Source organism: Thalassospira sp., assembly GCF_040218635.1.
In the GTDB taxonomy this organism is placed as follows: domain Bacteria; phylum Pseudomonadota; class Alphaproteobacteria; order Rhodospirillales; family Thalassospiraceae; genus Thalassospira.
Genome location: NZ_JAVJRB010000013.1, coordinates 115,344 through 172,440, shown reverse-complemented (window position 1 = coordinate 172,440; position 57,097 = coordinate 115,344). Strand labels below are relative to the sequence as shown.

General features: G+C 53.2%; 58 protein-coding genes (2 of these 58 only partly in view). 23 read left to right on the top strand and 35 right to left on the bottom strand.

The window, feature by feature from the left end:
• Positions 1–10, bottom strand: partial view of an ABC-F family ATP-binding cassette domain-containing protein gene (locus RIC05_RS19995; RefSeq protein WP_350047158.1) — the beginning only. The gene continues 1,910 nt to the left of window position 1, outside the view; the window shows 10 of its 1,920 coding nt (coding positions 1–10); the start codon lies at positions 8–10; its stop codon lies off the left edge, out of view.
• Positions 11–387: 377 nt separating this feature from the next.
• On the opposite strand from RIC05_RS19995, the gene ndk reads away from it, so the two are divergent.
• Positions 388–810 (top strand): nucleoside-diphosphate kinase, encoded by a 423-nt coding sequence (ndk, locus tag RIC05_RS19990; RefSeq protein WP_022734236.1) that lies wholly within the window; start codon positions 388–390, stop codon positions 808–810.
• Between the two features lie 93 nt (positions 811–903).
• Here the strand turns inward: ndk and RIC05_RS19985 are convergent, their stop codons facing one another.
• Complete coding sequence (locus RIC05_RS19985; protein WP_350044180.1) at positions 904–1,041, bottom strand: hypothetical protein; 138 nt, start codon at positions 1,039–1,041, stop codon at positions 904–906.
• 330 nt (positions 1,042–1,371) lie between these two features.
• Between RIC05_RS19985 and RIC05_RS19980 the strand changes: the two genes are divergently transcribed.
• Complete coding sequence (locus RIC05_RS19980) at positions 1,372–1,917, top strand: P-loop nucleotide/nucleoside kinase family protein (RefSeq protein ID WP_350047157.1); 546 nt, start codon at positions 1,372–1,374, stop codon at positions 1,915–1,917.
• Between the two features lie 73 nt (positions 1,918–1,990).
• Here RIC05_RS19980 and RIC05_RS19975 read toward each other — a convergent pair whose 3' ends face one another.
• The 7 genes from RIC05_RS19975 to purM form a co-directional block, all read right to left on the bottom strand.
• Entirely contained in the window at positions 1,991–2,149 is a 159-nt protein-coding gene (locus RIC05_RS19975; RefSeq protein WP_350047156.1) for an aa3-type cytochrome c oxidase subunit IV, read from the bottom strand.
• 79 nt (positions 2,150–2,228) lie between these two features.
• Positions 2,229–2,621: a hypothetical protein gene (locus tag RIC05_RS19970; RefSeq protein ID WP_350047155.1), complete on the bottom strand. Its 393-nt coding sequence runs from the start codon at positions 2,619–2,621 to the stop codon at positions 2,229–2,231.
• A gap of 185 nt (positions 2,622–2,806) precedes the next feature.
• Positions 2,807–3,790 carry a formylglycine-generating enzyme family protein gene (locus RIC05_RS19965; RefSeq protein ID WP_350047154.1) on the bottom strand — a complete coding sequence of 328 codons (984 nt, stop codon included), beginning with the start codon at positions 3,788–3,790 and terminating at the stop codon, positions 2,807–2,809.
• 74 nt (positions 3,791–3,864) lie between these two features.
• Entirely contained in the window at positions 3,865–4,863 is a 999-nt protein-coding gene (locus RIC05_RS19960; protein WP_350047153.1) for an HAD family hydrolase, read from the bottom strand.
• 81 nt (positions 4,864–4,944) lie between these two features.
• Positions 4,945–6,591 carry an arylsulfatase gene (locus tag RIC05_RS19955; RefSeq protein WP_350047152.1) on the bottom strand — a complete coding sequence of 549 codons (1,647 nt, stop codon included), beginning with the start codon at positions 6,589–6,591 and terminating at the stop codon, positions 4,945–4,947.
• A gap of 478 nt (positions 6,592–7,069) precedes the next feature.
• A complete protein-coding gene (purN, locus tag RIC05_RS19950; RefSeq protein ID WP_350047151.1) occupies positions 7,070–7,744 on the bottom strand; it encodes a phosphoribosylglycinamide formyltransferase in 675 nt (224 codons plus the stop codon).
• Positions 7,732–8,805 carry a phosphoribosylformylglycinamidine cyclo-ligase gene (gene purM / locus RIC05_RS19945; RefSeq protein WP_350047150.1) on the bottom strand — a complete coding sequence of 358 codons (1,074 nt, stop codon included), beginning with the start codon at positions 8,803–8,805 and terminating at the stop codon, positions 7,732–7,734. Before purM ends, purN begins: the two co-directional genes overlap by 13 nt.
• A gap of 351 nt (positions 8,806–9,156) precedes the next feature.
• On the opposite strand from purM, the gene RIC05_RS19940 reads away from it, so the two are divergent.
• From RIC05_RS19940 to rnd, 7 genes are all read left to right on the top strand, one after another.
• A complete protein-coding gene (locus tag RIC05_RS19940; RefSeq protein ID WP_350047149.1) occupies positions 9,157–10,281 on the top strand; it encodes a DUF2066 domain-containing protein in 1,125 nt (374 codons plus the stop codon).
• Between the two features lie 94 nt (positions 10,282–10,375).
• The gene (locus tag RIC05_RS19935; protein WP_350047148.1) at positions 10,376–11,473 is read left to right on the top strand and encodes an AI-2E family transporter; all 1,098 of its coding nucleotides are present in this window, start codon (positions 10,376–10,378) and stop codon (positions 11,471–11,473) included.
• Positions 11,436–12,245, top strand: coding sequence for an HdaA/DnaA family protein (locus RIC05_RS19930; protein ID WP_350047147.1), 810 nt, complete (start codon positions 11,436–11,438; stop codon positions 12,243–12,245). The genes RIC05_RS19935 and RIC05_RS19930 overlap by 38 nt, the downstream gene beginning before the upstream one ends.
• A gap of 107 nt (positions 12,246–12,352) precedes the next feature.
• Positions 12,353–12,853, top strand: coding sequence for an ATP-dependent zinc protease family protein (locus RIC05_RS19925; RefSeq protein WP_350044190.1), 501 nt, complete (start codon positions 12,353–12,355; stop codon positions 12,851–12,853).
• Positions 12,854–12,990: 137 nt separating this feature from the next.
• On the top strand, positions 12,991–13,896 hold the full coding sequence (rimK, locus tag RIC05_RS19920) for a 30S ribosomal protein S6--L-glutamate ligase (RefSeq protein ID WP_350047146.1): 906 nt from the start codon (positions 12,991–12,993) through the stop codon (positions 13,894–13,896).
• Positions 13,847–14,980: a succinylglutamate desuccinylase/aspartoacylase family protein gene (locus RIC05_RS19915; RefSeq protein ID WP_350047145.1), complete on the top strand. Its 1,134-nt coding sequence runs from the start codon at positions 13,847–13,849 to the stop codon at positions 14,978–14,980. The genes rimK and RIC05_RS19915 overlap by 50 nt, the downstream gene beginning before the upstream one ends.
• Before the next feature lie 384 nt (positions 14,981–15,364).
• A complete protein-coding gene (gene rnd / locus RIC05_RS19910; RefSeq protein ID WP_350047144.1) occupies positions 15,365–16,534 on the top strand; it encodes a ribonuclease D in 1,170 nt (389 codons plus the stop codon).
• An 84-nt stretch (positions 16,535–16,618) separates the two neighbouring features.
• On the opposite strand, the gene RIC05_RS19905 is transcribed toward rnd, so the two are convergent.
• Entirely contained in the window at positions 16,619–17,206 is a 588-nt protein-coding gene (locus RIC05_RS19905; protein ID WP_350047143.1) for a TetR/AcrR family transcriptional regulator, read from the bottom strand.
• A gap of 176 nt (positions 17,207–17,382) precedes the next feature.
• Here RIC05_RS19905 and RIC05_RS19900 point away from each other — a divergent pair, with 176 nt between their 5' ends.
• Together RIC05_RS19900 and RIC05_RS19895 are read left to right on the top strand one after the other, a co-directional pair.
• Positions 17,383–17,931 (top strand): carboxymuconolactone decarboxylase family protein, encoded by a 549-nt coding sequence (locus RIC05_RS19900; RefSeq protein ID WP_350047142.1) that lies wholly within the window; start codon positions 17,383–17,385, stop codon positions 17,929–17,931.
• Positions 17,932–18,034: 103 nt separating this feature from the next.
• Positions 18,035–18,499: a nuclear transport factor 2 family protein gene (locus RIC05_RS19895; RefSeq protein ID WP_350047141.1), complete on the top strand. Its 465-nt coding sequence runs from the start codon at positions 18,035–18,037 to the stop codon at positions 18,497–18,499.
• Positions 18,500–18,828: 329 nt separating this feature from the next.
• On the opposite strand, the gene RIC05_RS19890 is transcribed toward RIC05_RS19895, so the two are convergent.
• A complete protein-coding gene (locus RIC05_RS19890) occupies positions 18,829–19,284 on the bottom strand; it encodes a nuclear transport factor 2 family protein (RefSeq protein WP_350047140.1) in 456 nt (151 codons plus the stop codon).
• The gene (locus tag RIC05_RS19885) at positions 19,281–20,144 is read right to left on the bottom strand and encodes an SDR family oxidoreductase (RefSeq protein ID WP_350047139.1); all 864 of its coding nucleotides are present in this window, start codon (positions 20,142–20,144) and stop codon (positions 19,281–19,283) included. The genes RIC05_RS19890 and RIC05_RS19885 overlap by 4 nt, the downstream gene beginning before the upstream one ends.
• A 103-nt stretch (positions 20,145–20,247) precedes the next feature.
• Here RIC05_RS19885 and RIC05_RS19880 point away from each other — a divergent pair, with 103 nt between their 5' ends.
• Positions 20,248–21,159 (top strand): LysR family transcriptional regulator, encoded by a 912-nt coding sequence (locus RIC05_RS19880; RefSeq protein WP_350047138.1) that lies wholly within the window; start codon positions 20,248–20,250, stop codon positions 21,157–21,159.
• 23 nt (positions 21,160–21,182) lie between these two features.
• On the opposite strand, the gene RIC05_RS19875 is transcribed toward RIC05_RS19880, so the two are convergent.
• The 10 genes from RIC05_RS19875 to RIC05_RS19830 form a co-directional block, all read right to left on the bottom strand.
• The gene (locus tag RIC05_RS19875; RefSeq protein WP_350047137.1) at positions 21,183–21,764 is read right to left on the bottom strand and encodes a CatB-related O-acetyltransferase; all 582 of its coding nucleotides are present in this window, start codon (positions 21,762–21,764) and stop codon (positions 21,183–21,185) included.
• Positions 21,754–22,653 (bottom strand): NAD-dependent epimerase/dehydratase family protein, encoded by a 900-nt coding sequence (locus tag RIC05_RS19870; RefSeq protein WP_350047136.1) that lies wholly within the window; start codon positions 22,651–22,653, stop codon positions 21,754–21,756. The genes RIC05_RS19875 and RIC05_RS19870 overlap by 11 nt, the downstream gene beginning before the upstream one ends.
• The gene (gene rfbC, locus RIC05_RS19865; protein WP_350047135.1) at positions 22,650–23,186 is read right to left on the bottom strand and encodes a dTDP-4-dehydrorhamnose 3,5-epimerase; all 537 of its coding nucleotides are present in this window, start codon (positions 23,184–23,186) and stop codon (positions 22,650–22,652) included. The genes RIC05_RS19870 and rfbC overlap by 4 nt, the downstream gene beginning before the upstream one ends.
• A complete protein-coding gene (locus RIC05_RS19860) occupies positions 23,183–24,415 on the bottom strand; it encodes a methyltransferase domain-containing protein (RefSeq protein WP_350047134.1) in 1,233 nt (410 codons plus the stop codon). The genes rfbC and RIC05_RS19860 overlap by 4 nt, the downstream gene beginning before the upstream one ends.
• The gene (gene rfbG, locus RIC05_RS19855; protein ID WP_350047133.1) at positions 24,412–25,497 is read right to left on the bottom strand and encodes a CDP-glucose 4,6-dehydratase; all 1,086 of its coding nucleotides are present in this window, start codon (positions 25,495–25,497) and stop codon (positions 24,412–24,414) included. The genes RIC05_RS19860 and rfbG overlap by 4 nt, the downstream gene beginning before the upstream one ends.
• 5 nt (positions 25,498–25,502) lie before the next feature.
• Positions 25,503–26,273, bottom strand: a complete 771-nt coding sequence (gene rfbF / locus RIC05_RS19850; protein WP_350047132.1) for a glucose-1-phosphate cytidylyltransferase — start codon at positions 26,271–26,273, stop codon at positions 25,503–25,505.
• A 43-nt stretch (positions 26,274–26,316) separates the two neighbouring features.
• On the bottom strand, positions 26,317–27,210 hold the full coding sequence (locus RIC05_RS19845) for a glycosyltransferase family 2 protein (protein WP_350047131.1): 894 nt from the start codon (positions 27,208–27,210) through the stop codon (positions 26,317–26,319).
• A gap of 129 nt (positions 27,211–27,339) precedes the next feature.
• The gene (locus tag RIC05_RS19840; RefSeq protein WP_350047130.1) at positions 27,340–28,659 is read right to left on the bottom strand and encodes a DUF1835 domain-containing protein; all 1,320 of its coding nucleotides are present in this window, start codon (positions 28,657–28,659) and stop codon (positions 27,340–27,342) included.
• Between the two features lie 171 nt (positions 28,660–28,830).
• Entirely contained in the window at positions 28,831–30,309 is a 1,479-nt protein-coding gene (locus RIC05_RS19835; RefSeq protein WP_350047129.1) for a Ppx/GppA phosphatase family protein, read from the bottom strand.
• Between the two features lie 45 nt (positions 30,310–30,354).
• On the bottom strand, positions 30,355–32,502 hold the full coding sequence (locus RIC05_RS19830) for an RNA degradosome polyphosphate kinase (RefSeq protein WP_350043918.1): 2,148 nt from the start codon (positions 32,500–32,502) through the stop codon (positions 30,355–30,357).
• 200 nt (positions 32,503–32,702) lie between these two features.
• Here RIC05_RS19830 and RIC05_RS19825 point away from each other — a divergent pair, with 200 nt between their 5' ends.
• The 4 genes from RIC05_RS19825 (at position 32,703) to RIC05_RS19810 (ending at position 37,197) form a co-directional block, all read left to right on the top strand.
• A complete protein-coding gene (locus RIC05_RS19825) occupies positions 32,703–33,239 on the top strand; it encodes a SixA phosphatase family protein (protein WP_350047128.1) in 537 nt (178 codons plus the stop codon).
• A gap of 227 nt (positions 33,240–33,466) precedes the next feature.
• Positions 33,467–35,254: an aspartate--tRNA ligase gene (gene aspS / locus RIC05_RS19820; RefSeq protein WP_350047216.1), complete on the top strand. Its 1,788-nt coding sequence runs from the start codon at positions 33,467–33,469 to the stop codon at positions 35,252–35,254.
• Positions 35,255–35,422: 168 nt separating this feature from the next.
• Complete coding sequence (locus tag RIC05_RS19815) at positions 35,423–36,346, top strand: SPOR domain-containing protein (RefSeq protein ID WP_350047127.1); 924 nt, start codon at positions 35,423–35,425, stop codon at positions 36,344–36,346.
• Positions 36,346–37,197 carry an EipB family protein gene (locus tag RIC05_RS19810; RefSeq protein ID WP_350047126.1) on the top strand — a complete coding sequence of 284 codons (852 nt, stop codon included), beginning with the start codon at positions 36,346–36,348 and terminating at the stop codon, positions 37,195–37,197. The genes RIC05_RS19815 and RIC05_RS19810 overlap by 1 nt, the downstream gene beginning before the upstream one ends.
• Positions 37,198–37,295: 98 nt before the next feature.
• Here the strand turns inward: RIC05_RS19810 and RIC05_RS19805 are convergent, their stop codons facing one another.
• The gene (locus RIC05_RS19805) at positions 37,296–37,613 is read right to left on the bottom strand and encodes an ArsR/SmtB family transcription factor (protein WP_350043914.1); all 318 of its coding nucleotides are present in this window, start codon (positions 37,611–37,613) and stop codon (positions 37,296–37,298) included.
• Between the two features lie 664 nt (positions 37,614–38,277).
• On the opposite strand from RIC05_RS19805, the gene RIC05_RS19800 reads away from it, so the two are divergent.
• From RIC05_RS19800 to dxs, 5 genes are all read left to right on the top strand, one after another.
• Positions 38,278–39,207, top strand: a complete 930-nt coding sequence (locus RIC05_RS19800; protein ID WP_350047125.1) for a histone deacetylase family protein — start codon at positions 38,278–38,280, stop codon at positions 39,205–39,207.
• Between the two features lie 160 nt (positions 39,208–39,367).
• On the top strand, positions 39,368–39,631 hold the full coding sequence (locus RIC05_RS19795) for an exodeoxyribonuclease VII small subunit (RefSeq protein WP_350043912.1): 264 nt from the start codon (positions 39,368–39,370) through the stop codon (positions 39,629–39,631).
• Positions 39,632–39,659: 28 nt separating this feature from the next.
• Positions 39,660–40,556, top strand: coding sequence for a polyprenyl synthetase family protein (locus tag RIC05_RS19790; RefSeq protein ID WP_350047124.1), 897 nt, complete (start codon positions 39,660–39,662; stop codon positions 40,554–40,556).
• A 32-nt stretch (positions 40,557–40,588) separates the two neighbouring features.
• Positions 40,589–41,560: an alpha/beta hydrolase family protein gene (locus RIC05_RS19785; protein WP_350047123.1), complete on the top strand. Its 972-nt coding sequence runs from the start codon at positions 40,589–40,591 to the stop codon at positions 41,558–41,560.
• Positions 41,561–41,661: 101 nt separating this feature from the next.
• Positions 41,662–43,581, top strand: coding sequence for a 1-deoxy-D-xylulose-5-phosphate synthase (gene dxs, locus RIC05_RS19780; RefSeq protein ID WP_350047122.1), 1,920 nt, complete (start codon positions 41,662–41,664; stop codon positions 43,579–43,581).
• Positions 43,582–43,697: 116 nt separating this feature from the next.
• On the opposite strand, the gene RIC05_RS19775 is transcribed toward dxs, so the two are convergent.
• The 6 genes from RIC05_RS19775 to dctP all read right to left on the bottom strand — a co-directional run bounded on the left by RIC05_RS19775 (position 43,698) and on the right by dctP (position 50,706).
• Positions 43,698–44,480 carry an SDR family oxidoreductase gene (locus tag RIC05_RS19775; protein ID WP_350047121.1) on the bottom strand — a complete coding sequence of 261 codons (783 nt, stop codon included), beginning with the start codon at positions 44,478–44,480 and terminating at the stop codon, positions 43,698–43,700.
• A gap of 254 nt (positions 44,481–44,734) precedes the next feature.
• On the bottom strand, positions 44,735–46,261 hold the full coding sequence (locus tag RIC05_RS19770) for a malonate--CoA ligase (protein WP_350047120.1): 1,527 nt from the start codon (positions 46,259–46,261) through the stop codon (positions 44,735–44,737).
• A 12-nt stretch (positions 46,262–46,273) separates the two neighbouring features.
• Complete coding sequence (locus RIC05_RS19765; protein ID WP_350043906.1) at positions 46,274–47,590, bottom strand: malonyl-CoA decarboxylase; 1,317 nt, start codon at positions 47,588–47,590, stop codon at positions 46,274–46,276.
• Positions 47,590–48,906 carry a TRAP transporter large permease gene (locus RIC05_RS19760; RefSeq protein ID WP_350047119.1) on the bottom strand — a complete coding sequence of 439 codons (1,317 nt, stop codon included), beginning with the start codon at positions 48,904–48,906 and terminating at the stop codon, positions 47,590–47,592. The genes RIC05_RS19765 and RIC05_RS19760 overlap by 1 nt, the downstream gene beginning before the upstream one ends.
• A 12-nt stretch (positions 48,907–48,918) precedes the next feature.
• Positions 48,919–49,617 (bottom strand): TRAP transporter small permease, encoded by a 699-nt coding sequence (locus RIC05_RS19755; RefSeq protein ID WP_350047118.1) that lies wholly within the window; start codon positions 49,615–49,617, stop codon positions 48,919–48,921.
• Positions 49,618–49,698: 81 nt separating this feature from the next.
• Positions 49,699–50,706: a TRAP transporter substrate-binding protein DctP gene (dctP, locus tag RIC05_RS19750; protein ID WP_350047117.1), complete on the bottom strand. Its 1,008-nt coding sequence runs from the start codon at positions 50,704–50,706 to the stop codon at positions 49,699–49,701.
• Between the two features lie 318 nt (positions 50,707–51,024).
• Between dctP and RIC05_RS19745 the strand changes: the two genes are divergently transcribed.
• Positions 51,025–51,702 carry a GntR family transcriptional regulator gene (locus tag RIC05_RS19745; RefSeq protein ID WP_350043902.1) on the top strand — a complete coding sequence of 226 codons (678 nt, stop codon included), beginning with the start codon at positions 51,025–51,027 and terminating at the stop codon, positions 51,700–51,702.
• Positions 51,703–51,767: 65 nt separating this feature from the next.
• Entirely contained in the window at positions 51,768–52,508 is a 741-nt protein-coding gene (locus RIC05_RS19740) for a TlyA family RNA methyltransferase (RefSeq protein ID WP_350047116.1), read from the top strand.
• 33 nt (positions 52,509–52,541) lie between these two features.
• Here RIC05_RS19740 and RIC05_RS19735 read toward each other — a convergent pair whose 3' ends face one another.
• The 6 genes from RIC05_RS19735 to aroC all read right to left on the bottom strand — a co-directional run.
• Positions 52,542–52,970, bottom strand: coding sequence for a GlcG/HbpS family heme-binding protein (locus tag RIC05_RS19735; protein WP_350047115.1), 429 nt, complete (start codon positions 52,968–52,970; stop codon positions 52,542–52,544).
• Between the two features lie 133 nt (positions 52,971–53,103).
• A complete protein-coding gene (locus RIC05_RS19730; protein ID WP_350047114.1) occupies positions 53,104–53,571 on the bottom strand; it encodes a DUF2269 family protein in 468 nt (155 codons plus the stop codon).
• A 75-nt stretch (positions 53,572–53,646) separates the two neighbouring features.
• Entirely contained in the window at positions 53,647–54,252 is a 606-nt protein-coding gene (locus RIC05_RS19725; RefSeq protein WP_350047113.1) for a TetR/AcrR family transcriptional regulator, read from the bottom strand.
• Between the two features lie 202 nt (positions 54,253–54,454).
• Positions 54,455–55,072, bottom strand: coding sequence for a dioxygenase family protein (locus tag RIC05_RS19720; RefSeq protein ID WP_350047112.1), 618 nt, complete (start codon positions 55,070–55,072; stop codon positions 54,455–54,457).
• 188 nt (positions 55,073–55,260) lie between these two features.
• The gene (locus tag RIC05_RS19715; RefSeq protein ID WP_350047111.1) at positions 55,261–56,340 is read right to left on the bottom strand and encodes a RodZ family helix-turn-helix domain-containing protein; all 1,080 of its coding nucleotides are present in this window, start codon (positions 56,338–56,340) and stop codon (positions 55,261–55,263) included.
• A gap of 67 nt (positions 56,341–56,407) precedes the next feature.
• Positions 56,408–57,097, bottom strand: the 3' portion of a protein-coding gene (gene aroC, locus RIC05_RS19710; RefSeq protein WP_350047110.1) for a chorismate synthase. Its footprint extends 414 nt past the window's final position; only the last 690 of its 1,104 coding nucleotides appear in the window; its start codon lies beyond the right edge, outside the window; its stop codon occupies positions 56,408–56,410.

The window sequence follows — 57,097 nt, the reverse complement described above, 5'->3', positions numbered from 1 at the left end:
TTTGGAGCATTTTTTCGGTCGTTCTCTTGGTCGGTTCCGGGGAATCGTCAGGAATTCTGTGCCTTCAATAGGGCAGAGTGCATATAGAATCAAGGTTTCTTGAAAGTGTAACGGCTGGTGATCGGGGAACATGCGGGTCGATGCAACTGTCGGGAAAATCGCAGTTTTGCGGGTTTCGGGGCGTTTTGATTGCGCAGTGTGGACGGATGCACCTACCGCAGGTCTGGATTGCGCGGGCAGAACTATCTGTTGCGTTGCGGTCAATCCCCGTTTATATAGCGCCAACCTTTGGGTCTGTAGATGATAAGGGAATGCTTATGTATGTTCCTTTATCTTCTGCAGACCCGTCTTGGGGTAAAATTTTTTATAAGTAGCTAGGTGAAACCAATGGCTGTCGAACGCACTCTTTCGATCATCAAGCCGGACGCAACGCGCCGCAATCTGACTGGCAAAATCAATGCCGTCATCGAAGAAGCCGGCCTGCGCATTGTTGCGCAGAAGCGTGTCGCTCTGACCCGCGCTCAGGCTGAAGGTTTCTACGCAGTTCACAAAGAACGTTCGTTCTTCGGCGAACTGGTAGACTTCATGATTTCCGGCCCGGTTGTTGTCCAGGCTCTGGAAGGCGAAAACGCTGTTGCGACGTATCGCGAAGTAATGGGCGCAACCAACCCGGCAAATGCCGAGGAAGGCACCATTCGCAAACAGTTTGCAGAATCCATCGAAGCGAACTCGGTCCACGGTTCGGACTCGCTTGAAAATGCTGCAATCGAAATTGCATACTTCTTCGCACAGACCGAAATCGTCGGCTAAGCGTTAGAATACCCATTCCGGTCCATCCGGAACGAAAAACGCCCCGCAAATTGCGGGGCGTTTTTTTATGGCGAATTGGATAATTATAATTCTTCAATCTATCAGGAATGCGGCCATCAAAAGCAGCAAGACCGCGATGGAGAGCACACTCCAAAGCATAAACTTGGTCCAGTGGTGCCAGCCTTCTTCGTGTACGGCGACAAGATCGGTATCGTAATCGCTTCCTTGCATTGTTTCCTCCCCGATTGTTTCGGAATATTTGGGGGCATGGCACCCCCGTTATCACGCAAAGATAACGGATAAATCTTAGCGTCATTTAACCTATGGGTGAATAGGTTTTATTTTGATGTCTTTTTGTGCGCTGCGAAGAGCTGGACAAGCTTAAATGCCTGTGCCATCATTTTCGGATGGAAAACGTCATGACCCTTCACACCGCACGAATTTTTACCGCCTTTCATAGATAGGCGGGGTAGGAGCGTTTTGACCAAGTGATACCACCCGCCGGAGAGGCGGGTTTTTTGTGGCTGTCTCCCGGCCAAGTCCGAAACAGGAGACACATCGATGCCGCAATCTGAATTAACCCATCCCCGAAATCCGCGCAGCGCACCTGACCGTGTAACGCCAATGCTGCATATGATGTGCGGCAAAATTGCTGCGGGAAAATCGACATTGGCGGCCGAACTGGCACGTAAACCCGGTACGGTTTTGATTGCCGAAGATGAATGGCTTTCGACCCTGTTTGGCGATCAGATGCAGTCGGTCGGGGACTATGTGCGCCTGTCGGCCAAGCTGCGTGCGGTGATGGGGCCGCATATCAGCATGTTGTTGCTTGGCGGGGTGTCTGTTGTGCTGGATTTCCAAGCAAATACAATACGTTCGCGCAACTGGATGCGCAGTGTGTTTGAAGATGTCGGGGCAGGGCACAAGCTGCATTTTCTTGATCTGGATGAAGATATTTGCATGCAGAGGTTACGTGCGCGCAACCTTGCCGGGACGCATCAATTTGCCGCCAGTGACGCGCAGTTTCATCAAATCTGTGCCGGGTTCGAACCGCCAAGCGATGACGAGGGATTTGATATGATCACATATGACAGCGATACGATCTGAGCATAAAAAAAGCTGCCGAAATTCGGCAGCTTTTAAATTCGGATATCATCCCGGATCAATGCCGGTTGGCAGATCACAGAAGGAAGATTGCCATCAGGATCAGAATGGCGATCACTGAAATGGTGCCCCATTTCATAAACGCGGTATAGCCGTTATAGATATCGACGTGGGTTTCGGTGAGTTCGTAATCGTTACCCTGCAAACTTGCCTCCTGCACTTTGGGATTTTTCAAATGTATATCCACGAAGTTGGTGCAGTGCAAGATGTCAATTAACCGTTGATATTATTCCTTTGACCAAGATCACACCGGCTTATCTGCCGGTTTCCTTGCAGGCAAAGGGCAGAAACGATCCGGTGGCACCTTCATTCATCAATTTGACCGCCATCAGGTTGGCATAATCAAGTTCGCCCGGACTGTTGGGACAAACGTAACTGCGTTGGGTACAACCAGATGCGATGAAGGCGGTTTCTTGATCATCAAACAGCGCACTTGTTGTGTTTTCGGGCATTGTTGCGCGGGTTTCATCGCGGTGCTGTTGATAAAGCGCGCATTTGGTTTCGCGCCAGCTTGCAGTTTGGGTCGCGCTTTGGGCCGCGGTTTGGGCTGCACTTTGAGCTGTGCTGTGGGTAAGCGACAGGCCGATCGGCAGGGTGAGGGACACAAGCATGAGGCCAAGGACGGCATTGCGAACGGATTTCTTCATCGGGGCGCCTTTGGGGATCGGTGGATAAGGTAAGTGGCACGCGTAATCTGGTGTGAAATTGGTTCGGCGCAAGTTCGGCCATGAAAAAGGGCGGAAAAATCCGCCCTTAAAACGTTGGTGAAAATGATGCGGCGGATCAAGGCATCCCCCGTTGACGGGTGATGGGTATTTGGGATGTCACGGGTTTACGGGGTGACGTCTTTGACGATCCGAAAGCCGATATGATTTGTGCTTAGGCTTGTTTCGGCCTGCTGACGGGCGGCAGGACGGTATCGCAGACAGTAAGAAGGAGCGCAAAGCCACGATCCGCCCTTTACAACATGCATCGGGCCGAATGCCGGATTGGCAAAGCGGGCTGCCATCGTCATATCTGGGCCTTGCGGGTTGGTTTTTGCGCCAGCAGTGTGGAAAGGAACCCACCAGTCCGAAACGTGTTCCCAGACATTTCCAGCCATGTCAAACAGGCCGTAATTGTTGGGGGAGAACGATCCGGCAGGGGCCGTTCCGTGATAACCGTCATCCTTGGTGTCGGTATTGGGAAAGGCACCCTGCCAAGTATTGGCTTTCCAGCCCTGAGACGGGTCGTAGTCTTTGCCCCATGTATAGTCAGCATCTTCCAGCCCGCCACGGGCGGCGAATTCCCATTCGGCTTCGGTCGGAAGGCGACCGCCAGCCCATTTGGCATAGGCTGCGGCGTCTTCGGGGGAAATCTGAACAACCGGGTGATTGTCCATTCCGTCAATTGTGCTGTCGGGGCCCAGCGGATGCTGCCAGTTTGCCCCGGCAACATAGCGCCACCATTTGCGGAAATCCTGACTGTCGACCGGGTCGGACGGTTGGGCAAAGACCATGGAACCGGCTTTTAGCAAATAAGGGTCAACACCGGGATAGTCTTTCGGGTCGAGGTCGTTTTCCGCCGTGGTAAGGTAATTTGTTTCGGCAACGAATTTTGCGAACTCGGCGTTGGTGACTTCGGTCTTTTGTATCTCGAACGGTTCGACCGTTACCTGATGGGCGGTGCGTTCTTCCTTATAATGACGGTCCGATCCCATCAGGAAGGTGCCGCCATCAAGACGGACGAATTGATCGTCTTTTTGGGAATACCAGAAGGCGGCTGCGCTTAAAGCACCGACAACAACGAGTGCAGAACCTGCGTACAATATTTTCAACGGGTATGCTCCCAGACCGGCCTCATTTGACCGGTCCCGATGATTGTGGGGCAGACAGGGGACCCTGTCATCGCTTATGGGGTCGGATAAATCTGTTTCCAGTCATTTTTCATGCTGACGATTGTCCAGCCCAGTGCAGGTCCTTCGTCCAGCCCCTTATCAAGTTTGCCAAAGACCGATTTGCGGTCATAGGCGACTTCGCGGTCGGCATCGTCGTGATGCACAATAAGGCCAAACCGTTTGCCATCACCAGCGGTTGCCCATTGCAGCATCTGGTAATCGCCATCCGAATTGCCAAAGGCGGCAATCGGGCGTTTGCCGATATGGTTCAGAATTCCAATCGGCTTGCCTTCCTTGTCATCAAGGAAGTTAAGGGCCGCCTGACGGGTGATGACCGGTTCGCCGTCAACCACCTTGAACTCGGTTTTGATCGACGATCCGACAACCCGTTCGGCGGGAATGCCATAAACCTTTTCGGTCCATGGGCGCATGAATTCAATGCCACCACCTGACACAATGAAGACCTTGAAGTCGTTGTCATGAAGATAGTCAATCAGCTCCAGCATCGGCTGATAGACCATTTCGGTATACAGCTTGCCGGTTTTGGGGTGCTTTGCGGTTGCGATCCAGTCAGATGCGATTTTGGTAAATTCATCGCTGGTCATGCCGGCATGGGTGACGGCGACCAGTTCGAGAACGCCTTTTTCACCGGTTGCGGCCAGCCCCTTGAGATCGCCGGCAAGGACCGATTTATAGGGTTCGGTTTCGGCCCATTCGGGGTGATCGGGGGCCATCTGCTTGACGCGGTCGAGTGCGAAGGCAAGCTGCACATACATGGGCTGTTCGCTCCAGAGTGTGCCGTCATTGTCAAATGTTGCGATCCGGTCGGCAGGGGCCACGTAATCGGCACTGCCGTCGGTGGTGACAGCGGTGACGAAGTCAACGATTGCCTGTTTTGTTGTACCCTCATTCCACGCGGAAAGCGGATCGGATTGGGCCAAAGTGCTTGTTGCCGACAGGCCGAGTGTCAGGATGGCAGTGCCCAGAATATGAAAAACTGACTTGAATCCCATGGGATAAGTCCTTTCAGAAACAAGTTTTCACGGCGAAGCCCACCCCGTTTTGCAACGGGGTGGGTGTTCGGCTTTGCAGAATTAGTTTCCGGTCGGAAGACCGATGTTGAAACCTTCGTTTTTCAATGCATCGCGTACATAGCTGAACCGCTGATACTGGCTGAGTGTGATCGGGCCGGTATAGACTTCGCTTTGTGCCTTGCGCGGTGGGTACTCGATGTAGGTTTTCATCAAGTTGGTCACTTCTTCGTTGATCACCGGCAAATACCAGGTGCGTTCCGTGAAGTTGTTCATGAACATATCGTAGCGTTCCTGAGGATCCTGAAGGATGTCAAAGATCTGAGGAACAGCCGCGACATAGCTTTCCGGGCCTTTCCAGCCAAGATTGGTGTCGACAGCAAGACCGCCGGTGGCAACACCATTATCGCCGCGCAGGTTAAAGACCGCCTTGTAATGACCAACACGGGCTGCACCCGGGGTCAGTTCGTTTTCGGTGAAATAGAACCATGCGTCGCGTTCCGATTCCCCTGTGCCTTTCCAGACCGGGGTCATGTCGTAGCTGTCGAATATGATCGGTTCGCCTTCGCGGTCGTTTTCGGGGAGTTCGATATTGGCAACCGAGGCAAAGGTTGCCATCAGATCAAGACCACCGACAATCGCTGCACTTTTGGTGTCGGGCTCAACATGGCCGGGCCAGCGGACGATGGCCGGGACACGGTTGCCGCCTTCACGGATCGTACCCTTGGTGCCGCGGAACGGAGTGTAACCCGCATCGGGGTATACGTCCTGCCATGCGCCATTATCTGTGGTCCAGAAGACGATGGTGTTGTCCTTAAGGCCCAATTCGTCGAGCTTGTTGACGATGTTGCCGATGCGCGCATCAAGTTCGACGATAGAATCCGCAAATTTCGATTTGGAAATCGATTTATGCTGGAAGTCGGGATGCGGCATGCTCGGCTGATGAACTTTCATGAAGTTCACATTGATGAAGAAGGGGGTGTCAGGTTTCTTGGCGGCTGTTTCAAGGAACTCGATAGAGGCCTTTTCAACATAGCCGTCAAAATAGGGAATGCCGACCACGCCCTCGTCGGGGGTATCGACATACTGGCCGTTGATTTTGAAATCTTCGACCGGTTTTTCACCGGCTTTGCCCGAGAGCGAACCCTTGGTTACATCGACAAACATTTTACGAAGATCGTCGGGCATGTCGGGGAACCATGTCGGATCAGCATAGGTGTAGGCGTTGAGATGATAGAGGCCGACATATTTCATAATGTCGTAGCCTTGGGCATTGGGAAGGGCGTAATCCTCTTCGCCGAGATGCCATTTGCCGGTGAAGTAGGTGTCATACCCACCGGTTTTCAAGACAGAGGCCAGTGTCCATTCGGCTGCCGGAAGGCCGCCGCCCTGACCCTGGAACGCAACAGTGGTCATGCCCGAACGGTTCGGGATGCGCCCGGTTTGCATGGCCGCGCGGCCCGGTGTGCAACTTGGCTGGGCATAGAAGGATGTAAACATCATGCCTTCGTCGGCCAGCTTGTCGATATTGGGGGTTGGCATGCCACGCGCTTCACCACCCAGATAAGGGCCTGTGTCGCCATATCCGGTGTCATCGGACACGATGAAGAGAATGTTGGGTTTTTGGGTGTCTTGTGCAATGGCCATGCCGGACAGGGCGGTGGAGGCAATACCCACGGCCATTAGTCCTGCTGTAAGTTTGGATCGCATTGGTAGCTCCCTTGATGTCCTTTTGGACCAGGAGACAGGGCGTGTCTCCCGGATGCTCGTGCCCCGGAAAGGGGCGCCTCGTCTTCCATGCGGGATTCTTGGGTGTCGCAGATCGTCTTTGGCGTTTTTTTGATTTGGTTGTCAACGATGCGGCGTAGTGCAGGTTGCAATAACCGTATTCGTATAACTACTTCTGATTATACGGACGGCAAAAAGAGTTGGATGCATTCAACCTGACAAAAAGCTCCATTTTCTGGAAGTTGAATAATTAGTATTTGCATAAATCACTGGTTTGGCAAGATAAAACCTGAGAATGTTTTATACATATTTGTTACACCCAATGAGGGTAAAGGCGTTTGTCAAACCTTGTGGCGGCGGATTTCACCGGCCAGCGGGGCCTCATCTGAACGTACAAAGAAAAAGGGTGGACTTAAGCCCACCCTTTATACCAACCGCTAAATCTGCGCCAAAGGTTCTTTCAGCCGGGTTCAAGCACCGGGTTGAGTTCAGCCATTTCGGCCGGTTTTGCATCGGCGACGGTTACAATGCCCTTGCCATCAACCGATACACGCCCCTCGGCGATCCAGCGGATGACCTGTGGGTAGATTTTATGTTCCTGACGCAAAATACGCTGGGCCAGTTTGCCTGCGTCATCGCCGGGAAGGACCGGAACGACGGCCTGTGCAATGATTGGTCCTGAATCAACTTCGGGGACGACGTAATGCACGGTGCAACCGGCAAATTTCACCCCGGCATCCAGGGCCGCCTGATGCACATGCAGGCCCTTGAAGCTTGGCAGAAGGGAGGGGTGAATATTGATCAGTTTGTCTTTCCAGCGCGTCACGAAGCTTTCACTGACCAAGCGCAGGTAACCGGCAAGAACCACAAGGTCCGCACCGCTTTCTTCGATCAGGGCACTGACTGCTGCGTCATAGGCTTCGCGTCCGCCGGGATAGCCTTTGTGCGAGATGGCTTCGGACCGGATACCGGCGTCGCGTCCGCGGGTCAGGCCACCTGCATCGGTCTGGTTTGAAAAGACCAGAACGACTTCGGCGGGATAATCCGCCGACTTGCAGGCATCCAGAATGGCCTGAAGGTTTGACCCGCCGCCTGAAATCAGAACGGCGAGTTTTAGCTTGGTTACTTTTCCCATGAACGGGCCATGTTTTTAATCACGACCTGTGGGCCATCACCGGCACGCGGACCGATCACGCCGATCTGGCTGACGGTTTCGCCGTGTTCGCGCAGCAGTGCTTCGGCTTCATCTGCTTTATCCGCCGGAACAACAACACACATGCCAATGCCGCAGTTAAAGGTACGCGCCATTTCGGTGGCCGGAATGCCACCCTGTTCGCCCAACCATTTAAAGATCGGCAGGTATTCCCACGTGCTGGCGTCAAACACAGCGGTCAGGTTTTCGGGCAGAACACGCGGCACGTTTTCGGTCAGGCCACCACCGGTAATGTGGGCAAGGGCCTTGACCAGACCGGCTTTGTGCGCGGCAAGGCAGCTTTTGACATAAATCTTGGTAGGTTCAAGCAATGCTTCGCCAACGGTTTTGCCCGGTGCGAACGGGGCATCATCGCCGTAGCCAAGGCCAGCCTTATCGACAACCTTGCGGACCAGCGAATAACCGTTGGAATGCACACCGCTTGAAGCGAGGCCAAGGATGACATCGCCTTCGGACACGTTGGAACCATCGAGCAGTTCACCACGTTCCGCCGCCCCGACAGCAAAACCGGCAAGATCATATTCGCCATCGGCATACATGCCCGGCATTTCGGCGGTTTCGCCACCGATCAATGCACAGCCCGCCTGTTTGCAGCCTTCGGCAATGCCGCCAACCACGCTTACGGCGTTATCGACCGACAGTTTGCCGGTTGCGAAGTAATCAAGGAACAGAAGCGGCTCGGCCCCCTGAACGACAAGGTCATTGACACTCATGGCGACAAGGTCGATGCCAACGGTGTCGTGTTTGTCGGCCAGAAAGGCGACTTTGAGTTTGGTGCCGACACCATCGGTACAAGAAACCAGAACCGGATCATTGTAACCGGCCGCTTTGAGATCGAACAAGGCACCGAAACCGCCAAGGCCACCGGAAACACCAGCGCGCGTGGTTGCTTTTGCAAGCGGTTTAATGCGTTCAACAAGGTCATTGCCAGCATCGATATCGACACCGGAGTCCTTATAGGTAAGGCCGTTAGAGGCGGTCATAATGGTGATCCTTGGCATCAAGCATGCGTGAAAAATGGGCGGCATAACCCGCGTTTTTCATCAGTACGTCCCGACTTCCAACTGTCACTTGCGGTCCGGGTCGTAGCAAATATGCTACTGTTCGACCAATCCGCCTTACTGACGTCTTTAATCAGATGTAAGAAACAAGCTGTGTCCTACTGATAAAAAACGCGGGCTTGATAATTTCCGCTGGGCCGAAAATACTCAAACGCGGACAATATGCAATGATCACCTGCGCATGACAGACTTTTCTTTGCAGAATGCCTGCAACATGCCACAAAGAGCATTACATAAAATTCAACAAGATACGATTAGGGCAAAGAGGCATACGTGCTTACTTCATTGAAAAATATCAAGTTGTTGGCTGGCGCCGTCACCATCTCGGCGATGATGGCATTTCCTGCCTTCGCGCAGGACATTTTTACCGTTAGCGGTGTTCATGTCGATGAAAGTGCAGAAACCGCCGCCGCCGCACGTGAAAAGGCGCTTGAAATTGGTCAGCGTCGCGCATTTGAAGAAGTGGTTGCGCGCTTGACCCTGCCGGAAGACCGCGCCGGGCTTGCGTTACCGGACACAATCGAGATCACCAATATGGTGCGCGATTTCGGTGTTTCGGACGAGAAAACATCGTCTGTACGCTATATCGCCGATATGACCGTTCGGTTCAAAGATGACGAATTGCGGCGCTATTTGCGGTTCCGCGATATTTCATTTGCGGAATTGCAGTCCAAACCGGTGATGATTGTGCCGGTCTATCGCACGTCCGGCTATGTCACTTTGTGGGATGATCCCAATCCGTGGCGTGAAGTCTGGTCGCGGAATATCGCGACATCCGGGCTGGTGCCGATCAAGGCGCCGATTGGTGATCTGACCGATATTGGCACGGTTTCGGCCGAGCAGGCGGAAAACGGGGCAATGGACCAGTTGTCGATGTTGGCAAAACGTTATGGCGCGGATGTTGCCGTGGTTGCCAGTGCCGAAATTTCAGGACCAACCGGTGGTGAAACCGTCAATGTTTCGGTCACGCGGTATGATCCCAACGGTGCGCCGCAGGTCTTTGGCGTGCAGGAAAGCACCTTGCCCGATGAGACGCTTGAAGAAGCGTTGGTGCGGGCGGCAAAGTCCGTACAGGATCAATTGGCAGATGGCTGGAAACGCGCCAACCTGATCAATTACAGCACGGGTGCCAGCTTGATGGTGTTTATTCCGATCACGGGTCTGCAAGACTGGGCCAAGATCGAGGACAAACTGGTCGGATTGCCGGTGGTGCGCAATTCGCGTGTTGTCGCCATGTCGCGCCGGGAAGTGCAATTGTCACTGGAATTCGTTGGCTCGACTGATCAGCTTCAGACAGCCCTTAATCAGCAGAACCTTAATCTGAGCCGGATGGGTGAATTGTGGTTCATTCAGCCAACAGGATCTGACCGGTTGCAGGGCTTATCGTTGGGCGGGTAACGAGATTACCCTTGCCCATCGGGCAGGGGACCGACATCCATCAGTATTTTTCGCCACACGTTTCGGGCGTCTGGACATCAAAGGGGAACCAGACATGAGGTTGGGTCAACAGGCACGATTCTGGCTTATTTTCATGATCGGGTTCTTTTTCCTGGTCTGGCTGTTTTCAAGCATTCTTTTGCCATTCGTCGCCGGGATGGCGATTGCCTATTTCCTTGATCCGCTGGCAGACAGGCTTGAAGAACGCGGCACAAGCCGAACGGTGGCGACCAGCATCATCACGGTGTTGTTCTTCCTTGTTTTTGTTCTGGTTCTTTTGCTTGTCGTGCCCATGATTGGCAGCCAGCTGGCCGGGTTCCTTGAACGGTTGCCGGGTTATGTTGATGCGTTGCGCACCAATGTCGCGCCTTATTTGCAGCACATCCTTGACCGCGTTGCGCCGGAAACCCTGCAAAGTGTTTCTGATGCGGTAAAGGGACAAAGTGCCAATGCGCTTAAATGGGTCGGCAATGTTTTGACCAATGTGCTTTCGGGCGGGTTGGCGTTGCTGAACTTTGTCAGTTTGCTGTTTATTACCCCGGTCGTGTCGTTCTATTTGCTGCGCGATTGGGACCGGATCGTTGCCAAGGTCGATAGTTATCTTCCGCGCCGATCCGCAACCGATATCCGCCAATGTGCCCGCGAGATTGACGAAACCCTTGCCGGTTTCGTGCGCGGGCAAGCGACAGTTTGCGTCTTGCTTGGTCTGTTTTACGGGCTTGGCCTGACCCTTGTGGGGCTGGAGTTTGGCTTTGTCATCGGGTTGATGACCGGGCTTGTATCCTTTGTGCCGTATTTTGGCATGTTTGCCGGGTTTGCGGTTGGCATGGGGGTTGCCATCGCGCAGTTTGGCTTCGGGGTTGATCTGGGGCTGGTCGCCCTTGTGTTCGGGATTGGCCAGATATTGGAAGGTAATTTCCTCACCCCCAAGCTGGTTGGCGACAAAGTCGGACTGCATGCGGTCTGGGTGATGTTTGCCTTGCTTGCCGGTGCTGCGGTATTTGGATTGCTTGGCGTGATGCTTGCCGTTCCGGTGGCGGCGGTGATCGGTGTGCTTGTGCGTTATAGCTTAAGGCAGTATCTCGACAGTCGGTTATATGACCATGGACCGGACCATGACGATGATGGTGCGGTCGCAAACGGCGAGAAATGAAACCACAGTGACCCGGGGCAAACAGATAGCGGCGGATAAAACCACCAAGTCAGGTGCGGATGCACAGGCTTTGCCCGATGCTGTGATGGCAGAGGCTGCCCCGCAGCAATTGCCGCTTGCGCTTGAAATGCGTCCAGCACTTGGTCGGGATGATTTCATGGTTGCCCAATGTAACCGCGAAGCCGTTGCATGGATTGACCAATGGCCGAAATGGCCGGTGCCGGCTTTGTGCCTGTATGGGCCAAAGGGGTGCGGGAAAAGTCATCTGGCCGAAGTGTGGCGGGCGCGATCTGCGGCCTTGAGCGTTGCGGCGTCTGATTTGCGTGATGCCAATCCCGACACGTTGTTGGGGGATGCGCAGGGTCTTGTGATTGAAGATGCCGATAGCGGCATTGATGAAAAGGTCTGCTTTCACCTTTACAATATGCTTAAAGAACGCCGTGGGCATTTATTGCTGACCGCAACCCAGCCACCGGCACGCTGGAAGGTCGATTTGCCCGATCTGAAATCACGTCTGGGCGCAGCGTTGGTCTGCGAAATCTCGCCGCCCGATGATGATCTGATTGTTGGGTTGTTGTTAAAGCTGTTTGCCGATCGGCAAATTCAGGCAGGCCCGCAAACCATCAGTTATATTCTGCCGCGTATCGAGCGATCCTTTGCCTCCTTAAGCGAACTGGTCGCGGCAATTGATCGCCGGGCCTTGGCCGAAAAGCGTGCGGTGACGCTGCCGCTGGTGCGCGGGGTTATCGAAGATATGCAAAATCCGTCGTAACGGCACGGTATCGCTTTGATCCTGAATAGGCCTTTTGCGTTAAATTCATAGGTCGATCAGCCGATTAGCGTTATATTCAAGGCACTTTCAACCAACGGACAGTGCATGTGAGCCCACAACGTCTTAATGTAAAACCATCCTTGAAAGCCCAGACCGATACCCTGATTGACGGCGGTCATGTTTTGGGGTGGCGCGAATGGATCGGACTTCCGGACCTTGACGTTCCCTTGATCAAGGCCAAGGTTGATACAGGGGCGCGGACATCGTCGTTACATGCGTTAAACCCGACACAGGTTGAACGCGATGGTCGTGACTTTGTTGCGTTCACCTTGCCGCATTACCGTGGCGACGGGCATGGTCGAATCCAGTGTCTTGCACCTTTGGTCGAGCGTCGCGAGATTCGTTCATCAAACGGAAAAGCCGAGAAACGGTTTGTTGTGTCGACGCATATTGTTGTCGGGCATCACAAATTGAAAGTTGAAGTATCCCTTGCGAACCGTTCAATCATGGGCTTTCCCATGCTTTTGGGGCGCACAGCAATGAAGGCAGGGAGATTTTTGGTGTTACCATCAAAATCTTATCTTGCAGGGAACCCAGAACAGAGTTAGATGCGCAGAAGAACGATCATGGACAGGAACAAATTTCGTCCAGGATCGTTTTTTCTTTCTGACAGTATTTTTAAGTCCGGCAGACGGTCATTGATCGTTTGTGTGACTGTTCATGCCGACCCACGGGAGTTCATTGTATGAAAATCGCGATGCTTGCGCGTAACCCTAATCTCTACTCCCATAAGCGGATTGTAGAGGCCGCTGAAGCCCGTGGTCACGAGATTGATATTATCAGCACGTTGCGTGTCTCGATGAACATCACATCAATGAAACCCGAAATTTATTACGGCGGCGACAAGCTGGTTGGCTATGAAGCGGTTATTCCGCGTATCGGCGTTTCGGTGACCTCTTTCGGTCTGGCGGTTTTGCGCCAGTTCGAAATGATGGGGGTCTATCCGCTTAATGAATCGGTGGCGATTGGCCGTTCGCGCGACAAATTGCGCTGTTTGCAGATCCTGTCGCGCCGTGGTGTTGGCCTGCCGGTGACGGCGTTTGCCCATGATCCAAAGAAAACCGACGAGGTTTTGTCGATTGTCGGTGGCGCGCCGGTGGTGATCAAGCTGCTTGAGGGCACCCAGGGTATTGGTGTGGTTCTTGGTGAAACCGAAAAGTCGGCCAAATCCGTGATCGAGGCTTTCCGGGGGGCGAGCGTTGATATCATGGTGCAGGAATTCATCAAGGAAGCCGGCAATACCGACATTCGTTGCTTTGTGATTGGTGGCAAGGTTGTTGCCAGCATGGAACGTACAGGCGCCGAAGGTGATTTCCGGTCGAACATGCATCGTGGTGGGTCGGCCCGTTCGATCCGTATCACGCCGCAGGAACGCTCGACCGCGGTTGAAGCGGCCAAGGCAATGGGGTTAAATGTCTGTGGTGTCGATATTCTTCGCTCCAACCATGGGCCTGTGGTGATGGAAGTTAACTCATCACCGGGGCTTGAAGGCATCGAAGGGGCGACCGGCAAGGATATTGCCGGAATGATTATCGAGTTCCTTGAAAAAGATTACCGTCCGGGCAAAGTTCGGACCAAAGGCAAAGGATGACGGCATGAGCGAAACCGGATCAACCAAAGGAAGCCGCAAATCTTCCAAAATCCCTGATTTTGAAATTGGTGGGAAAAAGGTTAGTCCAGGTACGCGTCAGATCGTCGATATTCCGATTTCGCTGCTGTCGAACCACACACCGGTTAATCTGACGGTCAATGTTGTGAATGGCAAACGGCCCGGTCCGGTGCTGTTTGTCAGTGGTGCTGTGCATGGTGACGAGATTGTCGGTGTTGAAGTTATCCGACGTGTTTTGAAATCACCGGCCTTGCGCGGCATGCGCGGGACCTTGTTGGCGGTGCCGGTGGTCAATGCGTTCGGTTTTTTGAACCACACCCGTTATTTACCAGACCGTCGTGACCTGAACCGGTGTTTTCCGGGGCATGCGCGCGGTTCCCTTGCCGCACAGCTTGCGCATTTGTTCCTGACCGAAATTGTCGAACGGTCTGATTTTGGCATTGATCTTCATTCGGCGGCGGTTAACCGTGTTAACTTGCCCCAGATCAGGGTCAATGAAGACGATCCCGAGATCATGGAATATGCCGAGGCCTTTGGCGCGCCGATCATTTTGACCAGTCCGCTGCGCGAAGGATCGTTGCGCCAGGCGGCACGCGAAATTGATGTGCCGATTTTGCTGTTTGAAGCCGGTGAGGGGCTTCGGTTTGATGAAATGTCAATTCGTGCCGGGGTTTCAGGCGTTTTGCGGGTGATGCGCAAACTGGGCATGACATCGCAACGTGCGGTGCGCGAACCACGTTTGCCATCCTTCAGATCATCAAACAGCCACTGGCTGCGCGCGCCGGTCGGCGGGCTTTTGCGGACATTCAAACTGGCCGGTGAATTTGTCTATGCCGGTGATGTGGTTGCTGCCGTGGCCGATCCGTTTGGCCAGACCGATGAAGAAGTTCTGGCACGCGATGACGGGTTGATTATCGGGCGGACCAATCACCCGATTGTCAATCAGGGGGATGCGTTGTTTCATATTGCATCGATCAAACGTCATTCAGAAGTTCAGGAACGCATGGATGCCATCGAGATCCATCTGCAATCCGATCCGTTGCTTGATGAAGACGAGATTATCTAGGGTCAGGACCTATTAATTTGATTGGAATGGCAGGCGTTATATTTGTGAAATACAAGAATAAAGCCTGCAGCGCGGGGTAATCCCCCCGGGAAAAGGGTTTAACGCAGGAGTTTGCAAATATAACACCTGTCCTGCGGATCACCCGGATTTGTACGGGCTACTTTGTCGCAAAACCTTGAAAGATGCATATCTTCCTGCGGTCTTGCTTCGCCTATCCGCACAAATCCGGGTGACCATTCAAACCAAATTAATAGGTCCTGACCCTAGGTACTAACCCCAATTCAGACCGTGGCTTATGGTGCCTTACGAGGTTGTGATTGATGAAGATCAGCCCTGCATCGAAGCCACTGGCGAATTGTTGCGTGCAATGTTATAGCAATCGACATGGAACCTATTACAACCACTGAAGAACTGCGCAGCTTATGTGAAAAGCTGCGGGAGTTCGAATTTGTCACGGTCGATACCGAATTCATGCGGGATTCGACCTATTGGCCGCAACTGTGCCTTGTGCAGCTTGCGAGTCCTGAATTTTCTGACAACGGTGCCGCGATCGACCCTCTTGCAGAAGGCATCGACCTGTCTCCGCTGTTTGATCTGATGCAAGACGAAAGCGTGATCAAAGTCTTTCACGCGGCCCGTCAGGATATCGAGATTTTTGTCCATCTGTCTGGCAAAGTCCCCCATCCGGTGTTTGATACACAGGTGGCGGCGATGGTGCTTGGCTATGGGGATCAGGTTGGCTATGAAACGCTGGTCAACAAGGTCACACGCAAAAGCATTGATAAATCAATGCGTTTTACCGATTGGTCGCGTCGTCCGCTGTCAACCAAGCAGATCAGTTACGCGCTGTCGGATGTGACCCATCTGCGGGTGATTTTCGAAGACTTCCATGAACGCCTTGAAGCCAATGGCCGTGCCGTCTGGTTGAATGAGGAAATGGAACGTCTGACCGATCCATCGATTTATTCGGTTGATCCGGCCGAAGCATGGAAGCGGCTTAAAACCCGATCGAATAGCCCGAAATTCCTGGTTGTTGCCCGTGCATTGGGCGAATGGCGTGAAACCGAAGCACAGCGCAAAGACCTGCCACGCAATCGGGTTTTGCGCGATGATACGTTGCTTGATATCGCCGCCCGCCAACCCATGACCGAGGCCGATCTGGACAAGACACGCGGTGTTGGTCGCAATTTCGGAAGTTCCAAACCCGGCCAGGCGATTATCGATGCCATCAAGGCAGCCCTTGATAGTCCGCAGGATCAGTGGCCAACGCCAAAACATCGTATCGAGCTTCCAGCTGGGATCGGACCAACGGTCGAGTTGCTGAAAGTTCTGCTGAAGCTTTGCGCCGAAGAAAAAGGCGTTGCACAGCGTCTTGTTGCTTCTGGTGATGATTTGCAGAACATTGCCGCAGACGACAATGCCGATGTTCCGGCCATGCGGGGCTGGCGTCGTGACCTTTATGGTCAATATGCCCTGCGCCTTAAGCATGGTCAGCTTGGCTTGAAGCTTGAAAATGGTGAAGTTACGTTGGTTGAGCTTGGCGATAATAGCTAAGCCCAAAAACCGACAGACGAACGGAACGCAAAAACGGGGCCCTTATGGCCCCGTTTTGTGTTTGCGCGGACAAATAACGAAAGTTCAGTTTGTCGGAACCGGTAACGCGTCATCCAGCAAGGCTTGTGCGATAGATTTGGCGATCTGAGCGGATTCGGTCAGGCCACGGACCTGTGCCGTCACAATCGCACCTTCTTTAAGAAGGGCGAGCTTTTCAGCCAATTCCATAGGGGCAGGGGCCCCGGCCGCGGCACAGCGTTTGGCAATATCGTCACGCACGCTTTGCTTATGCTCGATTGCGATGCGGTGGGCAGGATGATCGAGTTTGGAAAACTCGCTTGCTGCATTGATAAAGGCGCAACCGGCAAAGCCCATACTCTTGAAAGCCCGGCCTTTGAACCAGTCTTCCAGCGCGTCAAACATGGCAAGCAGTTGGTCGCGTGGGTTTTCTGATGCCTTATCCATTTCACCTGTTAACCAGTCGCGGAACTGTTCATCGCGGCGGTTCAGGACGGCAAGGATCAGTTCATCCTTTGATTTGAAATGCTTGTACATCGTCATTTTGGCGACGCCGGACTCGGCCAGAATTTTATCGATTCCGGTCGCATTAAAGCCCTGTGTGTAAAACAGGCGCAGGGCAGTATCGACAAGATCGTCGCGTTTTGACTTCAATTTCCTATCTCCAATAGTCAGACCGGTCTGTATTATTTTGCGGCGAGAACGCCAGAAAAGCAAGCGTTTACAATTTCAGAACGATTATTCCGAAAAATATATTTGACAAGTAGACAGACCAGTCTGTATATATTTTTCATCAACTGATCAATTCCATCCTGTTTAGGAGAGTTCTTATGACCCGTATTTCACTACCAACGACGATTTCCGCTGCTCCTGTTGCTGCTCAGCCGCTTCTGGAAGGTGTGAACAAACTGCTTGGATCCGTTCCGAACCTGTTTCGTCTGACCGCAAACAGCCCGGCTGCTTTGGAAGGGTATCTTGGTTTGAATGGTGCACTTGCAAAAGGTGCGCTTGATGCCCAGACCCGCGAACGTATTGCACTTGCCGTTGCCCAGATTAATGGCTGCAACTATTGCCTATCAGCACATACCTATCTTGGTAAAAACCTTGCCAAGCTTGATGATGCCGAAATCGTGGCCAACCGAAACGGTGGTTCGACGGACGCGAAAGCCGATGCTGCTGTTGGTTTTGCTGTGGCGCTTGTCCAGAAACGCGGACAGGTCAGCGATGCCGACGTTCAAGCGGTCAAAGAGGCCGGTTACAGCGAAGCCGAACTGGTCGAGATCGTTGCCCATGTGGCTTTGAATACCTTGACCAACTATCTCAACGAAGCCTTTGGCACGCCCATTGATTTCCCGGTTGTTAGTGCCGCTGCGGCCTAACATTCGGGAATGCCCCGGTCGACGGTTCCCCCCAACCGCTTCATTGCCCTTCAGTCGACCGGGGCCCCCTTTTTTCGCTGTCAGTATTTAAGGAACCTGAACCATGTCACGACCACCATTGCCTCCCTTTGATTTAGAAACGGCCAAGCAAAAGGTTCGCATGGCTGAGGATGGCTGGAACAATCGCCAGCCGGAACAGGTTTCGCTGGCCTATACGGTTGATAGTCATTGGCGTAACCGTGCCGAGATTTTCGAAGGTCGCGACAAGATCGTCTCCTTTCTGACCCGTAAGTGGCAGAAAGAGTTGAATTATCGTCTGATCAAGGAGCTCTGGGCATTTCACGAGAACCGCATCGCAGTTCGCTTTGCCTATGAATATTCAGATGATAGCGGCAACTGGTTCCGGGCCTATGGCAACGAGAACTGGGAGTTTGATGAACACGGTCTTATGCGGCGCCGCGTGGCCTCAATTAATGACAAGCCGATATCGAGCGAAGAACGCCTGTTTCATTGGCCGCTTGGGCGCCGTCCGGATGATCACCCGGGATTGTCCGAGTTGGGACTTTAATGCGCTGTAGCGACCCTTCTGCCTAGCCCCCAAGTCCCCAAACTTGAGGCGGAACGGAAGCCAGTAACCCTGATCAAGATTGGCGTTGAACCATGCTCCCCACATGGGACGCTTATCTCTGTCCGCAAAGGATTACGAACATGATTGTCAAATATACGCTGTTTTCAATTACGTCCACCGCCTTGCTTTTTGTGTCCACACTTATGATTTTTGTTCCCTGATATCTCTCAGGAATGCCTCCCTGAAAAACTTGAACGGGGCCATGACGGCCCCGTTTTTTTGTTTTCGGCTGGTTCAAAAATCCACTGGGATACTCCAGCGGGCAAACTCTAGAACATGGTGTTGTCATGGGCCTGTTCGGCGGGAGCCGGCTGGGAAACATCCCAATGTTCGACAATCTTGCCATCCTCATCGAGACGGAAAATATCCATCACCGCACTTTCGCCCCCTGCAGTGGTTGAGCGGACATGAACGGCAACCAGATTGCCCTGGGCAATGGTGCGGATGATCTCGGCGCGGATGGTGGCGTCCGAGTTTAACCAGCCCGTGATGCCGTCACGGAAACCGTCAATCCCGTCTGCGACAAACGGATTATGCTGAATATATTCATCGCCGATATATTTTGTGATCGCGCCTTCAACGTCATGCTGATTGAACACGGTGTCATAAAACGCAACGACATTGGTTGTGTTGCGGTCTTCGATCTCACCGGCATGAAGTGGCTGCATTGTGCTTAGGCTGAGGGCAACGCATGCCGATGCCAGAAGGAATTTTGATCGGATCATTTGAGTGCTCCGGTCATAAATTCCTGCACGCTTTGCGGGGCGCGGCCGACAACGGTTTGGAAATCATTGCTTACAGTCGCGTAATCGCCCTTTTTCGCACCGACATAAAGTCCGGCAAGGGCTTCGACGAGATGGTCCGGCAGGCCAAAGCTGCCTAGAATACCGACATGAACCTCGGCTGGAAGATCAGCGAACTTGACCGGTTTGCCTGTGGTGTCTGCGATATAGCGGGCAATTTCGCTGTGGGTGACGGCTTTGCCGCCGGTCAGATCATAGGTGGCGTTCACGTGTGTTTGCGGGTTGGCGAGAACCATTGCTGCGGCTTCGGCCAGATCATTGCGGGTGATATAGGTGATTTTTGCATCCCCCGCCGGGGCGCCAAAATCGCCGGTTTCAAGCGCGTGCGGCACACCCGCCAACAACAGATCCGCATAGAAGCTGTTGCGCAGCAGGGTGTATTTCAAACCACTTTCCTTGATGTAGTTTTCCGTATCCAGATGAATGGCGGAATAGGTGAAATCAGCATCCGCGCGCGGGTCAATGATGCTTGTATAGACCAGGTGTTTGACCCCGGCGGCTTTGGCGGCATCAACGGCCGTTCGGTGTTGGGCAATGCGGGTGGCATTGTCGGCTTCTGCTGAAATGATCAGCGCGGTTTCCACATCCTTAAAGGCAGCGGTCATCAGGCCAAGATCATCAAAATCACCATGGCGGACGTCAATCCCCTTGGCCGCAAGGTCGGTCGCCTTGCCCGGCGTGCGAACACTTACCGCAATGTCGCTTGCTGGAAGGTGGTTGAGAAGGTGCGTGACGACAAGGGTGCCGAGCTGTCCGGTTGCGCCGGTAATCAAGGTTTTCATTTTTCATTCTCCGATGTGGTGGTCAGGCGATTGCCTGTTCATGGGAGAAATTTGCGCGCAATAACGCATATGATCAATTCGATGAATATGATAATATATATGTATGAATGTCGATGAATTAGACCTTGATTATCGTTTGCTGCGGCTGTTCCTGACCATCTATGACGAGGGATCAGTGACGGCTGCGGCCAATCGCCTTGCTGTCGGGCAGCCGACGGTCAGCCACGGGCTGGATCGGTTGCGCCAGATTATTGGTGATCCGCTGTTTGTGCGTTCCGGCCGATCAATATCGCCAACGGCGCATGCCGATGAAATTGCCCCGCAGGTCCGGTTGTTGTTACAGAACATGCGTGATTTAACCCGTGTTGTGACGTTTGATCCCAACAATCCCGATCATTCTGCGCGGTTTGTTCTGGGCACCAATGATTATGAAGTGGCAGTTATTTTAGCGACACTGATGAAGCGACTTAATGCCTGTCAGGCCGATATCAGGCTCAAGGTCATCCCGATTACGGGGGAGGATCAAATGATCAACTGGTTGCGCGATGGCACCATTGATCATGCGATCAGTATCGGTTCATCAGGCAAGTATGGCGACATCACGCAGCAAGGACTGTTTCAGGAACAGACGCGCTGTTTTTATGATGCGTCCTGTCATGATGCACCGCCCGATACGTTGGACCGGTATTGTGCCGCCAAGCATGCGCGCGTGATGCTTGGCGCGAATGAAAACTCGGCCGTTGATGATCTGTTGCGCGGTTTGGGCCGGTCGCGCAAAACGGTGTTGCAGATTTCAACCTTTGCCAGTGTTGCCAATATGATCCGGGGAACCGACATCATCGCAACCCTGCCATCGCGCCTGTCTGACGGAATGATGGGGGGCTTCGCACATTGTGAGTTGCCGCTTGAATTTCCCGACTACAGCTTTGCGCAATATTGGCATGTCCGCAACGCAGCCGATGCTGCGCATAAGTGGCTGCGTGGGGAGTTGTTTAAGATTGCGCGAAGTTTATAGAGTTGGCGTTCACAAAGGGGGCACTATTTGTTGGGGAACGTGTTGGTAAATGCGTCCACGTCCCCGTATAGCAGGCTCGCTTTTTCTTTAAGCTCCGCGTCGCTTAGTTCCCACCACCGGGTGGCTAAAAGCTTTTCAATTTGTTGGTCATCGAAGCGTTTCCGGATCACTTTGGCAGGGTTTCCGCCAACGATGGCATATGGGGGGATGTCTTTCGTGACCACTGCGCCCGCGGCCACAACGGCACCAGTCCCAATGTTCACGCCGGAAAGGATGATGGCTCTTGCGCCAATCCATACATCGTGATCAAGGCGTATTGGCCCTTTGGTAATGGCATCGATGTTGCCCTGATCCGCATTCCAAAGCAACGTTTTGAAAGGATAGGTGCTTGGAAAGGCGAGGGGATGATCTACCTTGCACAAGAACAAAACGTCAGGACCGATCGAGCAGTACGAGCCGATTGTCAAGGTCGCATCTGGTGATGCACCGGCGACCATATTTTTACTTAGACCATAGGAATGTTTGCCGACGAACACGTTTGCCGGAAGTTTGAACTTTTTGTCTGGCAGGCCCAGAAGTTTACGCAAGCGATGTTTAAGCTTCATGGTCATTCCACCAGTCGATGCAGTTTTTCAGCGCAGATGTAAGGTCAAACTTCGGCTGGAAGCCAATGGTATTTTCAAGGATGTCCGTATTGGCGACCAGGTACGGCGGGTCATCTTGCCTGTCTGGTAGGCTGCCGGCAAGCACAGTGCCGCGCCCGATCAGGTCATGAAGACTGTTTGCAACCGACAGCAGGCTCTGGCCTTTGCCACTGGCAATATTCACAATGCCCTTAAATTGACTGTCTAGCACCTGAGCGAATGCTGATCCGGCGTCTGCGACATGCATAAAGTCCCGAACCTGTGTGCCGGAACTCATTTTTGCTGATTCGTTCGCCAGCAAGGCTTTTGTGACGGATGGGACGAAGCGTGCAGGATTTTCGTCTGGCCCACATAAGAGAAAAAGACGACCCCATGCGATCGATGCGCCTTGTTCATTCAGATCAAGGCAGTGGCGCGCAAGGGTCAGCTTTTCTTGTCCGTACAGTGTTGCCGGCGCGCAAAAGGCATCTTCGCCGAGCTTTGCACCGTCTTTCGAATCCAGCCAGTCATATTCAGCACAGCTTCCCGCCAGCGTCGCCCGCGCGCCACCTGAATCAAGAAAGCGATTTAGCAAATCAATGGAAGCTTCGCGCCAATCAGGGTTGTCTGGCGCATTCCAGAAATGTCCATGTTTGGTTTGCCATGCAAGATGTATCAAGCCATCGGGGCGTTCATCACGGATCAATTTTTCCCTAAATACCGGGTCTAAAAGATCGCCGGTAATGTGGTGCGAATCTGGCGTGGCAGGCACTGATCGCCCGCATGTCATGACATCATGTCCGGCAGCAATCAGTGCCGCACAGGCATAGGGCCCGATGAGGCCATTTGCACCAGTGACCAAGACTTTCATTTTAATCGCTCATAGTCCGGGTAATTTGCGTCGCGATCATTGATTTTTTCTGGGCTGCTTGGCCATTCAATTGCAAAGGCCGGATCGTTCCAGCGAACGCCTGCTGCAAGGTCGGGCACAAAGGGGGCGCCCATCAAATACATGACTTCGCTGTCAGGCTCCAGGGTCAGGAAGCCATGCGCACATCCTGACGGGATGATGAATGATTTACGATTCTGCGCGGATAATTCCGCAGACACCCACTGGCAATAGGTTGGGGAGCCTTCGCGAAGATCTATGACAACGTCAAATATCTTACCGGAGATGCAGCGCACGATTTTGGGATCGCCGACCGGGTTTTGCTGATAATGCATACCGCGCAAGGTGCCGGATTGGTCGTTAAACGACAGATTGGCTTGAATTATTTCGAAGGCGTGACCGTTTTGTTCAAGTTCATCTTTGCAAAATGATCTAGCAAAGAAGCCGCGGTCATCGGTGAACTTCTCAAGTTCGATCAGCTCAACACCTGCGATATCTGTCTTGGTGAAAATCATCCCAGAACGGCCACTTCGGGAACAGCTACAACGAACTTTCCGCCCCAGTCCTGAACGTAAGAGACATCTTTCATGATTTCGCTTTGAAGGTTCCACGGCAAGATCAGAACATAATCAGGCTTGGCGTCCTTGAGGCTGTCCGGCGCATGAACCGGGATGTGACTGCCGGGCAAAAGGGTATTTTGTTTGTGCGGATTGGCATCAACAACAAAGTCAATCAGCCCCGTATCAATGCCGCAATAGTTCAAAAGCGTGTTGCCCTTTGCGGCAGCACCATAACCGGCAACGGTTTTCCCGTCTGCCTTGGCCTTTTTAAGGAAGGCCAGAAGGTCATCGCGGATTTTACGGACCTTGGCGTCAAAACCTTCATATGCGGCAAGGGTCGCGATACCAGCCGTTTCTTCCTTAGCGCGGAGCACATTGAGGCGATCCGTTTCGACGCGCGTGCCGTTGGCTTTCTGCGCCCAGATGCGCAGGCTGCCGCCATGGGTGGGGAGCTCTTCAACGTCAAAGACCTTAAGACCGTTCAGTTCAAAACATTTTTCAACGGCATATAACGACAGATACGAAAAATGCTCGTGATAAATTGTGTCGAACTGCGTCTTTTCGAGCAGGTTCAGAAGGTGCGGGAACTCAAAGGTTGCAACACCATCATCCTTAAGAACTGTGGCAAAACCAGATACGAAATCATTGATGTCAGGAACATGCGCCAGCACATTGTTGGCGGCGGTCAAATCAGCTTGCCCGTATTGGGCGACGACATTTTGCGCCGTTTCTTTGCCAAAGAATGCAACAAGGCTGCGTACGCCTTTCTTTTCGGCCTCTTTGGCGACGTTTGCTGCGGGTTCGACCCCAAGAACAGGAATAGATTTCGCAACGAAATGCTGAAGGAGGTAGCCATCATTTGAGGCGACCTCAACCACAAAGGACTGATCATTCAAGTTCAGTTTATCGCAGGCTGTCACACAATATTTCTGTGCATGTTCGACCCAGCTGCTTGAATAGCTGGAGAAATATGCATAGTGGCTAAAGATGTCTGAAGGTGGAACGACGTCGTCGACCTGAACGAGAAAGCAGGTACTGCAGACTCTGGCATGAAGGGGATATTGAGGATCTTTTGCGTCTGCGCGATCAAGCGGAACATATGAGTTCGCAAGCGGGCTTAGCCCAAGGTCGACGACGGTGTGCGTAAGATCCGTTCCGCATGCGCGGCAGGTTGGCGTTGTCATTTGGTATCCATCATCGATTCAAACGAGGAAATCTGAGCCTCGGTAATTGCATGCATGTTCTGGCCGTCCAGATGCGCCTTGTGCCAATCGACAATCCATTGAACACAGGTTTCAAGATCAAGGCGTGGTTGCCAGGAAAGGGTCGTCGTCGCAAGACTGGAATCCAAGGCAAGAGTTCGTGCTTCTTTGCTCGCCTCAGCACTCGTCCGGTGTGCGGTTTCTGAGTTGCCGCCCCAAGCATCAAGAACCAGTCGGGTTACGTGCTGCACAGTATGAGATTCTTTGGGGCCGAAATTCAAGGCTGGAACGGTGGTGTTGCCTTCGACGGCCTCTTGCAAATACATCAAATATCCGGCCACAGGTTCAATCACGTGCTGCCAAGGGCGGGTTGTTCCGGGATTGCGCAATTCGACGGCTTTTCCGTTCGAAGCAGCACGGATGATATCGGTCATCAACCGGTCTTCGGACCAGTCCCCACCACCAACAACGTTGCCAGCGCGTGCGGTTACCAGGGGAATGTTGCGGGCACGGAAATAGCTTTGCTCAAAACTGCGTGCGACAATCTCTTGGCATCCTTTTGACGCACTATAGGGATCGCGCCCGCCAAGTGGATCACCTTCACGGAAGACAATGTCTCCGTGGGCCTGATCATAACTGTCATTGTCATAAGCCTTGTCGCTGGTCACGACGAGAATGCCCGATACTGTTTCGCAGTCGCGCAAAGCATCCAGAAGATGCGCCGTTCCCATTATGTTGGTGGCCATGGTTTCAACCGGTTCACGGTATCCGCGACGTACCAGCGGCTGGGCGGCAAAGTGCAATACCAGTTCCGGCTTAACCTTGTTGACCATGTCGGCGACGGACGCACGATCCCGCAAGTCTGCAATCGTTTCGGACTGATAGGAAAGATCAAGCAGGTCATGCAGGCTCGGTTCTGTTTCCGGTGCAAGTGCGAAGCCATGGACTTTCGCACCCATCTGCATCAGCCAGGCCGCAGCCCAACTGCCTTTGAAGCCGGTATGGCCGGTCAGTAAAACCCGCTTTCCCGACCAGAAACTATGAAGTTTTTTGCTTGGAAGCATGTTGATTACCAAGCCTTCCAAGGAGCATTACCCGTCGCCCAGAGGTTCTCAAGCAACTGCTTTTCACGCAGCGTGTCCATCGGTTGCCAGAAGCCGTCATGGCGCCAGGCAGAAAGTTGATCATTGTCTGCAAGATTGCGCAATGGTTCTGCTTCCCAGACAGTTTTGTCTTCTTTGATTTCGTTCAATACAGATTTCTCACAGACAAAAAATCCTGCATTGATCCGCGCGCCATCGCCAAGTGGCTTTTCCTGAAAAGCTGAAACCTTGTCGCCATCAAGGACGGTTGCACCAAAACGACCGGGGGGCGACACAACAGTCATTGTCGCCTTGCGGCCCTGCTTTTTATGGAATTCGATGCTGGCGGAAATATCAACATCACCCAGCCCATCGCCATATGTCAGGCAGAACGGTTTGTCATCGTCAAGATAGTCGGCAACGCGCTTAATCCGGCCGCCCGTCATGCTGTTCAGACCGGTATCGACCAGCGTGACTTTCCACGGTTCAGCATTTGCGTTGTGATATTCGAGCTGGTTTGACGCCATATCGATGGTGACATCCGCATGATGAAGGAAGTAGTTGGCAAAATACTCCTTAATCACATAGCCCTTGTAGCCAAGGCAGATGACGAATTCGTTCACACCATGAGCAGCATAGATTTTCATGAGATGCCATAAAATCGGCTTGCCGCCGATTTCGACCATTGGCTTTGGCTTGACGGATGTTTCTTCGCTCAATCGGCTGCCATAACCGCCAGCAAGAATTACTGCCTTCATTTAAAAATATATCCACTCATTCAGGTTTGTTTGCCAATTACGTTTAACGGGCGTTCGCGCGCGGTAATTTTGACGCTCTTACACCGATGACGGCTGCGAAAGAGCCAAATGACCGTGCCAGATCTCGCCACGCTTTGGCGCGTTGCATGGTGATTCCATATAGTAAAGCTTTTCCTGCAAATCGAAGCGCGTATCGAACACCAAGACAGCTTCCGGCGATTCGTCCTTTGTATTTGGTTTCAAAGTATATTCTGGACCAGGCAATGTTCCAAAACTTTTCCCAGTAATAGGCGCGGTTGGGTCTGACAGATCCGCCATTTAAGTGCGTAACAACAGATGAGGATGCCAATACAAGGCTGTATCCCGCCTGACGCAAGCGCATACACATGTCATCATCTTCGTAATAAAGATAGATTTCCGGATCATAAGAGCCAATTTGTGACATGACATTCATGCGCACAAGGTTGACCGCGCCAGACAGAAATTCGACAGAAATCGGGCCCTCGGGAACGCAGTCATACGCCGACTTTCCATATGACTTACGTTTCCATAATTCAACATTGTGGCTGGGTTCAATGTTTCCGTCGCCATCCTTGTGGATGGGGCCAAACATTGCGGCTTCAGGATACGCATCTGCTGCTTCGACCAGCGCACTGATGGCATCAGCGGTCATCAAGGCGTCCGGGTTTGCAAGCAAGGCGAATTCTGTTTTGACGGCGGCAAGGCCCTGACTCGCTGCAGCCCCATATCCAAGACCCGTTTCATTGCGGATGATTTGCGCATCAGGACGAATGGCAACGACAATATCAAGGGTGTCATCACGCGATGCATTATCAACGACGATCAAGGGCAGGTCGGCAGGCAGTGACTTTAACAATCCACCAATGACCAATCCCCCATTATGGGTAATTGTAATTACAGTCGTTCTTGCCACCATCAATACTTCCTGCGCAATGCGTCCTTAAACTTTGGGGCTGAACATATTCAATCTGCCAACAATGTCCAATGAGAGATTGTTCATCCAGGCAATAAAATGAACAGTTATGCGGATGAGGTGATGATGTTTTCACAGGTCCTGTTTTGACGTGTTCGTGACCTGTATCCCGCCAACCCAACGAATGCCGGTGAAGTTTTCAAGGAAGCTGGTTTTACCTTCCAATGTGGCCTCGCCGGTTTCGCTCAGGGTGAGGGTCTGTTCGGCCCAGTTTTGATCGGGGTTGTTGGATGTGATGGTGAAGAGGGGATCTTTGCAATCCATCATCCGTTGGACATCTGCCCAGAACATCAGATCGCCCAGATAGGGCAGGGGATCATAGGATCGCATCAGATGGCCAAATACTTTGCCGATGGTAACCGGGCCGTGGTCTTTGATGATTTGTAAGGTCAGTTGTTGGGTTAAGCCAAGACCGCTTTGTCGATCAGGCAGTTCCACGTAATGGCGTTTGAAGGCCTTTATCATATGGGGTAACGGCTGCTTGGTCGGGGCGGTTTTGATGAAAGATTCTAAAAGATCAGGCGTTTGCGATCGAATGGCCGACCATGCGTCACGGCCAAAGTGCAGCATTTCATCGGTGACGGGCATCCGATGGTTTTCCCAGCACCAGATCAGAAGTTCCGGTGAAAGCTGCCCAAGCCCGATGAAACGATCAATGCCGGGGACTTCGCCGACAGAAATGACTTCAAGCTGTGTCTTGGGTCGCGTGGTCGCGATGAAATCCATCAGAAACGCCAGAATAAGCTGGTCGTAGCTGTCATGTTCGAACCACAAGACGACCTGTTCGTAATCGCCCAATGTTGCAAGCGATGCGTATTCCCGATGGCTTCGTGCCAGCGCGTCCTTTGGTGTGATTTGATAGGCTTCGGCGATGAAGTTCGCACGGGTCTGGATGAATTGATCACGCGGTAGATCAGGAACCGGTCCCTGACAAAACGGATCGGCGAATTCAAGGAAATCACCAACAAAGCCGGCAATATCAAGCCCGTGACGGATATCTGATCCACAGCGCAGATGCAGCGTTGTTTTGGCATCAAGGGTCGGCAGTGTGCCCTGCGCGATCTGACGGTTGCGTTCAAAAATCTTGTCGATATGGGCCTTCATTTTCGGCCAGCTGGTAAACCCGTTCTCGCGCGCGATGATCAGTTGCGCATCGGCAAGTTTGAGGGTGGGGATTTCGGGTTGGGATAGGGGATGACCAGCATTTTTTAACCGGGCGAGGGCGCCGGGTTTGCCATTTTGCAGGTCGCGCAAAAGTTCCTTGGCGCGTTTGCGCTGCTGTTCAAGGTTAAGGCGACCGTCAAAGATCGGGCTTTTGCGGATTGGTGGCGTTGATGAGGCTGGCTGGGTGTTTTGGGCTTTATCGGATTTCGATGTGCGCGAAGCAGACATACGATTCCCCTGTTCATAACGCCTGTGTCCGCCAGACAGGCAAGGAAACCGTGTGTTTCAATGGTCGATACCGGGCGCAGCCCTTTCCGCGGACGGGGTGCTTGGAAAGCCGCCCCAAAATAACGGGTTTGCGCTGAAATGCAAAGAGTTCTGGTTGGGGTGCCTTTGAAATTACGCCAAACGGACTTCACTTTCGCGGTTCATCAATTTGGCGAGTTTGTTAAGGCGTTGTTCGACGACTTCGCCGTACAGGGCAGATGCCTTTTTCTCGAACTGCAGGACCAGTTTGTCGTTTTCAAGCAGCAACCGGGTTTGCGGTAAGATGCCTTCGACACCGCCCGAAAGCGTATGGCCCAAGCGAATGACATGGCCAAACAGGCGGCCGGTAAGACGATTGTCTTCGTCCAGAATGCGATCGCTTGACGAATCGCCCTTGAAATTACCGGTATAGCGCGACCCGATGGTATAGGCCAAAAGCACCCGATCATGATGGTTCAGATCAAGATAGGGATGGCGCAAAATACGGTTATAGCTTTGGATCGCGCGGTAATCGGGATGTTCGTTCCAGCCGATATCACCGATGATGCAGGCGGCAAGCCGCAGGCGTTCAATATTGGCCGGGAGTTCGGCAAAGATCGGCGCACACCATCGTGCGACTTCTTCGCCGTGCTGATGGAAACGTTCGCCGTCTTCGGCAAAGCTAAGGCATGCATCAAGCAACGGATCGCGTTGACGTAAATCTTCGGGCAGGACTTCATACATCCAGCCTTCGCGCAGCCCATGACCGGAAAAGACCACTTCTTTCGGGTGCATGCGGGCCATCAACATATTCATGACCAGGGCCGCATGGGGCAGGCTGTCGATACGGCGTTTTGAAACGCCGCCAACCTTTTCAAGCGAGATCCGGCTTTGCTGCGAAATGATATGGGTCAGTTCATCCATGTCGGATCGCGGCATGGCGAGATTATGCACCACCGAAATCGGATAATCTTCCTGTGCAATGAACAGTTTGGCGATGGATCGCCATGATCCGCCAACCGCAAAAAGTTGCTGTCCTGCTGCTTCTTGCAGCCAATCGACACTGTCAAGATATCGGGTGATTTCGGCCGTCAGGCGCGCCCGGTCTGATCCGAAAACCGCCTGCAGGCGCATCGCCCCCAAAGGCAGGCTGACGCGTTTTTTGATCGCGCCGTTTTCAAGCAAAACAAGTTCAAGCGACCCGCCACCGATATCACCCATGATGCCGGTGGCAAGTGGATCACCGGAAATAACGCCAAGGGCGGAAAGGCGGGCTTCTTCAAGCCCGTCAATCACCTTAACCGTCAATCCGGTTTCCGCAGTAACGCGATCACAGAATTCCTTGCCGTCGCTTGCGGCACGGACTGCCGCGGTTGCAAGAACATCGATGCGGGTGACTTTCATCGCGCGCAACAGTGTCGCAAACCGGTGCATGGCAACAACGGCAAGCTCGACACCTTCGGGGTTGAGCTTGCCGGTATCTTCGGGGTCGCGCCCCAATCCACACATGACTTTCTCGTTGAAAATCGGGACGGGGGCACGGGTCATGCCATCGAAAATTACAAGGCGTACCGAGTTGGAGCCAACATCAATGATCGCGATGCGGTTGGAAGCCCGTTGGTCAGTTAGCATACTGTTGATGGCACCTGTTGGTCGTCTGCCTGCATCTTGTTGATATTAGTCATCAAGTTGCAGAACCGGGACATTCGGGTCCTCTTCGTTCAGGGCGCTTCCGCGGCCTGACAAGGAAGGGTTGGTCATAAAGTATTTGTGCGATGAAAAGGCGTTTTCATCTGCTTCGCACCGCTCATACGAACCATCCGGCTGAAGAATCCAAGCCTGCGCTGTATCTTTCAGGTTTGCAATCATGATCTGTTCAACAATCTGGCGCTGACAGGTCGGATTTTCAACCGGAACAAGGGTTTCGACACGGCGGTTCAAATTGCGTGGCATCCAGTCGGCAGATGAAATAAACGCCTTGGCTTTGCGCGATGGCAGTTTCGCACCATTGGCAAAGGCAACAATCCGCGAATGTTCAAGGAACCGGCCGACAATCGATTTGACGCGAATGTTTTCCGATAGTCCCGGAACCCCCGGACGCAAACAACAGATACCGCGAATAACCAGTTCGATGTGAACACCGGCCTGACTTGCGCGATAGAGCGCATCAATCACCACCGGATCGACCAGACTGTTCATCTTGGCCCAAATGCCCGATGGTTTGCCTGCCTTGCAGTTTTCGATTTCCTGATCAATATGGGTCAGGATGGTCGGGCGCATGGTATGCGGGGCGATGGCGATTTTTTCCAGCGATCTTGGCGTGGCATAGCCGGTCATGAAGTTAAAGATGCTGCCTGCATCACGCCCTAAGGCCGGATCGCACGAGAAGAACGAAATATCGGTATAGAATTTCGCGGTGATCGGGTGATAGTTGCCGGTGCCGAAATGGACATAAGTCCGAAGCCCGTGGGTTTCGCGGCGAACTACCAGCGATACTTTGGCGTGGGTTTTCCAGTCAAGGAAGCCGTAAACCACCTGACAGCCGGCACGTTCAAGATCAGCCGCCCAGCGCAGGTTGGCTTCTTCGTCAAAGCGGGCTTTAAGTTCGACCATCGCGGTGACTGATTTCCCGGCTTCTGCCGCGGCAATCAGGGCTTTGACGATCGGGCTGTTTTCCGATGTTCGGTAAAGCGTTTGTTTGATGGTCACGACATCGGGGTCCCGTGCGGCCTGAAGCAGGAACTGCACCACCACGTCGAAATCTTCAAACGGATGGTGAACCACCAGATCCTTTTTACCGATCGCCGCAAAGCAATCGCCGCCAAAATCACGGACCCGTTCGGGATAGCGCGCGGCATAGGGGGCAAACAGCAAGTCGTGGTGCAAATCCGCGTCAATAAGCTGTTTGACGTCAACAACGCCCAAAAGACCATCAACCTTGACGACTTCTTCGCGTGCGACATTAAGTTCGTCAATCACGAAGTCCAGAAGGTCTTCGGGCATTGCGGCGTTGATTTTAAGCCGGATGATGTTGCCACGGCGACGGCGTTTCAGGGCGGTTTTGAAAACGCGCACCAGATCTTCGGCTTCTTCTTCGATCTCCACATCCGAGTCCCGGATGACGCGGAAGAAGCCATGTTCGATCATATCAAAGCCCGGGAACAGTTTGCCAAGATACAGCAAGATGGCCTGTTCGACCGGAAGATAGCGTTCATTGCGGCCCGGAAGGCGCAAGAAGCGCCCGATTTTTTGCGGAACCGGGATCAGACCGCGCATATTGTGACCATCAGCCGGATCAAACAGCTGCATCACAATGGCAAAGCCAAGGTTGGGAATGAACGGGAAGGGATGGGATGGATCAATCGCAAGCGGGGTCAAGGTCGGGAAGATTTCGCGTAAGAAATAACCATCAAGCCATTTGCGATCCGTCTGGGTCAGATCGGATTGATCAATGACCGAGATACCCTTTTGTTCCATTTCGCTGCTGAGTTGACGCCAGACACGTTGCTGATCCTGCATCAACTGGTTGGCATCGAAGGTAATGGCGCGGAGCTGCTCGGACGGGCTCATGCCATCCTGGCTGACCTTGGACATGCCGGCCCGCAGCTGTCCGATCAAACCGGCGACACGCACCATATAAAATTCATCAAGATTGCTGGCTGAAATCGACAGAAAACGCAGTCTTTCAAGCAGCGGGTGCCCCTTGTTCTGGGCTTCTTCAAGAACGCGATTGTTAAAAGCCAACCATGAAAGTTCGCGGTTGATAAAGCGGCTTTCGTGATCGATGGTGATCGCGCTTGATTGAACTGCGGCGGCGTGTGTCACGCTATGCCTCCTGCGGATTGAGGGAATGTCTTTGAATTTATGCGACAGTTCCCGGTTGCGAATGGAGTATAGGATAACTGGTTGTGTGGGTGCAATTTTCTTAAATTTATATGTCAGTTTTTCTGATGGCGTCCAAGCCCATGATATGGCATGGAAGAACACCGTTTGATCATCATTCGCGACTGTAAAGAAACGAAGACATGAAGACGCTGCTGTTACTCAGGCACGCCAAATCAAGCTGGTCCGACCCCGGACGAGCAGACCATGACCGCGAACTTAACCGCCGTGGTGAAAAAGCAGCCCCGTTTATGGGGCGGTTCTTGCGCCAACATGCATTGGTTCCAGACCTTGTCTGGTGCTCGACCGCCGCACGTGCGGTTCAGACACTTGGCCTGTTAGGGCGTGATTTTGCCAGCCATGCCGATGTGATCTATAGCCAGGACCTTTATATGGCTAGCGAGGCGGTCCATCTTGATAGTCTTCATCACACCCATGAAGATGCAAAATCCGTCATGATCATCGGGCATAATCCCGGGATCGAGAATTTTGCCCGGAAGTTATTTGGTAGCGGTGATCAAGAGGCCCTTGAAGTGATGGGGCGCAAATATCCGACCTGTGGTTTGGCACATTTTGAATTTGATGTGGAAAACTGGACGGATATCGCATTTCAGACCGGCCGCCTGATCAGGTTTACCAAGGTCAAGGATCTGCAGGCCGTTAAAATCGGCGCAGAATGATTTGATCTTTCGCGCGACGGGCACTTGACGAGAAGCCCCCATAAGCGTTTTATACCGCTGAAATTTTGGACGCCGCGTTATGCTGGCCAAAAACACATTACAACGGAACGCCGGGATTTAAGCTTGGCGCGGATGTTGTGGTGCGTTTTTTGTTTGACAGCGCGGGTCTGGCATGCACCTTTGCGGCCAAATTTACGGCCCAAAATATAAAGCAACCTGGAATGACAATGCATCCTTATCGCTCACACAATTGTAATGCGCTCCGCGCGACTGACGCTGATGCGGAAGTACGCCTGTCTGGCTGGATTCACCGTAAACGTGACCACGGCAACCTTCTGTTCGTTGACCTGCGCGACCATTACGGCATCACCCAGGTCGTCATCGACATCTCCAGCCCGCTGTTTGAAACGCTTGATAAAGCGCGCGCTGAAAGCGTGATCACGGTTGATGGCAAGATTGTCAAACGTACTGCGGAAACCATCAACCCGAATCTGCCGACCGGCGAGATCGAAGTTTACGCATCAAACATCGAAGTTCAGTCTTCGGCAGAGGTTCTGCCGATGCCGGTCTTTGGCGATGTTGAATATGGTGAAGAAGTTCGCCTGCGTCACCGTTACCTTGATCTGCGTCGCGAAAGTGTGCATTCAAACATCGTTCTGCGTTCGAACGTCATTTCGGCAATGCGCCAGAAAATGACCGCACAGGGCTTCCTTGAAATTCAGACACCGATCCTGACGGCAAGTTCGCCAGAAGGTGCGCGTGACTTCCTGGTGCCGTCGCGCACCCATCCGGGCAAGTTTTATGCGCTGCCACAGGCACCGCAGCAGTTCAAACAGCTGCTGATGGTTTCAGGGTTCGATAAATACTTCCAGATCGCACCGTGCTTCCGTGATGAAGATGCGCGTGCGGACCGTTCACCGGGCGAGTTTTATCAGCTTGATTTCGAGATGGCTTTTGCCACTCAGGAAGACGTCTTTGCCGCGATCGAACCGGTTCTGCATGACATCTTTGTCGAGTTTGGCGGTGGTCGTGATGTCACGCCATTCCCGTTCCCGCGTATTCCGTTTGATGAATCGATGGCGAAATACGGGTCGGACAAGCCTGATCTGCGCAACCCGCTGATCATTTCGGACGTTACCGAGCCGTTCCGTGGTTCAAGCTTTGGCATCTTTGCATCGAACATCGAAAAAGGTTCGGTCGTGCGCGCCATCCCGGCAACGGGGGCGGCCAATCGTCCGCGCAGCTTCTTTGACAAGCTTAATTCATGGGCGCGCGATGAAGGTGCGGCTGGTCTTGGTTATATCGTCTTTGCCGAAGGCGGCGAAGCAAAAGGCCCGATTGCCAAAAACCTTGATGCAGACCGTATCGCACAGATCAAGGAACTCACCGGTGTTGCCGATGGCGATGCCGTGTTCTTTGTCTGTGACAAGGAACTGGCAGCAGCCAAATTTGCCGGTAAAGTCCGTGACAAGGTCTGTGACGAACTTGAATTGCGCGAAGACGGCATGTTCAAATTCTGCTGGATCGTTGATTTCCCGATGTTCGAGGAAGACGACGACGGCAAGATCGAGTTCAGCCATAACCCGTTCTCGATGCCGCAAGGTGGCCTCGACGCACTGGAAAACATGAACCCGCTTGATATCAAAGCATGGCAGTATGACATCGTTTGTAACGGTATCGAACTGTCGTCAGGTGCCATTCGTAACCACCGTCCGGACATCATGTACCGTGCGTTTGAAATTGCCGGTTATGGCAAGGAAGTGGTCGAAGAACAGTTTGGTGGCATGCTCAACGCGTTCAAATTCGGCGCCCCGCCGCACGGTGGTTCGGCCCCGGGTGTTGACCGTATCGTCATGTTGCTGGCCGATGAGCCAAACATTCGCGAAGTCATTGCCTTCCCGCTGAACCAGCAGGCACAAGATTTGATGATGAATGCCCCGGCATTCGTCGAAGACAAGCAGCTTAAAGAATTGCACCTGCGGGTGCAGCTGCCGCCAAAAGCGAAAAAAGACTGATTTTGACTTTGGCCATCTGGTCACAGCCAATAAAGAGACAAACGGCCCGGTTTTTATCGGGCCGTTTTCTTTTGTTCGGGTTCAGGCCCTGATGCTTACCTAATATTAACCGCCGTTGCCGCACAGTGCCTTGGAGAACATAAAATTTATCCTTCGGGGGAAGGCCTTGTGAAAAAGATACTTGTTGTGCTGGCACCTTTGGCCCTTGGCGCGTGCGGTGGGCCGATTGAGCTTACGGTTGCAAAACTGGCAGGTGATTTGATCAGCTATGTCACGACAGGCAAAAGCACAACCGATCATGCTGTTTCCTTCGTCGCAGAACAGGACTGTGCCTTACACCGCCCGTTTATGGACGAAGATATCTGCAAGGATGACGATTTGATCCTTGCGGAAGAACCAGCCGCATTGGCCGACTTGGGCGCACCGGAAATCAAAAAAGAAATTCGTGCTGCCCGTCCTGAGATTTATGCGGTGAACGCACCGGCTGAAAACTGGTCGCGTCCGGAAAATGGTGCGTCAAAGGTTGTCGTGAAAACCGATTTACCGCCACGCGCACCGGTTGCCGAGGCTAAACCTGTTGAAGTTGCTGCTGCGACCGAACAATTTGGCGCAGAAGACCTTGGTGCTTATGGCGCCGAGGTCAGCAACGTTCCCGATCCACAGGGCGAAGCGGATGCTGCGATTGCGGGCTATGTCCCGGACGCCGAGATTGCCCCGAAAAAACAGCCCGAAACGGTTACTGCGGCATTGGTTGATGCGACAGTGATGACCGACGATGTTGATCGCATCGTCGCCCCGGTTGACGTTAAAGCCGATGGTGATGGATTGGCCGGGGATGTTTTGAGCACCCCGCTTCCGGGTGATTATGTCGTGCTGGCAAGTTTTTCTAATCAGGTGCGCGCACACAAGGCGCTAGCACTTTATGAGGAATACCAACCGCGCCTTTTGGATGCAAAGGTTGCCGGACAAGCGTATCTTCGGGTTGCGGTTGGTCCGCTTTCGGCCCAACATGCACATGATCTACGCCTTCTTGCTGCCAAAAAGGGGATCAAGGATCCCTGGATTGTCGGAGTTGCCGCCACCGGAGAGTGATGTTGTCGGTTTTGTTTCAGAAGATTGAAGTCGGTCGGCGTTCCTTTGGGGGAACGCTGATCTTGTGTTTGGGTCTGGGTGGTTGCGCCGCGCAGGCAGGCAATGTTTCAAGCATTGATGATGTGATGGTCCCGCATGTCGGGGAATATCATTTTAAAATGGTCAATGCCGAGCAGGGCAGCTCGATTGTTGATGCATCCGGGGTTCTTGGCTATCGCTTTGAGAAGATGTGCGATGGCTGGGTTACGGAAATGCAGCAGATCATGATCTTGCAAGGTGCCGAGGGAACTGCGATCAATTCGGCCTATTCCATGACCCAATGGGAAGACTTCGCCGGATCGCAATACCGTTTCCGCATGCGTGATTATCTTGATGGCACCAAAGTTGACGAGATTGTCGGATCGGCTGTTCGAAACGACGATGGTGTAACGGTGACCTATGAAATCCCGGTCGAAGTGGTCGAAGAACTTCCCGCCGATACAATGTTCCCGACCCAGCATTCCACCATGTTGCTAAAACGTGCGCAGGCGGGCGAGAAGTTTGCCAATGATCTGGTGTTTGATGGCAGTGGCGAAACGCCGACCAATCGCATTGCGGCGGTGATTTCGGGAGCAAAGGATGCGGCGACGTCTGCGGATGACCCTGACAAGATCGCATCGACGCAATTTCATCGCATGAGTTTGGCGTTTTATCCGATTGGCGAGGCGGAAAATGGTCCGTCCACCGAAATGGCGGTTGATTTCGGGGCCAATGGTGTCGCGCATAGCATGCGCTTTGACTATGGCGAGTTCGAAGTTCTGGGGACCCTTGATAAGGTTTCCTTGTTGCCGCAACCGGAATGCGGTTCATAGGATCATTATCCTGACGAACGGTCGGGGCCGCGATTTAACCACAAAAAAAGCCTGCCACGGATGGCAGGCTTTTTTTGTGGGGAAAATACCCTGATGATTTACGCAGCAGCGGCTTCGTTGGTGGACTGGCAATACAGCGCATAAAGTGTCTTGATGACACACAATGCCTGATCACCATGCAACGAATAATAGATGGTCTGTGCTTCGCGGCGCGTTTTGACAAGTTTGTCACGACGCAGGCGTGCAAGATGCTGCGAAAGGGCAGACTGGCTCAGCCCGACAATGCGTTCGAGTTGGCCAACGGACTTTTCGCCTTCGATAAGTTGGCAAAGAATTAGCAGTCTGCTCTGATTGCTCATGGCCTTTAACAGGGTGCTCGCCTGCGGGGCCTTTTGTTCTAAATGGTTAAGTTCCATTTGGCTTCCTTATTAAGCCTGACCGCGTACGGCCATTGTCCCAATGAAAATCCGACATGTGCTGTTTGATCCCATTTCAAGAAATAATGATCTCGCAGCGGGAATTCCATCCTTCATACAACCTGAAAGGTTGTGGCTCTTGAAACTCCCGAACTCTGATGGCCGGGTAGATATGCTATTCTCAAGTATATGCCGCTTCTGTCAAGTATAGTCTTTGCAAGCGACTGGTCCAAATGAGCCGTGATCTGGTTGAAATTCCACGTTGGTTGCCGGGTTTTCGTCCAAATACCGGAAGTTATCCGGTAGTTTCGAGTTTGTAAGTACCCCAACTAATTGCAGGGTTTAAAGGTAATTTTACGCCAAATTAAGGGCAAAATATGATCAAGCCTGCTTGCCATGCTGTTGCGCGGTAAGTTGACTGATTGCTAATACATAACACTGAAAAAACGGTAAAACTGTGCAACTCGTCACAGCAATTGGTAATTTACACCTTACAGAGATTTTCAAAATTCCCGCCAAAGCACTTGCAGCATCCCTGTTTGATGTGATGATTTAGAACAAAGCGGCATGCCTTATGGTGTGTTTAAAATGAAAAAGCATTCAAAGAAGTGCACGGCACATAAACCAGATTGCTTTGGTGATATCAGGAAGGCGGCCCAGATAAATGGCGACATTGTTCGTGACCCATCACGATTGCGTTGAACATGATACCGGTCCCGGCCACCCGGAATGTGCCGATCGGTTGCGCGTGATCCAGCGCGTTTTGGAGGCCGAAGAATTCATGTTTCTTCATCGCGAAGAAGCCCCCTTGGCCGATATTGATTTGATCAAAAAGGTCCATGATCCGGCCTATGTCGACAAAGTCATGGATGCCATTCCGGATCACGGGATTACTGCCCTTGATGGCGATACATATGTTTCGCCCAAATCGGGAAAGGCAGCATTACGTGCGGCGGGCGGGGCCTGTGTTGCGGTTGATGCAGTGATCGATGGCCATGAACGCAATGCCTTTGTCGCCACACGCCCACCGGGCCATCATGCGGAATATGACCGTGCGATGGGATTTTGCCTGTTTAACAATGCGGCCGTCGCCGCCCATCATGCCCGCGCCCGCCACGGGCTGAAACGGATCGCCGTGATGGATTTTGACGTTCATCACGGTAACGGGACGCAGGATCTTTTTTATAACGATCCCGACCTTTTTTATTGTTCGACGCATCAATGGCCGCTTTATCCCGGCACGGGCGCGGAAGCCGAACGGGGATGTGCCAATAACATCCTTAATATCGGGCTGGTCGCAGGGTCAGGGACGGCTGAGCTACAAGACGTCTTCACCCAGACTGTTCTGCCGGGAATCGCCGCGTTCAAGCCGGAACTTTTGATAATTTCGGCCGGATTTGATGCCCATCGATGCGATCCGTTGGCCGGATTATCGTTTGAAACAGAAGATTTCGTCTGGATGACACAGCAATTGATGGCCTTGGCCGATCAGCACTGTGAAGGCCGGGTGGTGTCGCTTCTTGAAGGGGGATATGACTTACCGTCTTTGGCCAACAGTGTGTTGCATCACGTGCGTACGCTTATGACGTGCTAGGTCCTGTCCCTAACGACCGGCAAATGAAAGCGGAGCAGTTTGTTTTCAGAAGGTTGGGGCAGAATAAAGATTGTTTCAGAGTAAGGAATTCCGCTCTGTCTGGTTGCCCTGATCGGGACTTGCGCGTAAACTCCGCGCCATTCAATGAAATGGAGCTTACATGTCCGAGGCTACTTCATCTTCTGCCATCCCCGACGATATTGCAAAACTCAGCTTTGAAGAGGCATTGGGGCAACTTGAAACCCTTGTCCGTCAGCTTGAACAGGGGCAGGTTGGGCTTGATGATGCGATTGCATCCTATGAACGTGGTGCCGCACTGAAACGTCATTGTGCAGACAAGCTGCGCGTGGCTGAAGAGCGCATTGAAAAAATTACCCTGAATGCGGATGGCCGCCCGGCAGCAACGCCGACTGAAATCGAATAGGGCTTTGGCCTGTTAACTTGCGGAGACCGTGGTGAGTTACGACCTGCTTGCCGGACTGAGTGCTGCGTCTGCTGATCTTGGCGAGACACTCGACGATATTTTACCACGTGCCAATGGCCAGATTGAGCAACGCCTGTATCAGGCGATGCGCTATTCCACGCTTGGCGATGGCAAACGACTGCGCCCGTTCTTGGTGTTAAGTTCGGCGGGACTTTTCAAAGTGTCGCGCCGATCCGCACTGCGCGTTGCAGCAGCCGTTGAAATGGTCCATAGCTATTCGCTGATCCATGATGATCTGCCCGCGATGGATGATGATGATCTGCGTCGCGGCAAGCCAAGCTGCCATAAGCAGTTTGACGAGGCGACGGCGATTCTGGCCGGTGATGCGCTTCTAACGCAAGCCTTCGAAGTGCTGGCTGATGAAGACACCCATCCTGATCCGCGCGTTTGTACTGATCTTGTGCGCGCCCTTGCCCGGGCGGCTGGCCCGCATGGCATGGTTGGCGGGCAGATGATCGATCTGGCGGGCGAAGGCCAGTCATTTGATCAGGCACAGGTGACCCATTTGCACCTGCTTAAAACCGGTCGGATGTTTGCCTTTGCCTGTGAAGCAGGTGCGATTTTGGGCAAAGCACCCAAAAGTATTCGCATGGCGCTGCGATCCTATGCCCATGACATGGGGTTGGCGTTCCAGATCAAGGATGATTTGCTCGATGTCGAAGCCAGTTCCGAAGAACTTGGCAAGACGGCAGGCAAGGATGTTGATCAGGATAAATCAACGTTTGTTAAACTGCTGGGACTGGATCAGGCCCGTGATCAGGCGGCAATGCTATGTGATCAGGCGATCAATCATCTTGGCTGTTTTGATAACGAGGCAGAGCCGCTTCGTGCCGTTGCACGTTTTGTTGTCGAACGCGGCCGATAAGCTCATCATCCTCACAGTCAAAGCGCCCGACAATGACTGAACAGCCAAAATACACAGCCGGTTTTCGCGACCGGCTGTTTGACAAGGACCCGTTTCCCTTAGCGATCTGGTATCCGGCAACGGAGCCTGAAAGCTCTGTACGGCATATGGGCGTGGCATCCAGTGCCGCACGCAATGCGCCGTTTGCCGGGGGGGAAGGTCCATTTCCAATCGTGATGTTTTCACACGGGTCCGAAGGCCATCGGTTCAATCAGTTCTGGCTGGCGGAATATCTGGCACGGCGGGGCTATATCGTTGCGGCCCCACAGCATGCCGGTGACAATTACCTTGATGCATCCGATGCACGGCAATTGACGATCATTGAACGTCGCCCGCGTGAAATGCGGCTTGCGCTTGATTTGCTGTTGGATCACGGCGAAATCGCCGATCAGATTGACCAAGATAAAATCTATGCGCTGGGGCATTCCGCAGGCGGGGCGACGGTTCTTAAAATGGCCGGATGGGATTTTGATGCCCAAGCCTGGCAAAGCTATTGCGCAGTCAACGCCGACACCGACAAGGTAATTTGCCAGTTTTCGCCATCAGATCATCACATTGATCAGTTACATCAGACTTATGGCGGGCCGGTGATTTCCGAACGCGATGACCGGATTGCCGCGATCATTGCCATTACACCGGCATTTGGCGTGGCGGCAACCGATGAGGGGCTGGGTACTATTGATGTGCCCATGCTGTTTGTCGAGGCAGACACAGACGAAATCCTGCATGACCATGTAAATGCCGCGCATTTTCGCAAACTGTTGCACGGGCGGGCAAAATTCGTTCGGATCAAGGGGGCAGGGCATTATTCATTTTTGCCAAAATGTACCCCATATATTGCAGAGAATTTCGGGTATTTATGCCGGGATTTCGGTCAGGAGCGGGAAGTGATTCACCGCACGGTCGAGCAGGTCATCCATCGTTTCCTTGATCGCGTAAAAACAGGTGAAATTCAGGGTCGCTAAATCGATTGAACCCCGCTATTTTACGCTGCTTGCAACATGGACTTGGAAACGTCACCCTGTTGTCATCAAAGTCCTATAAAAAATTGAAAATTGAGATCGATATGACTGCGACCTCCAATACCCCGTTACTCGATATGATTAACACCCCTGACGAGCTGCGCAAATTGCAGCCTGCCCAGATGAAGCAGGTGGCAGATGAACTGCGCGCCGAGGTGATTGATGCCGTATCTGTCACGGGTGGCCATTTGGGTGCGGGGCTTGGTGTTGTCGAACTGACAGTTGCGATCCATTACCTGTTTGATACCCCGTCTGATCGTTTGATCTGGGATGTCGGGCATCAATGCTATCCCCATAAAATCCTGACCGGGCGTCGCGATCGTATGCGCACCATCCGGCAGGGTGGCGGGCTTTCGGGTTTCACCAAACGCAGTGAGTCTGAATATGACCCGTTTGGTGCGGGACATAGTTCGACCTCGATCTCGGCCGGACTTGGCATGGCGGTTGCCAACCAGCTTGCGAATGGTAAACGCAAAAACGTCATTGCCGTGATCGGCGACGGGTCGATGAGTGCGGGCATGGCCTATGAGGCCATGAACAATGCCGCGGCCACCGATCAGCGTTTGATTGTGATCCTGAATGACAACGATATGTCGATTGCCCCGCCAGTGGGCTCCATGTCGGGGTATTTGTCGCGTTTGATTTCCGGTAAGGGCTATCAGGGTTTGCGCAATGCGGCCAAGGGGCTGACCAAACATCTGCCGCGCCAGATCGAAGAGGCTGCAAGGAAACTTGAAGAATATACCCGAGGCATGGTCACGGGCGGGACGCTGTTTGAAGAAATGGGCTTCTTCTATGTCGGGCCGATTGATGGTCACAACATGGATCATTTGTTGCCGGTTCTTAAAAACGTCCGTGATGCCGATGTTGATGGCCCGATCCTGATCCATGCGGTAACGCAAAAGGGCAAGGGGTATGGTCCGGCTGAAAATGCCGCGGATAAATATCACGGCGTTGCCAAATTTGATGTCGTCACCGGCAAACAGGCCAAGCCGACCCCGAATGCGCCAAGCTACACCAAGGTGTACGGCGAAACGTTGGTCAAGCTGGCGGAAAAAGACGAAAAAGTCACCGCGATCACGGCTGCGATGCCATCAGGGACCGGTGTAAACATCTTTGCCGATCATTTCCCCGACCGTGCCTTTGATGTCGGGATTGCCGAACAGCATGCGGTGACCTTTGCGGCCGGTATGGCGTGTGAAGGATACAAGCCGTTCTGCACGCTCTATTCGACCTTCCTGCAGCGCGGGTATGATCAGGTTGTCCATGACGTCGCCATTCAGAACCTACCGGTGCGTTTTGCCATGGACCGTGCAGGTCTGGTGGGTGCTGATGGTGCGACCCATGCCGGGGCCTATGACATTGCCTTCCTTGGCTGTCTTCCGAATTTTGTTTTGATGGCGGCCGCCGATGAAGCCGAACTGGTGCATATGACCACCACGGCGTGGGCGATTGATGATCGCCCCAGCGCGTTCCGTTATCCGCGCGGTGAAGGTGTTGGCGTCGAAATGCCGAGTGAGGGCAAAGTCCTTGAAATCGGTAAGGGTCGTATTCTGCGTGAAGGTGGCAAGATCGCCATTCTGTCCTATGGTACACGTCTGGCCGAGGCCCTTTTGGCGGCAGAAGACCTTGCGGCACGTGGGCTTCCGGCAACGGTTGCCGATGCGCGTTTTGCCAAGCCGCTTGATCATGAACTGATTGCCGATCTTGCGCGCAACCACGAAGTTCTGATCACCATCGAAGAAGGATCAATCAACGGTTTCGGCGCGATGGTTCTCCAACATATGGCCGGGCAGGGGCTTTTGGATAACGGGCTTAAAATCCGTACCATGGCTTTGCCGGATATGTTGATGGATCATGACAAGCCGGAAATTCAGTATGAAAAAGCCGGTCTTGATGCCAAGGCGATTGTCAAAATAGCGCTTGGGGCGTTGGGTATTTCAGAAAGCAAGGCGCGGGCGTAAGCCTGATTGCTTGTAGATTTGACGGCCTTGGAAGTTAAACAGCGCAGATGGTTCATCTGCGCTGTTTTTGTTTGTCCGGGTTAGGGCTGCGCAATATTGCCAACAGCAGTAGTGGCCTAATCAACGTAAATCATTTTATGTGTCATGCCGCCATCAATGCAGATGGTTTCGCCGGTCATGAAGCCCGACATTGCCGGATCAAGCAGGAAGCTTACGGCCTGTGCGATGTCGTTTGGTGTGCCGATGCGCCCGACCGGGTGCTGTGATTTATCGATGTCGCTGTGTTTGGGATCTGTTTGGTTTGCGGATTTTTGCCAGTCACCGACTTCGATCCAGCCCGGTGCGATGGCATTCACCCGTATTGCCCCGGAAAGACTGACTGCCAGTGCGTGGGTCAGGGCAACAATCCCGCCCTTGGACGCGGCATAGGATTCTGTATCGGGTTCTGATTGAAATGCGCGGGTCGAGGTGATGTTGACAATCGCACCCTTGGTCTGGCGCAAATGCTGGGTTGCGTGCTTGGTCGCAAGGAACACCCCGCCCAGATTGACATTGATCACGTGCTGCCACTGATCCCATTCAAGTTGTTCAATGCTGCCTGAATGCGGATCGGCAATACCGGCATTATTGACAAGACCATCAATCCGGCCAAAGCGATCAACGGTTTGCTGTATGGCAAGTTTGACGGAGGCCTCATTCGACACATCGCCAAACAAGAATAGCGCGCGGTCCTGCTGTGCATCGGAAAGCGACTTTATGGCTTCGCCCCCGGCGTCTTCATCAAGATCAAACAGGGCCACACGCCAGCCAAGATCAAGAAGATGCTTTGATATGCCAAGGCCCAGGCCCTGTGCCGCCCCGGTTACAAAAGCGACCCTTTGATCAGACGCGTTATCCATATCTGTCCCGTTCATTCACGTTATATGCATTTCGAAATAGCCATTTGGCCAACCTTGGCAAAAATGGTCTGGTTCCGGTGCGATTGCAATGGGCAAGGGGCAAAGAGCAACGGGAAGCAGCAAGGCGATGGAATGGTTTTGGAGGCCACGCATCAGGCAAAAAAAATCCGGTCAGATCGGCTCTGACCGGAAGGTTGGGTCCAAAGACCCCGTGGGTGCTGCCAGCAAGGCAGCGGGAGATCAACTACATCTCGTCATGCAGCAGGGGAGGTAAACGTATCGGCATAAAGCTTGCGCAGTTCGGCCTTCTGGATTTTACCCATGGTATTGCGCGGCAATTCCTTGATCACCCAGATGCGTTTGGGAACCTTGAATTTTGCCAGTTTGTCCTGGGTTCTTTTGATCAGTGCATCGGTATCGGTCTGATCACCGTTTGTCGCCACGATCACACCGGCAACGGCTTCGCCAAAGTCGGGATGTGGCAGGCCAAAGATCGCGACTTCCTGAACTTCGTCGTATTCGCCAATGACTTCTTCAACTTCTTTTGGATAGACGTTAAAGCCACCTGAAATGATCAGATCCTTGTCACGGCCAACAATGGTGACATACCCGTCTTGCCCGATGGTTGCGAGATCGCCTGTGATAAAGAACCCGTCATTGCGGAATTCCGATGCGGTTTTTTCCGGCATCTGCCAATAGCCTTTAAAGACGTTCGGGCCACGGACTTCAAGCACACCGATTTCGCCAGCCCCAAGAACGTTGCCGTCCTTGTCACACACGCGGGCTTCAATCCCCGGAAGGGTCGGGCCAACCGCACCCGGGCGGCGTTCACCATCATAGGGGTTGGATGTGTTCATGCAGGTTTCGGTCATGCCGTAACGTTCAAGGATCTTATGGCCGGTCCGTTCAAAGAACGCATCATGGGTTTCGGCCAGAAGCGGGGCGGAGCCCGAAACGAACAACCGCATGTTAGCGCTAACATCCCTGGTGAAACCGGGATGCGACAGCAGACGGGTATAGAAGGTCGGAACCCCCATCAGAACCGTTGCCTGTGGCAAACGTTCAATCACATCATCGGCATCAAATTTTGGCAGCAAGATCACCTTGCCAGCATTCATCAGCATGATGTTGATCGCAACAAACAGCCCATGCGTGTGAAACAGCGGTAATGCATGCAGCAATGTGTCACCGGGTTTGAAACCCCATGACGCATGCAATGTTTTGGCATTGGACGCCAGATTGTTGTGGGTCAGCATCGCGCCCTTGGAACGGCCGGTCGTGCCTGACGTATAAAGGATCGCTGCTACGTCGTCTTTGTCGGCGGCAACCACATCAACCATTGGCGCAATCGACGCAGCCTGATCGTTCAGGCTGCCATCCCCGTTGGTGCCAAGCGACAGGACGGCGCCGACATTGTTCTGACGACCCAGTTCCAAGGCTGCATCAATGTTGGCAGCACGGCAGACAAAAACGCGCGGTGCGGCATCCCCAAGGAAATAACCGATTTCATCACCGGTATAACCGGTATTGAGCGGCAAGTGCGCCGCGCCCACTTGCAGGCAGGCAAGATAAAGCGCAATCACATCGGATGATTTGTCGACCTGTGCGGCAACCCGGTCGCCTTTAATCACGCCGTGCGATGCAAGAACCGCGGCATAGCGGCCTGTGCGGTCCAAAAGCCAGTCAAAACTACGTTCGGTACCATCACGTTCAATAAGGAACGTCTCGGATTTATCGGCCGGGAACCGGTCCAGAAAAGTTTGAAAAAGATTATCTGACATGGTCATACCTACTTAAATACCGGCAAGCTGTGCGACGGATTTCGATGTTGCAATCTTTCCGTCATTCATCAGCGCTTCGTGATTTTTCTCAATATAGTCAAGGTGGTAGGCATAATTGACCATCATGCCACCGGCTTGGCGCAGACCTTTGTCCGATGTGTCACCCAACCAGTTCAGCCGTTCAAGCTGCGCACCATTGCCAAGATGGAACCGTGCGGTGGGATCAAGTGGCGATTTGCCGCGCTTACATGTCGCAAGATAGGTGGCACACAAGGCAACCGTCGGCTTGCGCAGGGCTTCGACCTTTTCCGGATCGTTGATCCAATCTTCGTTGCTCAGTCCTTCAAGAACTTCGCCCGCAAGATCGGCGTCATCGGCCTTGCTTTTCTGACGTGTGCGCAACCAGCCCATAAAGCCCGGGATCGGAGACAGGGTGGCGAACTCTTTAAGCTGCGGGAATTCGCGTTTGAGTTCTTCGACAACCTGTTTGATCAGGAAGTTGCCAAATGAAATCCCCTTAAGCCCGGCCTGACAGTTGCTGATGGAATAGAAAATTGCGGTCTTGGCTGTCTTTGGTGCTTTTTCATCAATTTCCGGTGCAAGGAGGGCCTGAACACTGTCCGCCAAACCATGCACCAATGCGACTTCAACAAAGATCAGCGGATCATCGGGAATGGCCGGATGGAAGAAGGCAAAGCATTTCCGATCCGTTGCCAGACGGCGACGCAAATCATCCCAGCCCTGAATTTCATGAACGGCTTCGTAGCGGATCAGTTTTTCAAGAATGGCGGCGGATGTATCCCAGTCAATATGGCGAAGTTCGAGGAAACCACGGTTAAACCAACTGGTCAGCAGATGCTGCATATCGGCATTCAATGGTTCAAGATCACGATTGGTTTTCAAAAGACCAACCAGTGTTTCGCGCATATCGACAATCGCCCGCGTCCCGTTCGGGGCCATATTGATCCGGCGCAACAGTTCCTGACGCACAGGTTCGGAAGCGTGGGTCAGGACCGCCAGATTGGGTTCTGACGGGTCTTTGGCGAATGCTTCGGCTGCCTTGATGACGGTCGCGCGGTTTGCGCTAAAGTCATTCTGGATCATCTGGAAGAAGCGAAGATGATCCTTTTCCGGCAGGTTTTCCCAAAGGCGGACCACTTCACGGGCGACTGCCGTGCCCCTTGCTTCGCCCTTTTGCGAAACAAGGTCTTTGCACATGGCAACCAGTTGCGTGAAGGGTTCCTGCGGGGTGGAAATTGGGAGATCAAGGAGTTCCCGACCACGGTCGGCAATACTTGAAATCCAGCTTCTGACAGAAATGCCTGACATTAGCGTCCTCCAATAACCGTTTCAGGAAGCCAGGTCGCGATTTGCGGGAAGAAGCAAAGAACGATAATGGCAACCACCATGCACATCACATAGGGCATCGCACCTTTCAGGATCGTCTGCAGGCGGATGTCAGGCGCAATCCCGTTAATCACATACAGGTTCAATCCGACCGGCGGTGTGATCAGACCGATTTCCATATTGATCGTCAGGATCACGGCAAACCAGTACGGGTCAAATCCGGCATTGATGATCACCGGAAGCAGGATCGGCGCACTCATCAGGATCACGGCAACCGGCGGCAGGAAGAAGCCGCTGATCAGCAGGAACACGTTGATAAAGCCCATCAGGACCCAGCGATTGACTTCAAGGGCGGTGATCCATTGTGCGATTGACTGGGTGATGAACAAAGATGACAGCATGTAACTGAACAGGCCAGCCGCACCGATGATCAAAAGGATCATCACCGATTCCTTGGTCGTATCGCGCATGATATGCCAAAGCTTGCTGGGCTGCCACATGCGGTAAATGATCATCGCGACAATCAGGCAGAACAGGGCACCGACACCTGCGGTCTCCGACGGTGTTGCAACCCCGCCATACAGGGCAAACAGGACCGCACAGATAATGACGATGAAGGGCAGGACACGCGGAAGGATTTCAAACTTTTCCTTCCAGCTATAGGAAACAGAAGCCAGTGCAACCGATGCATTTCCCTGACGCCAGGTCGAATACAGCGACCAGGCCATGAACAGCACCGTCAACATCAGGCCGGGCAGCAGACCGGCAAGGAACAGACGTCCGATCGAGGTGTCGGTCGAGATACCGTAAACGATCATGGTGACGCTGGGCGGGATCAGGATGCCAAGCGTGCCGCCAGCTGCGATGGAACCGGCTGCAACGGAACTCGGGAAGCCGCGTTCGCGCATGGCCGGAATGCCCATCTTGCCGATTGCCGCACAGGTTGCCGGTGACGATCCGGACAAGGCGGAAAAGATTGCGCATGCCCCCAGGTTGGAAATCACCAATCCCCCCGGCACACGCGTCAACCAGCGATCCAGCACGGAATACAGATCGCCGCCAGCACGCGACGATGCCACAACCGCACCCATCAGGATGAACATCGGGATCGCAAGAACTTCGAAACTTTCAAGTTTGGAAAACAGGATTTCCGGCAGCAGCGGCAAAGCACCTGCGCCATCGAAAATCCAGATGAAACCGACACCGACCATCAAAAGACCAATGCCGACCGGAATACCGGAAAACAGAATCAGGGTGGTGACAATGCCAACGAGCGCGGCGAGAGAAAGCGGATCCATTGCACCGGCTCCTTAAAACGGGTTATCTTCGATATGGAAGGCTTTCGACCGGTTGGTCAGAAGGCACATCAGATCGGCGAGAAATTGCAGGAACAAAAGGCCAAAGCCGACAGGAAGCATCAGATAGGGCTTCCACAGTTCGGGGGCCCAGATGGTCGGTGACTTCCAGCCACCCTGATAGGCTTCAATGACCAATTCCATGCCGTAAAAGGTGAACATGCCACTAATGGCGATGCCACACAGCAAGGTTGCAACGGCCAGAATCTTGCGCGGACCTTGTTTCAGATACATCGGCAGCAGATCGACATTCACATGCCCGCGTAGCAACTGCACGTATGGCAGGCCGATCAGGGTACCGCCAATCATCAGATAGATCACGGCTTCGGTCTGCCAGACCGTCGAGGAATTCAGAATGTAGCGGATAAAGACCAACTGGCAGATCAACAGCATGGCGATGAAGAACATCGATGCTGCGGTAATGCCACTGGCTTTTGACAGCAAATGCACGACATTGATCACATGATCGAGCGGACCACGCGGAGGCATCGGGGCAGGGCGCGCACCATTTCCGGTGTCGCCTGCTTTTTCAGGCAGCGGCTCCACATCGGGTGGCGGAGGGAAACTGTTATGGTTCGACCGGGCGCGCGGCGCGGACGTAACGTCATCGGGCAGGTCGATCGGGAGTGAGTTGGGAAAAGCTGCGTTCGCCACGCTGGGTCTCCTGAAGATCAAGGTCGTCGCAAAAAAGCGTGAAAGGAGTGGCGCCGGCATGCATCCGGCGCCACAGGACCATTATTCGACAGAAAGAGCCATATCGAGCAGTTCCTGACCGCCCGGGGTGTCTTCGACGAATTTGGCATAGGACGTCTGCTTGGCGATGTCCTGCCATGCCTTGAAATCGGCATCGGTCAGATCGGCGATTTCCACACCGGCATCCTTGAAGACCGTGACACTGGTTTCATCTTCCTTACGACCTTCTTCGGAATAGAAGGCTTCGGCTTTTTTCGCAGCAGCGGCAAGGGCCGCTTTCTGGGCGTCGTTCAGGCCGTCATAGGTTTTCTTGGACATCAGAACAGGCTGATACATGAACCACAGCGCGTTTGCACCGGCCGGGGTGTAGCATGTGACCTGTTCATAGATGCGGTAGGAAACGAAGCTCGACGAGCTGGTATTGGTGGCATCAAGAACGCCGGTCTGCATTGCCGGATAGATTTCCGAGCTTGGCATTGCAGCGATCGATGCACCAGCACCCTGGAGCATCTGTTCAAACGATTTACCCGCAGCACGGATCTGAAGGCCTTTTACGTCTTCGGGAACGCGGATGCAGCCCTTGGTCGAGGCAAAGCCGCCAGCCAGCCAGCCCTTGGCAATGGTGACCACCCCGTTTTCATTGAGGATGTCTTCCATTTTCGCCATGAAAGGCGAATTGTTCAGGCGTTCTGCGTGGTCATGGTTTTTGACCAGTGCCGGCATCAGGGTCAGGTTGGTTGCCGGAATGCGACCACCTGCGTAGGCCAGCGGATAGACAATCATGTCAAGCTGGCCACGTTCCATCGGAGTCCATTGTTCGTTAGCCTTGAACAGGGAACCGGACGGGAAAATCTGAATTTCCAGATCGACATTGGCGGCCTTGACTTCATCGGCAACGATCTGTGCAACTTTGTGACGGATGTCACCGGTTGACCACTGATGCGACAGCTTCAGTGTTTCGGCTTGTGCCGATACAGACATGCCAAAAGCAGCAACAGACATGGTAATGGCGGCGACGGACGCCGTAAGGGTCTTCTTGAAAGTCTTCATCTTTTCCTCCCGGATGAAGCATGTGTTTTAGAGGCACATTTAAAAGCTTTTACGCGTCTTTTTATTGATGCGGTTTTCGCATTGGATGGAAGCGTTACAGATTTCTGGCATGCTGTCTATGCAATTTTGTATACCAGAAATGCGTTTTGCAGTGCCACAAGACGTATCATCAGTGTTTGCCTACACATATTGAGAAACTGCGACTGAACTTTTGCAGTGCAATACAAAAACAGTGCGAAGCAGCGAGGAAAAGGCTTTGATCAGTACCAGATAATGTGTTCTGGTATACCAGTAAATGGATGCGAAATGAGGGCGTTTATGGCGCAGACTGGAAAGCTTGCCACCGATTTGGTGCAAAAACTTGAACGCGATATTGTGACCGGTGTTCTTAAACCGGGGGACAAGCTTGACGAACGTTCGCTGAGTGAACGGTTCGGAGTTTCGCGGACTCCCGTGCGCGAAGCCCTGCAAACACTTGCCAGTTCCGGACTTGTCGCAACCATGCCACGGCGCGGAACCATTGTTGCGTCCATCACGGTGGGTGAATTGATCGAGATGTTCGAAGTCATGGCGGAACTTGAAGCCATGTGCGCACGTCTTGCTGCCCGCCGGATGCCACGTGTTGATATCGATAATCTGATTGCACTGGCCAATGAATGCAGTGCGCTTCAGGAACATTCTGATGCGGATGCCTATTACGAGGCGAATGTAAGCTTCCACGAAGCAATCTATGCCGGATGCCGCAACAGTTTCCTTGAACGTCAAACCAAAAACGTCCGCAACCGCCTTGCACCTTATCGCCGCCTGCAGCTTCATCGTCCGGGACGTGTGAAGCGTTCAAACAATGAACACGCCGATATCCTGAGTGCGATTGCAAACGGCGAAGCCGACACTGCAGGTACCTTGATGCATCAGCATGTCGCGGTTCAGGGCGAGGCACTTAATGATCTTCTCGCCATCGTTCCGCGCGGCTATCTGGAGCCGTTGGCGAGCTGATTTATCCTTCAAAAATCGATCCTAAAGCACGTGACCTTTTTTCTATGGTGCGCTAAAACGCAGTCATGGCAAAGAAACGTTTAGATCAGCTGCTTGTGGAACGTGGATTGGTGGAAAGCCGGTCCAAGGCGCAGGCCTTCATCATGGCGGGTAATGTCTTTAGCGGCGAGCAGCGGCTGGACAAGCCCGGATTGCAGTGCAAAGAAGACATTGCAATTACCCTGCGTGGGCAACCCCATCCATGGGTGTCGCGTGGCGGGTTGAAGCTTGAAAAGGGCTTGGCCGAATTTGCAATTGATGTCACCGGATGTGTCGGCGTTGATGTTGGCGCATCAACCGGCGGCTTTACCGATGTGCTTTTACAAAACGGTGCGGCAAAGGTCTTTGCCGTTGATGTCGGGCAGGGGCAGCTTGATTGGAAATTGCGCAATGATGATCGCGTGATTGTCATGGAAAAAACTAATGCGCGGCATCTGACTGAAGAAGATATTCCCGATCCGATTGATATCGTTGTCTGTGATGCCAGCTTCATTGGTCTTCGCACCGTCCTTCCGGCCAGTTTGGCGCGGGTGAAGGATGGCGGGCATGTGATCGCATTGATCAAACCGCAATTTGAAGTCGGCAAGGAACGGGTTGGTAAAAAAGGTGTCGTGCGCGAGCCCGAACTGCATCAGGAAGTCTGTGACACGATTTCTGAATGGCTTGGCAGTTTGCCGGGATGGGAGGTTTTGGGCATTACCAAAAGCCCGATCACCGGGCCAGAAGGCAATGTTGAATTTCTGATCTGTGGGCGGAAATCGGCCTGATTATTGGCCAATTTCCGCGATCCCACTTAGGGCTTACTTGCCGATTTTCTTCATGAAGAAATCAATCCCGGCCTGAGCGCAATCCTGATCCTGCGGCGGAGTGCCGGAACTGACCCCGATGCCGCCAACGCAGTCGCCATCGACCATGACCGGAAGGCCACCGGCAACGATGGAAAGACGACCACCAATTTCAGAATCAATGCCATAAGCCGGTTTTCCCGGCTGTGCGGCGGCGGCATATTCGTGGGTCGCTTTGCGCGCACCTGATGCGGTAAAGGATTTGTCCTGTGCGATCGTCGTGCTGGTGACCTTGCCGCCATCCATGCGTTCAAACGCAATCAAAACCCCGGATTCATCGGTGATGGCGATACACATGGGAATGCCGATTTCATTGGCACGGTTGCGTGCGCCTTCAATCAGGATATAGGCATCGTCAATCGACAGGCGTTTGATGGTCAGCATAGGACGTCTCCCAAGGTATGGTTAAATTAAGTTGGCGGCATCTTATGGGCCCTGCCAAATAGGGATCAATCAGATAAAACGTCTTTCCGCATGGTGGAACGTTTGCCGATATGTCTGAGGGACGTCCGATTCCCTAGCGATAGATCATGAAGTAAAGCGCACCCATCGGCAGGAGAACCGCTGTGATCCCGATAATGTTCCAAAGCTTGCGGCATTTCTCATAGCTTTGCGGCATTCCGGTTGCACCTTCATTGACGGCCCTTCCGGCAAGTTTTGACATATAAATCTGCAGCGGGAGCAATCCGGTAATCCAAAGGACTGCTGCCATGCCAAACAGGCTGATGCCGATTGTCAGATGCGGCGCATCGGAGATTGCAATGCCTGTTGCATGAAACAATCCAATGCCACCAATCACAATCAATGCCGAGCCGAAGGCCGTAAAAAGCAAATCGGTCATGTTCACCAAGCGACAGGCAAAGGCGATAATCACCGGATTTCTTGTGCGGTCGGCCTGCATTTTCCAGACGGCGGATACAATGATATTGCCCAGGAAAAGGACGACACCAAGAACGTGAATGAACTTAACAGTGAAATATTCCATCAGATGTTCCGTTCTGTTGATGCCTGAAAGAAAGCAGATTTGGGTGAGGGGAGAATAGTGCAGCCGTTTAAGGGCCTATGCCCCGGTCGGTGCTGTCAGGTCTTCTTCCAGAAGGCCAAGAACAAAGCTTCCAAGATCCTGATCGGCAGGCGGCACAATCATGCCATCAATCACAAGCATCGCAATCCCGTGTGCGCGGCTCCAGGCGGCCAAGGCCCGGTTATAGGCGGTGGCGGCTTCGGTCAGGGTCATGTCGGCTTTGCGATCAACCGAGGTCACAGCGCGTTGAAGCACGTCGAATGCGTTATCAGCCGCATCGCGTAATTCCGGGTATTGATCAAGTGGCGGGCGTTCGCGGCCAAAGATAAGGCGAAAATGCTGAGGATGTTCAACCGCAAAGGCAACATAAGCCGCCCCCAGCTTCATAATGCGTTCTTCGTGACTTTCTATGGCCTCTGCGACCGCTTCAAGTTGTTCGGCAAAGCGTTCAAAGGCGGAAATCGCCACTGCCGCTAAAATGCCATCCTTACCGTCAAAATGACGATAGGGTGCAGCTTCCGACACTCCGGTCATGCGTGCCAGTCGGCGCAGCGAAAGGCCGGTCGGGCCTTCCTTGGTCAGGATGGTTTCTGCTTTTTCCAGCAGCACATTACGGACGTCACCGTGATGGTATTTCCCCATAAGCTCGCATCTCGTTTTTCTTATGTTAACTTTGTTAACATTAATGCGAGGCATACCAGATTTCAAGGATAAATTTCTGTGAAATGGCGATTTCCGGACATGAAAACCCCTGACCTGCCGAGTGTTGGCAGATCAAAGCTTGGCGATGAGTGACGTGATTTGGTGGGGAGGTATGTGAAGCGGTGGGCTGGCCAAGGCGCTGTCAGGAAAGAATAAAATCAAACCGGCCAATTTCCCCGTCACTGGCTTTTTCGATTTTCATCAGAAGCGAGTCATTGAACAGGAAGTCCCGTTCATTGCGCGGTTCATCGGGAAAGTAAAGCTGGGTGGTCAAGGTATTGTTCGGCGGTGTATGAATCTTGACGTGGTAGTGGGGCGTGCGACCGCCATATTCGGCCGGGCGAATGGTTTCAAAGTAATAGCGGCCCAATGCATCAGTCTTCTGATAACCGCGCAGGCGGAAACCGCGATTGTCATAGTCGCCATCCGCATTCGCATGCCAAAGATCGACAATCGCATTGGCAACCGGCAGGCAATTGGCGGTTAGAACAAAACCGATCAGGGTTATCGGTGTTCCGTTGGCATCGGCGCGGAAATCACGCTTTTCAGGTGGATTGTCGCTATAGAACGGACCTTCGGTGCTTGAACGTGTCGGACCGCTGTCGGTTCCGCAATTGGGAGTGGCGGGCAGTTTGGCGTCATTTCCCTGTGCAACCGGGGCCAGGATCGTGCTTCCGATGGCAGCAGCGGAGCCCGCGGCAAGCCAGCCCTTTAGAACCGCGCGCCGCGACAATAACGATAGATCCGTGCTGGGTGACATCGGCGCTGCATCCTTCCTGTTGCAAGGGACATTCTGTTCTAAGCCCTGACCCTAGAGATATCGCAAAACGCTGACGTAGCAAGTCTGTGTGCCGGAAAAGCCAATAGCATCTACAAAGGCGCCGCCCCGGGGATAGGGCGGCGCAGTTGCTTCAGGAGGTCTTCGGGAGGGAGTTGGGTGCCTGGCCGTTAAGTGGCTGGTGTCGTTTCCGGTTTGGCCTCTGGGTTTGCTGTTTCGGTGTTCGCAGGGGGTGGCGTTGTTTCTGTTGTTGTTGCTTCTGCTGCGGGCGTCGTTGTGTCGGGGGCTGTCGCTTGGTTGCTGGCCGTATCTGCAGGTGATGGCTGATCAGATGTGTTTACGCTCGGCTGTGCATCCGATGTGGCAGGTTCCGGTGTTGTGATCGCGCCCGATTGGGCTGCGTTGTCATTACGGTCTTGTTTTTCATCGACGGGACTTGACGGTGTGGTTGCAGTTTGCTCGTTTTCGCTTGTGTCGGCAGCGGTGGGTTTGTCGTCTGTTGGACTGGCTGTATCGGGTTGTGTGGTCTGGTCAGCCTCATCGGATGTTGCCGTTGGCTGAGTGGTATCCGTTGGTTTTGCATCCTCGGCACTTTGTGTCGGTGCCTTGTCCTCTGGTGCCGCTTTTTCGGTGTCCGAGGGCGGGGTCAGGTCGACTGCGGGGGATTTCGGGGCTTTGTCGGTTTTGGGCCGATCCGGGCGGATCAGGAATTTATCGCCCAAGGTGTCCTGACCGATTAAAAGCGGCTGTTCCAGTCCGGCCATTTCAAGCAGGCCGATATCAACATCCCGATCAACGCCATGCAGGACCATGCGGGTTTTGATCACCGGCGCGCGCACGCTGGCACTATTGGCACTTGTTTGAATGTCACGATATCCAGAAACGGGGGCGGATAGCTGCCAGACAATGGTGCGTGATTTCAGACTACTTTGCGCATCCGGGGGGCATTTCAGGGTAAGGGAGAACGATGCGATATCGGCCGCATTGCCATCGCTGCCTTCGTCAGTGTCGCCGCTGTCGCTATTGTCGTCATCAGCACTATCGGTGCGGAGGTCGCTGACGAACAGGCAGGTTTGCGGCGCTGCGCCAAGGATCATCGCAGGCAGGCCCGCAATGCCCCATTCGGGCAGGTCAACCGTCTCGTCCGGATACAGGACCGTTCGGTTTTTAAGTTGTGCATCCTCGCCAACCGATCCGCTGCGTGCGGCTTTGTTGTTGGAGGCGGCAAGTGTCATCAGGGTTTTGAGCATGATCGGGTTCATGCCACTACGACGTGGCACAAACCCGGTTGTGACAGGAAATCAGTTGCTGGGTGGGTTAGCTTGGAAAATGCTTGTTGGCGTTCCAGCCTTCGCACTGACCACGATGGCGCAAAAGATGGTCTGCCAGAACGATGGCAGCCATGGCTTCGCCCACCGGAACGCCGCGAATGCCAACACAGGGGTCATGGCGACCCTTGGTGACGACATCGACTTCCTTGCCGTAGATATCAATGCTTTTGCGCGGGGTAAGGATCGAGCTGGTCGGTTTGACTGCAAAACGGATAACAACATCCTGACCTGACGAAATACCGCCCAGAATGCCACCGGCATGGTTCGACCCAAACACCGGCTTGCCGTCTTCGCCAAGGCGCATTTCATCGGCATTTTCAATGCCGGTCAGCTCGGCTGCTTCAAAGCCGTTGCCGATTTCAACACCCTTGACCGCATTGATCGTCATCATTGCCTTGGCTAGGTCGGCATCAAGTTTGTCGTAAACCGGATCGCCAAGCCCGACGGGAACACCGGAACAGACAACTTCGATCACAGCGCCAACGGATGAGCCATCCTTGCGCAAACCATCAAGATATTCTTCGAAGACCGGAACGGCTTTCGGGTCCGGGCAGAAGAACGGATTGTTATCAACCTCATCCCAGTCCCAGTTGTCGCGATTGATTTCCTTGGTGCCCATTTTAACCAGTGCCGCGCGGATTTTGATATCATCGCCAAGAATCTTGCGCGCAATTGC

What these genes read in the sequence shown, in the direction of transcription:
- ndk (WP_022734236.1), top strand. Translation starts at nt 388, where the DNA reads ATGGCTGTCGAACGCACTCTTTCGATCATCAAGCCGGACGCAACGCGC.
- RIC05_RS19985 (WP_350044180.1), bottom strand. Translation starts at nt 1,041, where the DNA reads ATGCAAGGAAGCGATTACGATACCGATCTTGTCGCCGTACACGAAGAA.
- RIC05_RS19980 (WP_350047157.1), top strand. Translation starts at nt 1,372, where the DNA reads ATGCCGCAATCTGAATTAACCCATCCCCGAAATCCGCGCAGCGCACCT.
- RIC05_RS19970 (WP_350047155.1), bottom strand. Translation starts at nt 2,621, where the DNA reads ATGAAGAAATCCGTTCGCAATGCCGTCCTTGGCCTCATGCTTGTGTCC.
- RIC05_RS19960 (WP_350047153.1), bottom strand. Translation starts at nt 4,863, where the DNA reads ATGGGATTCAAGTCAGTTTTTCATATTCTGGGCACTGCCATCCTGACA.
- RIC05_RS19955 (WP_350047152.1), bottom strand. Translation starts at nt 6,591, where the DNA reads ATGCGATCCAAACTTACAGCAGGACTAATGGCCGTGGGTATTGCCTCC.
- purN (WP_350047151.1), bottom strand. Translation starts at nt 7,744, where the DNA reads ATGGGAAAAGTAACCAAGCTAAAACTCGCCGTTCTGATTTCAGGCGGC.
- purM (WP_350047150.1), bottom strand. Translation starts at nt 8,805, where the DNA reads ATGACCGCCTCTAACGGCCTTACCTATAAGGACTCCGGTGTCGATATC.
- RIC05_RS19935 (WP_350047148.1), top strand. Translation starts at nt 10,376, where the DNA reads ATGAGGTTGGGTCAACAGGCACGATTCTGGCTTATTTTCATGATCGGG.
- RIC05_RS19930 (WP_350047147.1), top strand. Translation starts at nt 11,436, where the DNA reads ATGACGATGATGGTGCGGTCGCAAACGGCGAGAAATGAAACCACAGTG.
- rimK (WP_350047146.1), top strand. Translation starts at nt 12,991, where the DNA reads ATGAAAATCGCGATGCTTGCGCGTAACCCTAATCTCTACTCCCATAAG.
- rnd (WP_350047144.1), top strand. Translation starts at nt 15,365, where the DNA reads ATGGAACCTATTACAACCACTGAAGAACTGCGCAGCTTATGTGAAAAG.
- RIC05_RS19900 (WP_350047142.1), top strand. Translation starts at nt 17,383, where the DNA reads ATGACCCGTATTTCACTACCAACGACGATTTCCGCTGCTCCTGTTGCT.
- RIC05_RS19895 (WP_350047141.1), top strand. Translation starts at nt 18,035, where the DNA reads ATGTCACGACCACCATTGCCTCCCTTTGATTTAGAAACGGCCAAGCAA.
- RIC05_RS19890 (WP_350047140.1), bottom strand. Translation starts at nt 19,284, where the DNA reads ATGATCCGATCAAAATTCCTTCTGGCATCGGCATGCGTTGCCCTCAGC.
- RIC05_RS19885 (WP_350047139.1), bottom strand. Translation starts at nt 20,144, where the DNA reads ATGAAAACCTTGATTACCGGCGCAACCGGACAGCTCGGCACCCTTGTC.
- RIC05_RS19880 (WP_350047138.1), top strand. Translation starts at nt 20,248, where the DNA reads ATGAATGTCGATGAATTAGACCTTGATTATCGTTTGCTGCGGCTGTTC.
- RIC05_RS19875 (WP_350047137.1), bottom strand. Translation starts at nt 21,764, where the DNA reads ATGAAGCTTAAACATCGCTTGCGTAAACTTCTGGGCCTGCCAGACAAA.
- RIC05_RS19870 (WP_350047136.1), bottom strand. Translation starts at nt 22,653, where the DNA reads ATGAAAGTCTTGGTCACTGGTGCAAATGGCCTCATCGGGCCCTATGCC.
- rfbC (WP_350047135.1), bottom strand. Translation starts at nt 23,186, where the DNA reads ATGATTTTCACCAAGACAGATATCGCAGGTGTTGAGCTGATCGAACTT.
- RIC05_RS19860 (WP_350047134.1), bottom strand. Translation starts at nt 24,415, where the DNA reads ATGACAACGCCAACCTGCCGCGCATGCGGAACGGATCTTACGCACACC.
- rfbG (WP_350047133.1), bottom strand. Translation starts at nt 25,497, where the DNA reads ATGCTTCCAAGCAAAAAACTTCATAGTTTCTGGTCGGGAAAGCGGGTT.
- rfbF (WP_350047132.1), bottom strand. Translation starts at nt 26,273, where the DNA reads ATGAAGGCAGTAATTCTTGCTGGCGGTTATGGCAGCCGATTGAGCGAA.
- RIC05_RS19845 (WP_350047131.1), bottom strand. Translation starts at nt 27,210, where the DNA reads ATGGTGGCAAGAACGACTGTAATTACAATTACCCATAATGGGGGATTG.
- RIC05_RS19840 (WP_350047130.1), bottom strand. Translation starts at nt 28,659, where the DNA reads ATGTCTGCTTCGCGCACATCGAAATCCGATAAAGCCCAAAACACCCAG.
- RIC05_RS19835 (WP_350047129.1), bottom strand. Translation starts at nt 30,309, where the DNA reads ATGCTAACTGACCAACGGGCTTCCAACCGCATCGCGATCATTGATGTT.
- RIC05_RS19825 (WP_350047128.1), top strand. Translation starts at nt 32,703, where the DNA reads ATGAAGACGCTGCTGTTACTCAGGCACGCCAAATCAAGCTGGTCCGAC.
- aspS (WP_350047216.1), top strand. Translation starts at nt 33,467, where the DNA reads ATGCATCCTTATCGCTCACACAATTGTAATGCGCTCCGCGCGACTGAC.
- RIC05_RS19810 (WP_350047126.1), top strand. Translation starts at nt 36,346, where the DNA reads ATGTTGTCGGTTTTGTTTCAGAAGATTGAAGTCGGTCGGCGTTCCTTT.
- RIC05_RS19805 (WP_350043914.1), bottom strand. Translation starts at nt 37,613, where the DNA reads ATGGAACTTAACCATTTAGAACAAAAGGCCCCGCAGGCGAGCACCCTG.
- RIC05_RS19800 (WP_350047125.1), top strand. Translation starts at nt 38,278, where the DNA reads ATGGCGACATTGTTCGTGACCCATCACGATTGCGTTGAACATGATACC.
- RIC05_RS19795 (WP_350043912.1), top strand. Translation starts at nt 39,368, where the DNA reads ATGTCCGAGGCTACTTCATCTTCTGCCATCCCCGACGATATTGCAAAA.
- RIC05_RS19785 (WP_350047123.1), top strand. Translation starts at nt 40,589, where the DNA reads ATGACTGAACAGCCAAAATACACAGCCGGTTTTCGCGACCGGCTGTTT.
- dxs (WP_350047122.1), top strand. Translation starts at nt 41,662, where the DNA reads ATGACTGCGACCTCCAATACCCCGTTACTCGATATGATTAACACCCCT.
- RIC05_RS19775 (WP_350047121.1), bottom strand. Translation starts at nt 44,480, where the DNA reads ATGGATAACGCGTCTGATCAAAGGGTCGCTTTTGTAACCGGGGCGGCA.
- RIC05_RS19770 (WP_350047120.1), bottom strand. Translation starts at nt 46,261, where the DNA reads ATGTCAGATAATCTTTTTCAAACTTTTCTGGACCGGTTCCCGGCCGAT.
- RIC05_RS19765 (WP_350043906.1), bottom strand. Translation starts at nt 47,590, where the DNA reads ATGTCAGGCATTTCTGTCAGAAGCTGGATTTCAAGTATTGCCGACCGT.
- RIC05_RS19760 (WP_350047119.1), bottom strand. Translation starts at nt 48,906, where the DNA reads ATGGATCCGCTTTCTCTCGCCGCGCTCGTTGGCATTGTCACCACCCTG.
- dctP (WP_350047117.1), bottom strand. Translation starts at nt 50,706, where the DNA reads ATGAAGACTTTCAAGAAGACCCTTACGGCGTCCGTCGCCGCCATTACC.
- RIC05_RS19745 (WP_350043902.1), top strand. Translation starts at nt 51,025, where the DNA reads ATGGCGCAGACTGGAAAGCTTGCCACCGATTTGGTGCAAAAACTTGAA.
- RIC05_RS19740 (WP_350047116.1), top strand. Translation starts at nt 51,768, where the DNA reads ATGGCAAAGAAACGTTTAGATCAGCTGCTTGTGGAACGTGGATTGGTG.
- RIC05_RS19735 (WP_350047115.1), bottom strand. Translation starts at nt 52,970, where the DNA reads ATGCTGACCATCAAACGCCTGTCGATTGACGATGCCTATATCCTGATT.
- RIC05_RS19730 (WP_350047114.1), bottom strand. Translation starts at nt 53,571, where the DNA reads ATGGAATATTTCACTGTTAAGTTCATTCACGTTCTTGGTGTCGTCCTT.
- RIC05_RS19725 (WP_350047113.1), bottom strand. Translation starts at nt 54,252, where the DNA reads ATGGGGAAATACCATCACGGTGACGTCCGTAATGTGCTGCTGGAAAAA.
- RIC05_RS19720 (WP_350047112.1), bottom strand. Translation starts at nt 55,072, where the DNA reads ATGTCACCCAGCACGGATCTATCGTTATTGTCGCGGCGCGCGGTTCTA.
- RIC05_RS19715 (WP_350047111.1), bottom strand. Translation starts at nt 56,340, where the DNA reads ATGCTCAAAACCCTGATGACACTTGCCGCCTCCAACAACAAAGCCGCA.